The organism is Trinickia camelliae (genome assembly GCF_053525655.1).
Window position 1 is genome coordinate 1 of record NZ_JBCHAA010000024.1, and the last position, 57671, is coordinate 57671.

Below are 57671 nucleotides of genomic sequence, written 5' to 3' on the forward strand. Positions count from 1 at the left end.
GAACAACGCCATTCCCAACGGCTCGTGAGTGTCTAGGATAGCCGGGGCGATTCATTGCAGTGATGTATCAAAACGTGGCGATTCGGGATGACGATAACCAGCCTTACGTTAATCCCCTCGTCGTCAAAGTGTGGAATCAAGCTGGCGAGAAAGCCACGCCTCTGTTGTCCGCACTCGAGAGTGAGTTTCGTACGTTGCTAGGTGTAAGTAATGCGCAAACCTAACCCCACAATGCACACCGCCCTTGCGCGAAGAGTCGCGCGAGGGCAGTGATTTTGGACATTGAACGTCTGCTTTTTCACGCAGCGAACTTCCGCAGTCGATTGTTGCCCTTCGGTCTTGTCCACACACGCTTAACTCGGGCCAGTCTCGGCAATTCGGTAACTGCAGCCCCCCCGATCGCAGTCTCACTACTTCCGTTTCCCCGCATTTCCCCCTCTGCCTAACGGCTAGGTTGATCGGATAACTGATTATCCATACAGTGAATCAATGACTTCCGCTAAACCCAACCGCCTACACAGGAGGCACATACGCATCTAATGCCGTAAACGCAGCGCGGGCCGCAAGTGCTGCAACACTCACGACCCGCTGACCACCATCAACTCGCTATCGGAGTCGATCATGGCTGACGCCAATGTTACCCCACGTCCCGCTCATCCCGAGCGACATGTCACGATTCAGCAGTCGTGGCGCTACCGCCGTTGGAAGTTGCACGGCTACCGCACCAATCCGCCTCTCTACCCCTGGTTCAAAGTCTCCGGCTGTTGGCTTGGGCACGCCGGCTTCAAGCCTGGGCAGCGTCTCAAGATCGAAGTCCAACACGAGCGGCTTGTGATCACGCCTGCTTAAGCAAGCGCGCAGGGAGTGAACCCGGTCGAAGCCGGGTTCCTGTCGCTAGCGGAGGCGCCCTCTACGTTTGAACACCGGCCGCCGCATCCAGCGCCGCGCGCACTTGAGCGACACGCGCCTCGTCGACCGCAGCCAGACCACTTCCGCCGACACGAACCCCGCTGCCAAAATGCACCGCATCGACACCGGTATCGCGCACAAACCCCGCGACCGCGTCTATCGTCAACCCCGCGCCCGCCAGCACCGTGCACCGCGTGCCACGCGAGCGCCGCACGAGTCCGGCAATCGTCTCGCGCGCATCGAGCACCGATGGCTTTCCGCCCGAAGTCAGCACGGTCGTCACCGCATCGAACCCGAGCAGCACGTCGAACGCCTCGGCGAGATCGCGCGCCTCATCGAACGCGCGATGAAACGTGACGGCCACGCCGGCCTCGCTCGCGATATCGGTCAAGCGCCGCAACCCCTCGCGGTCGATCTCGCCCGACGCCGTCAGCATGCCGGTCACGACACCGTTCGCGCCGGCCGCCGCCACTGCGCGCACGTCGCGCGCCATGACGGCATAGTCGTCGGCGTCGAACACGAACGAGCGGCTGTGCGGTCTCACGATCACGTTGACCGGAATCGTCACCGCGTCGACCACCGCTTCGGTCAGGCCGACGCTGGGCGTCAAGCCCCCTTCGCCCATCGCGGTGACGAGTTCGAGCCTGTCGGCGCCGGCGCGCTCGGCGGCTTTCGCATCGGCGACCGTCGTCGCGATGACTTCGAGCAAAATCGGTTGTGTGCGCATCTTCTCCGCCCGCTAACGAAAATGCGCCCATCGTACGCGATGGAGACACTACGCCCTCAAACCGGCGCCTCCTCGATCCAATCGATGTCGCCGCACAGCACGCACATCTGCGAACCCACGCGCGTGGCGATCGACAACGTCACGCACGGCGTCGCCTCGTTGATCGACAGATAAGGCCGCGTGACGTGCACGCGCTCCGGCGAGCTGATCGCGTCGCGGAAGTACGGCCGGCGCAGCCAATTCGCGCCTTGCGCGTCGGCGAGCGGCAGGAAACCCGAGTCCTTGGCGGCGCGGTCGGCGCGCAGCACCACGTTGCACCCCGCCTGCCTGCCGTTCGAATCGAGCAGGAAGCAGCGCGCCGCGTGATCGAGCGCGAGGAAATTCCAGCAGACCTCTTCGAGCGGCTCGCCCGCCGCGAGCCGCTCGGCCGCGCGCTCGAACGCGCGCACATACGGCTGGAGGCGGCTCGCCCTCGCCCGCTCGCGCGCCTCGGCCTGCGCACGGTAGCGCTCGGTCAGCTCGCCAATGCAGGCCGCCGCGTGCGAGCTATCCGCGAGCCCCGGGTTCGGTCGGCCGAAGAAGAAGCCCTGCACGAAGTCGGCATCGCAGGCGAGCGCGAGCTGCGCCTCGTGCTCGGTCTCGATCCCTTCGATCAGCACCAGCTTGCCCGCCTCGTGCAAGAGCGCGACGAGGCCGGGCAGGATCGTCGCCATGTCCGTGCGGTGCGCGGCGTGCGACAGCATGATGCGGTCGAGCTTCACGATATCGGGGTTCAGCTGCCAGATCCGCTCGATATTCGAGTGGCCCGCGCCAAAATCGTCGAGCGCGATCAGGAAGCCCTCTTCGCGGAAATGGCGCACGCCTTCGGCGAGCTTTTCGATGTCGCCGGCGCGCTGCTCGAGCACTTCGAGCACGACGCGGCGCGGCGAGAGCTCGAGGCGCTTCAGGTTCGCGAACAGCGCCGCCGCGTGATACGGATCGGTCAGCGCTTCGGGATGGACGTTGAGGAACAGCCACTCGCGCTCGGCGCCGAGCATCTTGAAGTTCTCGAGATGCAGCGCCTGCGCGAGCCGGTCGACGAGGTGCAGCTCGCCGTGGCGCGCCGCCTCGCCGAACACGTCGAGCGCCGGCACGACGCGATCGAGCGCATCGTGCGCGCGCAGCAGCCCTTCGTAGCCAACCGCGCGCATGTGCGACACGCTGAAGATCGGCTGAAACGCGCTCGTGAGCGTCAGGTCGTCGTGCTGCACGGCGTAGCGCTGCAGCCCCGACGTGACGCTCAATTCGAACCCGGGCGGCGGCGCCGGGATGGTTTTTGTCTCCTGCAGCGCAGTCACCATGTCGGCCTCGGCGCGTTGGTATAGCCAGAACGGAAAGCGGGTGTCGTCATCGACGGCCTCTGAATTTCACAATGTAGTCTCAGGGCACGTTTAAGCAAGGTCCATGCGCGCGGCGGCGCACGCCGGTACGGCGGCTCATCGCGTGTTCACCGCGTAGATTGCATGCCACGCAAGGTGTGGGGCGCCGCGCGTCAACTTTCCCGCACCGCCACGGTGCAAGGAGCCCCTGCCGCTCCGCTTGCCGATGCGCCGTATCGGTGCAGCACGGCCGGCGCAGTTGGGAGCGGTGGCGCACTGCAACACGCTACACTGCGGGACTCTGTGTCCTGCTTTACCGCTGCATTCGATGGAAATTGTCTTCACCGTCCTGATTCTGCTTCTCGCCGTTGCCGTGTCCGGCATCGTCACCCGCCTGCTGCCGCTCAAAGCGCCCTTGCCTCTGATGCAAATCGCGATCGGCGCGCTGCTCGCCTGGCCCCGGCTCGGCCTGCACGTCACGTTCGATCCCGAGCTTTTCATGCTGCTCTTCATCCCTCCGCTCCTCTTCGCGGATGGCTGGCGCATCCCGAAACGCGAGTTCTTCATGCAGCGCCGCGCGATCCTGATGCTCGCGCTCGGGCTCGTCTTCATCACCGTGCTGGCGGTCGGCTACTTCGCGCATCTCGTGATTCCAGGCTTACCGCTGCCGGTCGCCTTCGCACTGGCTGCGGTCTTGTCGCCGACCGACGCCGTCGCGCTCACCGCCATCGCCGGCAAGAACCGGATTCCGCCGCACCTGATGCACATCCTCGAAGGCGAGGCGCTCATGAACGACGCGTCCGGTCTCGTCGCCTTGAAGTTCGCGATCGCCGCCGCGCTGACCGGCGTGTTCTCGCTGCGCGACGCGTCGGTGAGCTTCGTGTTCATCGCGGCGGGCGGCATCGCGACCGGCGTGGCCGTGGCCTGGATTTTCTCGTTCGTGTCGGGGCGGTTTCTGGCGCTCAGCGACGAAGTCGACCCCGCGCCCGGCATCGTGATGAGCCTGCTCGTGCCGTTCGCGTCGTATCTGTTCGCCGAGCACTTCGGCTGGTCGGGCGTCCTCGCCGCCGTGGCCGCGGGGATGACGATGGGCGTCGCGACCGCCTCGCAGAAGGCGCCGGGGTCATCGCGCATTCGCGCCGCCGGCACCTGGACGATGATCGAATTCGTCTTCAACGGGATGGTGTTCATCCTGCTCGGGCTGCAGTTGCCGCACATCATCGGCAGCGCGCTCATCAGCGCGCATCACGAAAGCGATGCGCTCGTCGTGCGCCTGGTCGGCTATGTCGCGGCGATGCTCGCGGTGCTCTACGCGATGCGCTTCGCGTGGGTGTGGCTCTTGCGCTGGTTCGCGAGCCGCAGCGCGGCGAAGCACGGTGTGGCGAACGCGGTGCCGGGACTGCGCACGGCGGCCGTGACGACGGTGGGCGGCGTGCGCGGCGCGATCACGCTGGCGGGCGTGCTGTCGCTGCCGGAGCTGCTGCCGAACGGCGCGCCGCTGCCGGGACGCGAGATGGCGATCTTCATCGCGTCGGGCGTGATTCTCGGTTCGCTCTTGATTGCGGTGATCGGCTTGCCGCTCTTGCTGCGCGGCCTGCGCGTCGGACGCGATCCGAACGCCGCCGAGGAACGCAACGCGCGCATCCTCGCCGCTCAGGCCGCGATCCGCGCGCTTCACGACGCGCAGGACAAGCTCGTGGCCGATCTCGACGAGTCGGCGGCGGCGTCGTTCGCGGACGTCACAGCTCGCGTGATGGATGTCTACCGGCGCCGGCTCGCGTCGCTCGGCAGCGGCGACGACAAGACACCGAGTGAAGTCGCACGGCGAATGGAAACGCTCGAGCAGAAGATGCGGATCGCCGCGATGCGCGCCGAGCGCGCGGTGCTGCTCAAGCTTCTCGCCGATCAGAAGATCAACGACGAAACGTTGAACAAGCTGATGCGGGAAGTGGATTTGTCGGAGACGGCGGTGGTGACGCGGGTGAAGGGGCGGTCGCCGGAGTGAAGCGCGGACGACCGCCGCTTTGTTGCACCTACCTTGCCGCTATAACACCGGCCCGCGCACGGCCTCGCGCCGCAGAATCGCGTACAGGATGATCGCGCCGAACGTCGCAGTCCCGATCCCGCCGAGCCCGAAGCCGCCGAGCTTCAGCGAAAAATCGCCCGCGCCGACCACCAGCGTCACGGCCGCAACGATCAGATTGCGGTTGTCCGAGAAATCGACCTTGTTGACCACCCAGATCCGCGCGCCGGTCACGGCGATCAGCCCGAACACGACGATCGACACGCCGCCGAGCACCGGCCCCGGAATCGTCTGGATCACCGCGCCGAACTTCGGCGAGAAGCCGAGCAGCAGCGCGATCAGGGCCGCCACGACGAACACCAGCGTCGAATAGATCTTGGTGACGGCCATCACGCCGATGTTCTCCGCATAGGTCGTCACCCCCGTGCCGCCCGAAAAGCCCGAGACGATCGTCGCCAGGCCATCGCCGATGAACGCGCGGCCGATGTACGGATCGAGGTTCTGCCCCGTCATCGCGCTGACCGCCTTGATGTGCCCGAGGTTCTCGGCGACGAGGATCACCGCGATCGGCGCGAGGAGCGTCATCGCGTGCGGGTCGAAGGCGGGGGCCATGAAGTGCGGCAGACCGAACCACGCCGCGTTCGCGACGATCGCAAAATCGATCGGCTTGCCGAGCCCCATGCCGTTCGTGGCGATCGCGTAGATCACGTAAGCGATCAAGAGACCGACCAGAATCAAGAGCCGCTGCAGCATGCCGCGCGCGAATACCGCGACGCCGCCGACGCACAGCACCGTCACGACCGCCATCCACGAATCGAAGTTCGACCCGCTCACGCCCTTGACCGCAATCGGCGCGAGATTCAAGCCGATCACGGCGACGATCGAGCCGGTCACGACAGGCGGCATCAGCGCCTCGATCCACTTGGTGCCGACCGCCGAGACGATGAGCCCGATGATCGCGTACACGACTCCGCACGCGATGATCCCGCCGAGCGCGACGGGAATGTTCGGGTTCGGCCCGTGGCCCGAGTAGGGGGTCACCGCGATCACGAGCCCGATGAACGAAAAGCTCGAGCCGAGATAGCTCGGCACGCGCCCGCCCACGAGCACGAAAAAGAGCAGCGTCCCGATCCCGGACATGAAGATGCACAGGTTCGGATCGAAGCCCATCAGGAGCGGAGCGAGCACGGTCGAGCCGAACATCGCGACGACGTGCTGCACGCCCATCGCGAGCATTTGCGGCCACGGCAGGCGCTCGTCGGTGTTGACGACCCGGCCTTCGACGGCACGCGGCTGCTCGCGCCAGCGCGGGAAATAAGAATCGGCCATTGCGGGGGTTCTCCTCTAGCTCTTGGGCGGCGTGAAAGCGCCGGGCGGCCGGTGTCGTGACCCCGGGCGCCGGGCGTGGATGCGCCGCACGATTGATGCGGCGCGGGTATTGGAATCACGCGCGAGTTTAAGGAGCGCCACCGGCGCTGACAAGCGGATCAGAAAAGCGGGATCAGAATTGCCCCCAGTCGGCGGCGGCGAGCGTGCCGGCTATCGCCGGACGCTCGATGCGCCGTTCAACCTGCCGGGCATCCTCGCCGCGCCGCTCCCGGCGGCCAAGATCGAACACGGCGACAGCCACCTTCAACTGCCGCGCCTGATCGGCCATCGATCCCGCAGCGGCCGCCGCCTCCTCGACGAGCGCCGCGTTCTGCTGCGTCACCTGATCCATCTGCGCGACCGCCAGGCTGACCTGCTCGATGCCCTTGCTCTGCTCGGAGGACGCCGCCGAAATCTCGCCCATGATGTCGGTCACGCGCCGCACGGCCTGCGTGACCTCCGCCATCGTCTCCCCGGCCCGCTCGGCAAGCGCCGCACCGCTGCCGACACGCTGCGTCGAGCTTTCGATCAGCTCCTTGATCTCCTTGGCCGACACCGCGCTGCGTTGCGCGAGCGAGCGCACCTCGCCCGCCACGACCGCGAACCCCCGCCCCTGCTCGCCCGCGCGAGCCGCTTCGACGGCTGCGTTCAGCGCCAGGATGTTGGTCTGGAACGCAATGCTCTCGATCACGGCGATGATGTCCGTCATCCGCTTCGAGCCGCTCGCGAGCTCGCGCATCGTATCGACTACATCGCCGACCAGCACGCTGCCCCTCGCGGCAACCTCCGACGCGCCATGCGCCAACCCGCTCGCTTGCTGCGCATTCTCGGCGTTCTGCCTCACGGTCGAGGTCAGCTCCTCCATGCTCGACGCGGTTTCCTCGAGCGACGCCGCCTGCTCTTCGGTCCGCTGCGACAAATCGGCGTTGCCCTGCGCGATCTGGTGGGAAGCCAGCGAAATCGACTCGCTCGACTCCCCGATGCCGCCGACGATCCCGGCCAGCTTGTCGCGCATGTCCTTGAGCGCATAGAGGAGGCTCGTGCTGTCGCCGGCGCGTGTATCGACGCGCACCGCCAGGTCCCCCGCCGCGATCCGGCTCGCGATCTGCATCGCGTAGCCAGGCTCGCCGCCCAGTTGCCGCGACAGGCGGCGCGCGATCAGCGTCGCGAGCAGCGCGCCCACGGCGATCGACACGAGCAGCAGCGCGATCATCACGAGCCGCATTGACTGAAAGGTCGCGGTCGCGTTTTTCTGCGCGTCGGTCGCTAGCGAGCGCTGGTACTCGATCAGCGTGCCGATCGTGTCGCGCAGCGCGACGCTCGCCGCGATCGCCCGGCGCACGAGCTCCGCGTGATCGACGCCGGCCGGCGCCGGGTCGACGCCGACTTCCACTCGCACAATGCCTTCCCACACGGCGTTCTTCTTCAGGACGTCATCGAACAGCGCCTGGCCTTTGTCGGTGGAAAGCGTCGCTCGATAGTGGTCGAACCCGTCGTGCATCTGCCGGAGCGAAGCGCTGATGCCGTCCTTCAGTTGCTGCCGGGCGGCATCGTCCGGCGCAAAGCTCATGTTCGCGGCGGCGAGATCGGTATCGAGCTTGTGCTTGTTCGCCTCTTCCATCCAGTAAAGGCCGTCCATGTGACGGCTGCCGATGTCGTCGGCGATCTGGTGCATCGACGAGAGGCTGCGCAACCCTGCCGCCCCAACCAGCACCCCAAAGCCGATGACGACGGCGAATGCGAACAGCAGTTTTCGCAGGACAGTCAAATTGTCAAACCATTTCATTTCGCCATCCTCATTACGCAATTGAGTTGTGTCGCGCACGCCGCGGTGTCTCCCGCCGCTGTGGAATGCGCTCAGATTGCGTTTACGGCACGCGCTACCCGCTCTTGATGTGCCGGATATTGGGCATAAGGCCCAGCGAATAGTGGTCGGAATGAAACGATCGAGCGTGCCATTGCTCGGCAGCGCTTATCGTTTGATAAATGCAGAAGAGATATCTAGGCCATCGTCAGATAAAAACCTAAAACGCCTCGAAATCAAAAACGGGGAGAAAGGCGACTTTTAGGCGTTATCTCATTCTTACAAATGCCTAAACTGCCTACACTCGATACCTGCATGTCTTTCAAGCCATGCAGCTAGTGTTGCAATTCTCCGTTTCCGCTCAGGCCGCCGGCTTGAGCGGTTTTTTTTGGTCGATCGGAGTTAGCGCTTCAGCTCCTGCTTCAGGCCCGCAGCGATTCAGGTCGCCTTGAGCGCTTCCGACACGCCATAGAGCTCGTAGTCGGAACGAATGCCCAGCTTGCGAAACGCCGCGTGCTTTTGCGCGCTGATCGTCTTCGGGCTGCGCGAAAACTTGCTCGCGATTTCCGAGATCGTCATTCCCGCGAGGCAGCAGCGCAGCACCTCGTATTCGCGCGGGCTCAGTGGAAGTTTGATGCCTGGCGGCGCCCGGCTCCGATCGCCGCTCGACTCGCCCGGCGGCGTTTCAGGCCGGCTCGCCCGTGGCGGGACGGCAAGGGTCACATCCGTACCCAGCGGCGAATTGAAGTAGGTTCCGCCCGCGTGTACCTTGCGAATCGCGCGAACGAGGTCGCGCAAGCTCTCGTCCTTGCCGAAAAAGCCGGCCACGCCGGCGCGAGCCGTCAGGGCGACGGTCATCGGCGCATTGAAGGCCGACGAAACGAGAATCCGGCAAGCCGCAAAGCGCGAGCGGATGATGTGGATGAGGTTCAGTCCATCGATTTCGTTCGGGCCGAGTGAGTAATCGAGCACGAGCACGTCGACCGGATTCTTTTTCAGCCATTGAAGAAGCTCGCGCGAATGCTCGAAGCTGGCGACTACCGAAATATCGTGCTGCTCGCCAAGATGAGCCTTGATGCCATGCCTGACGACAGCATGGTCGTCCAGAATGGCGACGCGGATCGGCGTCTGTCGTTCGTTCAATTTGCACTCCAACCTTTGCGCGCCAGCTGCAACGTTCCGCACCGATACCCGCTTAGCTGGAATCGATACCGGTCAACTACCAGGAAGCGTTCTTTCGGACCGGACCTTCGCAACCGGCGTTGTCCGACGTTCGACCTGAGCTGCACAACGCGCGGCGGTCACCGCGTGTCGCGCAACATGCATCTGACGGCTGAGTGATAGAAAGCCTCCCCAGTGCGATCGTTTGCCACAGCGATCGATCCTTCCGGCGTGGTGATTTCCAACACGCGGCCGTCGCGGCGCCCCTCATCGGGCACGGCTCCGGCCGCGTATCGCTCGCTTATTGCTTATTGCTCCGCGCGGAACACCAGCGCGACCGGGGGCGCTGCCGACTCGTCGGCGACATCGATGGACACCCGCTTGAACGACAGCTTCGACGACATCGCATCGAGCCACAGCGCCGCGAGCCGCGGCAGGACGTTCTGCTCGATGAAGCCGATCAGCACGCGCGCACCCGTCTCCTGCACGAGGCAGCGGCCGACGATGTAGTCGACGACGCGGCTGTCGTACGTCAGCTCGACTTCTTGCTGCTCCGCCATGCGCTTGACGACGCGATCGAGATGCAGGCGCACGATCCGCGCCAGCGACTGCTGCGCGAGCGGCACATACGGCACGACCGAGACGCGTCCGAGGAATGCCGCCGGGAAGGCTTTCAGCAACTCGGGCGTCAGCGCAGTGCGCAGGCCCTCGAAATCCGGCGCCAGCTCTTCGTCAGCGCACAGGCTCGCGGTCAGATCCGAGCCGACGTTGCTCGTCAGCAGGATGGTCGTGTTGCGGAAGTCGATATAGCGGCCGTCGCCGTCTTCCATATAGCCCTTGTCGAAGACCTGGAAGAACATTTCATGGACGTCGCGGTGGGCCTTCTCGACCTCGTCGAGCAGCACCACCGAATACGGACGCCGGCGCACCGCTTCGGTGAGCACGCCGCCTTCGCCATAGCCGACATATCCCGGCGGCGCGCCCTTGAGACCCGACACCGTGTGCGCCTCCTGATACTCGCTCATGTTGATCGTGATCAGGTTCTGCTCGCCGCCGTACAGCGCCTCGGCCAGCGCCAGCGCCGTCTCGGTCTTGCCGACGCCCGACGGACCGGCCAGCAGGAACACGCCGAGCGGCTTCTTCGGATCGGTCAGTCCGGCCCGTGCGGTCTGCACGCGCTCGCAAATCTGCTGGATCGCGTCAAACTGGCCGATCACGCGCGCTTCCAGCGTCGCCGGCAGCGAACGGACCGCAAGCACTTCGTCGGTCACCATCCGGCCGACCGGAATGCCGGTCCAGTCCGAGACGATTTCCGCGACGATCGCTTCGCCCACTTCCGGGAACACCAGCGGCGCGTCGCCTTGCAGGTCCGCGAGTGCGCGCTCGAGTTCGCGCAGCGCGTCGAGGGACGGCTGCTCGCGCACCTCGCCTTCCTCACCCTCACCGTCGTCGCAGGCGGCTTCACGAGCGCTCAGCAGCGCCTGAGCCGCTTCGGCCTGCGCACGCCAGCGGGCTTCGATCGCGCGCTCTTCGGTCTCGAGCGCATCGATGCGGGCGCGCACCGACGCGAGCGTCTTGTCGGCGTCGAGGCCGATGCGCGCCTCCTTCTCGAGCAGATCCAGTTCGACACGGGCCGATTGCAAACGCTGCCGCACATCCTGCAGCTCGCGCGGCGGCGCGAATTGAGACAGCGCCACGCGCGCACAGGCTGTGTCGAGCAGGCTGATCGCCTTGTCCGGCAATTGGCGCGACGGGATGTAGCGATGCGAGAGCGTCACCGCGGCGCGAATCGCCGCGTCCAGCACGACGACGCCATGGTGTTTCGAGAAAGTCTTCGTGAGGCCGCGAACCATGTCGATGGCAGCCGCCTCCGCGGGCTCGCCCACTTGCAGAACCTGGAAGCGGCGCGTGAGCGCGGGATCTTTCTCGATATGACGCTTGTACTCGGCCCAGGTCGTCGCACCAACGGTGCGGATCGTGCCGCGCGCCAGCGCCGGCTTGAGCAGATTGGCCGCATCGCCGGTGCCGGCCTGGCCGCCCGCGCCGATCAGCGTATGGATTTCATCGACGAACAGGATGACGGGAACCGGCGACTTCGCAGCCGCTTCCAGCACGGACTTCAGGCGCGCCTCGAACTCGCCCTTCATGCTTGCACCCGCAAGCAGACCGCCGACGTCGAGGCTCAATAGCCGCACGTCGGCCAGCTTCGGCGGCACGTCGCCGCTCGCGATCGCGAGCGCCAGCCCCTCGACCACCGCGGTCTTGCCGACGCCGGCCTCGCCGGTCAGAAGCGGATTGTTCTGACGGCGTCGCAGCAGCACGTCGATCATCGTCCGAATCTCGAGCTCGCGGCCGACCACGGGGTCGATCTCGCCGGCGCGTGCACGCGCCGTAAGGTCCGCGCAGAACTGCTCGAGCGCGGAGCCGCCCTTGGCCGGCGCGGCGATCGCATTCGACGCCTCGCCCGGCATTGCCGATCCGAAGTCGGTGTGATCGTAGGCAGCGTCCTCCGCTTCGGGCGAACCCCCGATCCATGCCGGCAGCGCTTCATGCAGGCCGTCGACCGGAATCTTGCCGAACGCGACGGAGATGGACAGCAGCACGCGGCGCAGCTCGGGCGTTTCCACGAGTGCGGCAACGAGCCACGCGCTACGAATGCGACCATCGTTGAAGGTGAGCGTCGCGAGCACCCAGGCGCGCTCGATCGCCATCTCGATATGGTGAGAGAAATCGCTGATGGAACTGGCCCCGGCCGGCAACGCGGCGAGCGCACGGGTCATGTCTTGATCTAGCTCCGCGCGATCGATTCCGCAATGCCGGACAATGCGATGCAGATCGCTGTCGGGAAGCTGCATCAATTGGTGCAGCCAATGAACGAGCTCGACATACGGGTTGCCGCGCAGTTTCGAGAATGTCGTGGCCGACTCGATGCTCTTGAAAAGAGTGGCTCCGAGTTTTCCGAACAGAGCCTGGCGTGAAATGGTCATAGGATGCTTGATAAACGTTTTATTTTGCTTGACTTATCGTCATTACTTATGAACTGCCAATCAATTTATAAGAAAGCGAAAAGGCGCAAAGAAATAAGATGAACCTCAATTCAATAGGCAACCAAATTGAATGAAGCTGGCGTTTCCCGGAAGACTCTGAAACCGGCTGGATAACTTTCATCATCCAAGCTGGACGTGGCTCACGCGCCGATTTTGGCAAGCCCGTTTCAATCCGGTTTTCGTTTTGTGTATGGCCGGGAATGTGTCGACTCCAGCGTGTGCGGAATGGCGAAGTAATTCCCGTGATTCACTCCTAGCCCCACAAAACACGACAACGATAGCGCAGCAGTACTGCCCCAGCTTTAGGACAATTCCGATATCTCCGCGTCTCACTGAGAAGTAGCATCCCATCGAGACGTACTCTGGCGCGTGCACTTCCTGCTTGACTCATTTGTCACGCGCATTTCCGCAGGCAGTATCGCCGGCATGCCCCTTTCTCAAAATCTTCAAGAGAGTTGTCGAACCATGACTGGCTACTATGCGCGGTGGAATATCGCCCCCAATGAAGCAAGCAAACTCGAGATGTACGTCGGGTCGGTTCAGTTCGACGGTAAGCTCCTGCCAGAATCCGAACGGGATCAGGTCAGTGGTGGCACTCTCACGCTCGATGCTTCGGACACCATCCTTTCCATTGCTGATGCAGGCATCTCGGTGGGTGGCAGTGCGCTGCTAGAGTCCGAATCGTTCGACGATGCAGTCTCGCCTGCGTCCGAAAATCTCGCAATGGTTGCGGCTGAGGACGCCACGGCAAGCGGAGACATCTCCGCAATCGATTACTACAAGGCTCGCTGGATGCGTTCGGAGATCGAAGCGAGCGGTGGCTCACCGCTCGCTTCCGAATCATCCGATGACGCAAGCTCGGCTGCATTCGACGATTTCGAACCGAAACACGGCGCGCACGCCGAAGAAATCGAGACGTTCGAGGCGAGCCCTCACGAACCGTCATCGAGCCAGCTCGTTATCGCGGCACTCGATGCCGATCGGGAACCGTCTTTGAAGACTGCGTCGACGTGGTCGCTGGAGCCGTCTTCCGAACCCGCGCGGGAACCGGCGTTCAAGTCGCTTCCGGAAGCGGATTCATCTTCGACGTGGCTCTTCGAGCCGTCTATCGAACCGACGTGGACAGCGCCCTCAGAAGCCCCCGCAGAGCTTGAACAATCGCCCACGTTCGCCGCTCCGGCCGAACAACCGAAGGACGAAGTCGACGTCGTCGACACACTGGTCACGCTCTCCCATCCATCGGACGATATCGAGCCACTCACGTCCGAACCGGTCGCCGACACGGCCTCGCCTGCGCTCAACAATCTCACTACGGTTACGGCTGCGGACGCCACGGCAAGCGCGGACATCCTCGCTTTCGATATCAACGAAGCCATCTCGGCGGCCGCGGAGGTCGCGGCAAGCAGGAGCGCACCGCTCGCATCCGAATTGTCCGATGACGCAAACTCGGACGCAGTCGCCAATATCGATGCCAAACATGGTGTGCACGTCGAAGAAATCGAGACGCTCGACGCGAGCCTCGCCGCGTCCCATGACGAACCGGGCGTCGATGCAGTTGCGCATGTCGAGCATCTGAACCAAACGGCGGACGAAGACACAATCGAGCCTGTGAGCGAGACAACCACCGCGCACAGCGACATCCCTGTCAGTTCTGCCGTGTATTCGGCCTTTGAACCGTTTATCGAGCCTTCCTTCGAATGGCCGATTGCGGGCTTGAGCTCAAAAGCCCCCGAGAAGCCTGAACAATCGCGCGCGCTCGCCGATACGGCCTCGCCCGCACTCGACAATCTCGCTACAGTTTCGACTGCCGCCGCGACTACGGATGCCACGGCAAGCGCGGACTTCTCTGATTTCGATATATCCGAAGCCATCTTGGCGGCCGCGGAAGTCGCGGCAAGCAGTAGCGCGCCGCTCGCATCCGAATTGTCCGATGACGCAAGCTCGGATGCATTCGCCAATATCGATGCCCAATATGGCGCGCACGCCGAAGAAGTCGAGACGCTCGACGCGAGCGTCGACGCTACTGCGCATTTCGAGCATCTGAACCAAGCGGCGGCCGAAGACACCGTCGGGCCGACAAGCGAAACAACCACCTCGCTCCATACGCTCAGCGACGCGCCTGCCAGCTCTGCCGTGCATTCGGCCTTTGAACCGTTTATCGAGCCGTCCTTCGAATGGCCGTTGGCGGCATTGAGCACTGAGTCGTCACGCGAACCCGTTCGCGAGCCGTCATCGAGCCAGCTCGTGAACGCGGCGCCCGGTGCCGATCGGGAACCCTCTTTGAAGGCCACGTCGGCATGGTCGCTGGATCCGTCTTCCGAACCCGCGTCGGAGCCGGTGTTCAAGTCGCTTTCGGAAGCGGATTCGTCCTTCGTGTGGCCGTCCGAACCGTCTATCGAACCGACGTGGGCAGCGCCCGCGGTAGTCGCCGCAGAGCCGGAGCAACCGCTCGCGGCTCCGACCGCACACCCGAACGACGAAGCCGGCGCAATCGCCACGCTTGCCAATCCGTCGAGCGAGCAGACTGCCGAGTCTCGTGACTCGGACGACGAGCCCGCATCCCAGTCCCACGCCGACGCGCATGGGGCCCACGTATTCGAAACGCCGTCCGAATTGGCGCATGGGCCCGAGCAGTTCGACACGCCGCAGGAATCGGTCCACACGCCCGAGCACGCAAGCCCTGCGGCACCCGAGACAAATACGTCGGCGGATGCCTCGTCCACCGACATCGTGCCGCTCGCACAACCTGCCGACTTCAGCGATCTGATCGCGTTGGCGGGGCCGACCTTGCTCGACGATCACTATCACGATCATCCGTCGGGCGGTCACAAGGCGCTTGCGCTCCTCGGCAACGGATCGAATGGCGGCGACATGTCGTTGACATTCGACGATGAAGAGAAGGACCCGCTCGCCGCACTTACCGCGGAATACAAGCAAACGCTATTGCATCGCACTCGCGGCTCTTCGCACGAATTGAAGAACGTATCGACCGAAAACGCCCCGATCGTCGCACCGCCCAACGACCCGTTTACGGACATGCTGAGGCGCCGCGACGACGGTTCGCTGCTCGAAGACCTGCTCGGCAGCAGTCGCAACATCGATGCCGTGCTCGAAAGCCTCGACGAATTCGGCGCCGAGCAAATCTTCGAGGCGGACGAACGCCATGAAATTTTGTCGTTGCTGGCCCCCGGCAACGCACGCAGCCAGCTGTTCCCGCAACCGGCCATGCTGGCCCGACAAGAGCATCACCTGATTAGCGTGGACAGCCATATTCAGATGGTCAACTCCACCCACTATGACGAACAGGAATCCAACAAAGATGAAACTCAACGCTGAGTTGCCCGCATCGGGCATGCCTAAACTGCACGACCTGCTGCAGACGCAAACCTACGAAGAACTCAAGGCCCGCACGACGGAAACCGTCCGCAAGCAGCCCGCCAATGCTCGCGAGCGCTGGCTGTTGTTCCAACTGCTGTGCATCGACGGCGATTGGGAGCGCGCGCTCAAGCAGTTGCAGACGTGGGCGTCGCTCGAGCCGCAGGGCGAAGCTCGTGCCCAGCTGCATCGCGGGCTGATCCAGAGCGAGATGTTCCGCGCGGAAGTCTTCGCGGGAACACGCACGCCCGGCGCCATCGATCCTCATCCGGCCTGGGTCGAGACGCTGCTGCAAGCCAATGCGAAGCTTGGTGAAGGCAAGCTGGCCGAAGCCGACGCACTGCGCGAAGCGGCGCTGAACGACGCGCCGGCAACACGCGGCGAAAGCACGCGCATGGGCGCATTCGAGTGGCTCGCCGAGAGCGACACCCGGCTCGGCCCGATTTGCGAAATGGCCGTCGCGGGCGGCTACCGCTGGATTCCGTTCGACGAAATGAAGTCGCTCACGCTGACGCCGGCCGCGACCCTGACCGATCTGGTCTGGCGCCCCGTCACTGCGATCCTGCGCAACGCGACGGTTCTGCGCGGCTACCTGCCGACGCGCTACCCCGGCTCCGAAATCGGCCCGATGCCGATCAAGCTGGCGCGCGAAACGACTTGGACCGACGTCGGCAACACCGGCGTGATCGCCCTGGGCCAGAAGACCTGGTCCACGGATCAAGGCGACTTCGGCCTCCTCGAAATCGGCGACTGCCGGTTCATCCACGAGGACGAAGAGGCACAAGAAACCGAGAGCGGCGATGGGGCAGCCTGAGACCTGGCAAAGGCAAGCGTACTTGCCGTCGCTGCTCGACCGCCTGATGGACGACGAGCCGCAGCGAAAGAGCGAGCGCCCGGACGCGTATGCCCCCAATCACGAGGGCATGCGCCGCATCGTCCAGCGCGACCTGAGCCTGCTGCTCAATACGACCAATCTCGACGACGAGATCGACATGTCGAGTCATCCGGCGGCCGCGGCTTCGGTCGTCAACTACGGCATTCCTGCGCTGTCGGGCGGCTATCTCACCGATCGCAACTGGGAATCGATCGAGAAGCTGATCCGACTCGCGATCACGCGCTTCGAGCCTAGGCTGATTCCCGAATCACTTCGGATTCGTCCGATCAACAGCGACGAGCCGATGCGGTACAACAAGCTGATGTTCGAAATTCAAGGGCTGATGCAGTGGTCGCCCTACCCGCTCGAATTCCGTATCCAAAGCCTGTTCGATGTCGAAATGAACAAGGTCACGCTCGATACGGGCTCGCACAAGCAGGCTTGATACACAACAACCCCACCGCTCTTTTCGTTCGCCGCCCCCAAGGGGGCAGACCGTTGAGGGCGGCTTGGCACGTACTGACATGGATCCCAAGTTCCTCGATTACTACAGTCGCGAGTTGACCTACATGCGGGAGATGGCCGGCGAATTCGCCGAGCAGCACCCGAAGATCGCTCGCCGCCTTGGCATGCAAGGCATCGAAGTGGCCGACCCGTACGTCGAGCGGCTGATCGAGGCTTTCTGCTTCATGTCGGCGCGAACTCAGCTCAAGCTCGACGCCGAATTTCCGCGCTTCACCCAGCGCCTACTCGAAGTCGTCTATCCGAACTACGTTGCGCCGACGCCGTCGATCGCCGTGGCGCAGCTGCGGCCGAGCCTGCGCGAAGGCGACTTCAGCAAGGGCTTCAAGGTGCCGCGCCACAGCACGCTGCGCTCGGCGATTCCCGCCGGCGAGCAAACGGCGTGCGAGTTCCGCAGCGGCCAGGACGTGACGCTATGGCCGATCGAGATCGTCGAAGCTAAGCTGACGGCCGTCCCGCCCGACATTCCCAATACCGAACGATATCTGCTGCCGCACGTGCAGATGCGCGGCGCCCTACGCCTGCGCCTGCGCACGGTCGGCGAAGTGAAGTTCAACCAGATGACCGAGTTCGACCGTCTACCGCTCTACATCGGCGGCGACGAACGCATCGCGTCGCATCTGTTCGAGCTGATCCACGCGGGCAGCGTGGCGTCGGTGGTGCGCGCCCATGGCGCCGCGCGCGGCGAAGGGCATGTGGTTGCCAAGACGCCCGTCGAATTCGAAGGTTTGCAGTCCGATCAGGGCCTGCTGCCGCTGCCGTGGAACTCGTTCCATGGCCACAACCTGCTGCAAGAATATTTCGCCTGCCGCCAGCGCTTCTACTTCTTTGCGCTGACGCAGCTCGCGCCCGGACTTTCGCGCATCGACGGCAAGGAAGCGGAAATCGTGCTGCTCCTGAACCGTCTGCCGGAAGAGCTCAGCACGCACGTCGACGCCTCGCGTTTCCAGCTGTTCTGCACGCCGGTCATCAACCTGTTCCCGAAGCGGACGGACCGCGTCGAAGTCAATCGCGCGTTGACCGAGTTCCACTTGCTCGCCGATCGCACCCGGCCGCTCGACTACGAGATCTTCTCGGTCTCGCGTGTGTTCGGCCAGAAGGCCGAGACGTCGTCGGAAATCACCTTCAATCCGCTCTACCAGACCTTGCATAGCGACCTCGGCAACCACGGCCGCTACTTCTCGATCCGGCGCGAGCAGCGCACGCTATCGGCCAACGCGCGCAAATACGGCACGCGCACGCCGTATATCGGCACCGAAGTCTATGTGTCGCTCGTCGATCAAGCGGAAGCGCCGTACGCCGACGATATTCGCTACTTGTCGGTGGAAGCTTGGGTGACCAACCGCGACCTGCCGCGCCTGATTCCGCGTAACGGCATGAACGATCTAATCATGTCGGATTCGGTGCCTATCGAGGGTGTGCGGCTAGTGCATCCGCCGAGCGCGCCGAGGCCGCCGTACGCGTCCGGCGAAACCGCCTGGCGGCTGATCCGCCAGTTGAGCTTCAACTACATGCCGCTTGCCGAGCTCGATCATGGCGACGGCGGCCAAGCGATGCGCAACATGCTGCGTCTGTTCGTCTCGCCGGGCGAGCGCGAGCAGACCGCGCAGATCGATGCGCTCGTCGGCGCGCGAACGGAACCCGTCGTGCGGCGCCTCCCGGGCCACGGGCTGCTCGTCTACGGGCGCGGCGTGCGCTGCGAGCTGACCGTCGACGAAACCGGCTTCTCCGGCATCAGCCCCTATCTGTTCGGCCTCGTGCTCGAGCACTATCTGGCTCGCCACGTTTCTATCAACGTGTTTACCGAGACCGAACTTCATTCCATGCAGCGCGGCCTCATCACACGCTGGCAGCCGCGCATGGGCGGACGCGGAGCTGTATAAGCATGGGCGCACCAATCACGACAGCGCCGGGACCCGGCACGCACCTTCGTCCTGAAGCGCTGGAAGCATGGTTCGATCCGCGCGCGCCGTGGCAGGCCGGCTTCCTGAGCCTGTTGCGCGCCATCACCGCACGCGATCCGCGGATGCCGTCGCCCGGCACCGCGCGTTTGCCGCGGGAAGAACCGTTCCGCATCGGCCAGCAACCAACCATGGCGTTCGCGCCGCGCGAGATCGCCTCGTTCGCGACGAACAACGGCCGCCTTGATATCAAGCTGTTCGGGCTGGGGCTTTGGGGCCCCCAAGGGCCGCTGCCGTTGCACATGACCGAGGCGGCCTACAGCCGCACGGAAGGTCAAGATCACACGCTCGTCCGCTTCAACGACCTCTTTCACCATCGCGCGCTGTCGTTGTTTTACCGCGCGTGGGCGTCGTCGCAAGCGACGGCGTCGCTGGACCGCTCGAACGACGAGAAATTTTCGTTCTACATCGCGAGCCTGATGGGCACCGACTCGCGCGAAGCACAGCACTCACCGCTACCAACGCATGCGCGTTTCAGCGCGGTTGCGCACCTTGTGCGCGAGGCGCGTAACCCGGATGGTCTTGCCGCGGCATTGTCCCAGTACTTCGGCGTGCCGATGCACGTCGAAGAGTTCGTCTTTCACTGGATTCCGGTGGAGCAGTCGGAGCATACGAAGATCGGCATGCCCGGACCGCCCGCCATCATGGGGGAAGGCGCGCTGCTCGGAGAAATGATTCCGGATAAGCAGCACAAATTCCAACTGGCCGTCGGGCCGCTCGATCTCGACCAATACCTGCGCCTCACGCCACATGGTGAAGATCTGCCTACCTTCGTCGAATGGGTGCGGGCCTTCGTTGGCCACGAATACGACTGGGAAGTGAAGCTGCTCATCAAGCCGCGCGCGGCGCCGCCGGCGCGCGCCGACGACGCTCAGCGGCTCGGCTATTCCACTTGGCTCGGCGAATCGATGACCGACGATCCGATGGTCGGCATGGTCTTCGAGCCCGAACAGTACAGCGACTGAATTCAACGCTTTTGCATATGAACGCGAAAACTCCTAACGACGCGCTGCGCTACGCAGACTTGCTCGAGCCGATTTCGGCCGATGAACCATGCGGTCCCGACCTCGAATACGACTCGGCTTTCGTGATGCTGCAAACTGCGGCCGCACCCAAGTCCGAAGCGCAGTACGGGGACTTCGTCGACGTCCCGCAGGCGGCCAACTGGGCCGAAATCGAGCGCGATTGCCGTGCGCTGCTGCTGCGCACGAAGGATATCCGGCTTGCCGTGATTTTGCTGCGATGCCGGATCCGGCAGAGCGGCGCGACGGGTTTGCGTGACGGTCTTGCGTTCCTCAAGGCCATGCTTGAGCGCTACGGCGAGGCGCTGTATCCGCTGCCGGTGTTCGAGGGCGAGCGGGATCCGGTCATGTATTCCAACGCGATCGCAGCGCTGGCCGATCCGGATGGCGCGCTCGCCGATGTGCGCGATATCGCGATGCCGAAAACCTCCGGCGTGCAATTGCAACTGCGCGATATCGAGAAGTCATTCGCCCTGCCGCGGCAGAAGGATGCGCTAGCGCCAGAATCGGTTAGCCGCTTGCTAAAGGATCTGTGGGGGCGGCGCGATGCGGTGACAGCGGCGCTGGTCGAGGCACAGCGCCTTCTTCAGGAAATCGTTGCGTCGTGTCAGCAGACACTAGATGCAGACGCGCCTGAACTTGGCATGCTGGCGAAGTTGCTTCAGCCGTTTGCACAGGCCCAGCTTGAAGGCGGCGCGAGTGCGGCGCCTGCGGCTGCGACGGTGAATCCGGCTGCGGAGCCTGTCAGCAATGCAACGGCGCCTGCGTCTGCGGCGACAACGCCAAACGCTGCACCGGCGTCTGCGCCCGCGCAGTCAAACGAGGGCTACGCATTCCCAGCGCAGCCGATCGCCTCCGAACCCGAGCGCATGGATCGTTGGAACGCCCTTTCGAGGATTCAAGAAACGCGGATGTGGTTCGAGCAAAACGAGCCGAGCAGCCCGGTCATCGTCTTGCTGCGGCAATCAGAACGTATGGTCGGGAAGCGTTTTTCAGAAATCGCCCATATCATTCCGGCCGATTTGCTTGCTAAATGGGATGAAGTCGACGTGTGATGCTTGGTCATGACAAGTCGAGGAACCAATTCAGCCCGAACGCAGCCTTTCCAATCAACATCATGATGAAAAGAACCGTAGCTCTTTGCTTCTTTGTTGCTTTAGCACTATCAAATAGTGCATTTGCGGCTTGTCACCCCTTTAATACTAGTGACGCAAGCGATCAGGAAGCCTTGAGGCTTGCCAACCTAGACGGCGCGGGCCTACTCCCCGGCAATACGCCACTCAGTTATGCCGTCACATTTCCCTCGGGAACACAAATTGACCCCGACTTCGGCCTTGGGCTTCCAATAGTGACCGGTACGTCAAACGATGTAGGATCGTTGGGGATCGCCGTCTGTACCGCCCCGGGTGGCACTGTGGCTTCGAACCTAGTACCAGCCTCTCCCGCGGTCTCCGGCGTCACAACTCAGGCAGGCGAAACAATCTATAAAACAAATGTGCCCGGTATTGGCTATCGAGTGGTCGGTATATCCAGCGCATCCGGAGGCCCCCTTCCATGGCCCCGCAACGCCACCTCCTCTATAGCCCCCCCCAAAATGGACGTGGTTCGATCGCAGAAAGCCGTGACCGTCATTTTGTACAAAATAGGGGATATCCCAAGCACGGCGACAGTGACTTTCGGAACCGTCGGGCAGATCGTAGCGGATAACGGAGGGACCGTCGGGACCGTCACCGCTGGTTCCGTAACCATCACGGTTCTGCCCAAGTGCAGCGTGAATGCCAGCACCCTGAACGTCGATTTCGGCACGTTCGGGCCCCGCGAGGTCTCGGCTTCGGCGGGCCCGACCCGATCTGTCAACTTCTCAGCGCTCTGCACCGGCCCAACTCAACCGACCTCGATCACTGCCACTCTAGCCGCGACGCCGGATACAAATGATCCGAGCATGATTCAGAACACGGGAGCGCAAAATTTGGCAATCCGTTTGAGAGAGCCGTCGAGCAACACGACCCTTGTGCCCAATAACAGCAACAGCACAATCAAGCACACGCCCTCCGGAAGTCAGATGCAGTCCGACTTCGCATTGGAAGCGACCGTTCTGCGAGTCGGTGCAACGGCACCAACTGTAGGCAGAATCAACGCTACGGCGACGATAACGTTGACGATCAATTGACGTTGATCGCAAACATACCGTCTTTTGTCAGGTGACCGTTGCAACTGACACGATGCAAGACACGATATTTGTTCAGATGGCCAGCTACCGTGACGCGGAGCTGGTTCCCACGCTCATCGATCTGATCAGGCAGGCGGCGCAGCCACAAAGGCTGCGCATCGTTGTCTGTTGGCAGCATGCGCCGGAAGAAACACTTGGCGCGTTCTGGCAACAGGGTTTTGCGAAGTGGCGCTTCGAAACTATTGACGGGCGCACAGTCCACTTTATGGAGTACTACGGGGCAAAGATCGAGCTGATCGACGTGCCTCATTATCAAACTCAAGGCGCGTGCTGGGCACGCCACCTCATCCAACAACATTACCGCGACGAACGATACACGATGCAGTTGGACTCGCATCATCGCTTTGTCAATGCCTGGGATAGCCTGGTAATCGAGATGTTGGAATCGCTGCGAAGCAAGAGCTCTAAGCCCGTGTTGACGGCCTATCTGCCCAGGTATAGCTCGCTTACCGAAGAGCGCTCTACCGGTCCGCTAAATTGCGTGTTCACATCTTTTATGCCAGATGGCGTATTAGTTTTTAAGGGCACAAAATTCCACAATAGCGAAGGACTCACAGAGCCGATCCCTGCCCGCTTTTACAGCGGGCACTTTACGTTCGCAGACGGGCATTTCGCAGAGGTGATTCAGCACGACCCTGAATACTTTTTCCTCGGAGAAGAAATCTCCATCACGGTACGTGCATTCACACACGGCTACGATCTATACCACCCCTACAAAACAATTGGCTGGCATGAGACCGTCCGCGAGGGACGCCCAAGAGTTTGGGAAGACCATACGTTGGAAGCAAAGAATGACGGGCACATTCAGCTAGACTGGGTGGACCGGAACATGCGTTCGACGCGACGCAACCGTGCGCTGTTTGGCATGGAAAGCGATGCCTCCCCCGATATCGATATCGGTAAGTTCGGTTTTGGCAACGAGCGCGCTCTCGCTCAATACGAGGCCTATGCCGGCGTAAGCTTTGCTGACCGAGCGGTGCAGCGCGCCACGCTGGACCGTCTACCGCCGTCCATGAATATGCTCCGAATCGACGCAGAATCAGAATGGCGAAAATCACTGCTACGTTCTGTTGATATACGTGTATGCCACCATCGCGACGAATTTGACCATTGCGCACTGAGCCCGATTTCGAAGAATACGCTGCACTCGGCCGAATGCGCTCGCGTCACCGTCTATGACGTTGAAGACGCCGTTCTTCACGAGGCAGTGCTTGACGTAAATCATATGTTGAAACGCAGAAGTGCCGACTGGCTTGATTTTCATGCCATTTTTGAAACCGAGCTTGCCCAGCTTGCGAATCACTACATCCTTGAGTTGCTCGACGCTTGCGGCGCACCACTTTCTCGCGTCAAAAAACAAATCGAACATTGAAAGGCTCATTTCAAATCAGACGATTCCAATAACGCGCGGCAGATCCGAGTATCTTTAGCCTACGCCGATGAAAATCTTCACGTCGCGAATGGAACGCCGCGCCCAGGTCGGGACACGTAGACGCATCAATGATCAACGCAGCGCGGAACTCTCATGCTGCCATTTGCTTGGTGCTCAAAAGTGAGCCAACACAGAATGGAAAACAACTCAATCTTTGTTCAAATCGCCAGCTACCGCGATCCTCAGCTGATTCAGACTATTTTCAATCTGATCAAGCATTCCGATCAACCTGATCGGCTGCGCATCGTCGTCTGCTGGCAGCATGCCCCCAACGAAATGCTCGGCGAGTTTTGGAAAAATGGTTTCACCAAATGGCGATTTGAGACCGTCGATGGTTGGACCGTCCATACCATGGAATACAACGGTGCAAGAATCGAACTGATTGATGTGCCCCATTTTAGGTCGCAAGGCGCCTGCTGGGCGCGCAACCTAATCCAGCAGCACTATCGGGGAGAACGATACACGCTGCAGATCGACGCACATCATTACTTCGTCGATGGGTGGGACACATTGTTGATCGAGATGTTGGAGTCGCTGCGGGATGAAAGCCCCAAGCCTGTGCTAACCAGCATTCTTCCCGCTTATGATCCTGACGTTCCCACGTTCCTATCGAACGAACCGAATACCATGCCGTTCATGAAATTCGATAATCAAGGCGTGGTCTTACAGGAGCTTCGCGTCCTCCCCAATTGGGAAATCCTCGAGCGCCCAGTACGCGCCCGCTTTTATTGCGCGCATTTCGCGTTTGCGGATGGACATTTTTCGACAACGGTCCAACATGACCCTGAGTATTTCTTCTACGGCGAGGAGATTGCCATCGCCGCACGGGCGTTCACTCACGGCTACGACCTATATCACCCGCATCGCGTAATCGGCTGGCACGACTACTCGCGAAAGCTAGGTCCCAGAATATGGGGTGACCATACCGATAAGGCGAAAGAGACTGGCGATGTCTCCAAAACCTGGTGGGACCGTGATTCTCATTCGTTTCAACGCAATCGCGAACTGTTCGGCATGGCCGACCCTGTTTTGACAAATGGCGAATTCGGCAAATATGGATTCGGTACCGAGCGCACGTTGGCCGACTATGAGACTTATGCCGGAATCTGCTTTCGCCTTCGCGGCGTACAGCAGACCACGCTTGATAATGTCCCCCCCGAGCCGCGAGCAAAGCGTCCAGATTCGGAGGCGGAGTGGATAGCGTCCCTCATGCGCTCCAACGACATCAGCATCTGCGTTCATGAGCACGCCTTTGTAAATCACGAGCAGATCCAGGATAGTCGAGTGATATCGCTGTCCGCCGTCCAAGGACATCTCGTTGTGTACGACAACAACGAGACGGTCGTGCATAGTCAAGATCTGGAAGCATATGTCCTTATGAAGCTGAAGGAGAATAGTTGGCTGGAGTTTCACGCAATCTTCCTATCCGATATTGACCGCATTCCAGCCTGCTACACCATCGAGCTGTTCAATGACACCGGCGACTTGCTGGTTCATATCAAGCAGATCATCAAAATCTGATCTCAAATAACTACAAAAAATCTGATCTGCGGAATCATGATACTAACCAACACTTCAAGAAACTGCCTGCCGGCCTAAAGCGATAGATCGATAGAGCACCATTTATAATTATCAATGAAACACAATAAAATCTTCGTTCAAATCGCGAGTTACCGCGATCCACAGCTGATTCAGACTATTTTTAATCTGATCAAGCATTCAGATCAACCTGATCGGCTGCGCATCGTCGTCTGCTGGCAGCATGCACCCGACGAAACGCTCGGCGCGTTTTGGAAACGAGGTTTCACCAAGTGGCGATTTGCAACTATCGATGGTTGGACAGTCCATACCATGGAATACAACGGCGCAAGAATCGATCTGATTGATGTGCCGCATTTTAAGTCGCAAGGCGCCTGCTGGGCGCGCAACCTAATCCAGCAGCACTATCGCGAAGAACGATACACACTGCAGATCGACGCACATCACCGCTTCGTCGACAGATGGGACATGCTGTTGATTGAGATGTTGGAGTCAGTGCGAGACCAAAGCCCCAAGCCTGTACTAACCGCCTATCTTCCTGGTTACGAGCCGGATCTCCCCACACCCCAATCTAGCGAACCGCATTCGATTCAGTTCAGTAGATTCAACTCGGAAGGCGTGCTCATGGTTATAGGAGGCGCCCTTCCCAATTGGAAAACCCTCGATCGCCCTGTACGTTCCCGTTTCTATTGCGCGGCATTCGCGTTCGCTGACGGACACTTTGCGACGACGGTCCAGCATGACCCCGAGTTTTTCTTCTACGGAGAGGAAATTTCCATCGCCGCCAGGGCATTCACTCACGGCTACGACCTCTATCACCCGCAGCGAGTGATCACATGGCACGACTACACGCGCAAAGACAATCCCAGAATATGGGGTGACCACACCAATGAGGCGAAAGAAAGCGGCGACGTCTCAAAAACTTGGTGGGATCGCGACTCTCATTCATTTCAACGCAATCGCGAACTGTTCGGCATGGCTGAACCTGTTTTGACGAATGGTGAATTCGGCAAATATGGATTCGGCACGGAGCGCACGTTGGCCGACTATGAAACGTACGCTGGACTCTGCTTTCGCCTCCGCGGCGTACAGCGGTCTACGCTTGACAATGTCCCTCCCGTGCTGGGGGCAACGCGTCCCGATTCGGAGGCAGAGTGGATAGCGTCCCTCGTGCGTTCCAACGAGGTTAGTGTTTGCCTGCATGAGCACGCCTTTCTAAATGACGAGCAGAGTCAGGGCAGTCGAGCGGCATTGTTGTCCGCGGTCCAAGGCCATCTCGTTGTGTACGACAGCAACGAGATGGCCTTGCACAGCCAAGATCTAGAAGCAGATGCTCTTACGAAGCTGAAGGAAAGCAGTTGGCTAGATTTTCGCGCCGTCTTTCTATCCGATATCGAGCGCATTCCAACCAACTACGCCGTCGAGCTCTTCAATGACGCCGGCGATTTGCTGGCCCAGGTCACGCAAGCAATCGAAGCCTGACGCAGCCACACCAACGCTTGCGAAGCGCACCGGAGTTGCGCTTCCAAACGGATTGCTCCACGTCAGCGGATTTGGCGCATATCGATAGGGACTTACACCGCCCGGGCTCGTGCGGTCCGGGCTGATATAACGGCCGGCGTCCGGGTCATAGAACCGGCTGCCGTTATAGTGAAGCGTCGTTTCCTCGTCGAAATACTGCCCGGCAAACCGGAGCGGCTGAGCAATCTGCTTGCCGCCACCCCACTCCTGAGCAGAGAGCGCTCCCCAAGCCTGATAGCGCCCGCGCCATACCAAACTGCCGGCGTCGTCGGTCATCGCCACGGCGGTACCGGCAGCGTCCGTATGAAAGTGGTAGACCTTCATGTCGTCCAGCTCGCCGCTTTCGAGGAGCGTTTGAATCATGCACGCCAGGGGTGCATATCCGATCGACTCATCGCTTGTCGGTTGATAGAGGTAGGTACGCACGTCTTTGGAACGCACTTCCTGTAACAGGCGGTGGCCTTGCCATATATAACGCGTGTTATCGACCTGCGTGTTGACGAGCTGCCCGTGGGCTGAAGACAATTCGATTCGTTTTTTAATGCGCCGCCCCAAGGCATCGTACTGAAAGCGTACGATGCGCCCTTTGCGGCGCACGGCGATGACGTGCCCCTCCGCATCCCATTCCAGCGACACTGCGTGGTCACGGCCGTTCTTCTGGACCACCTGTCCCCACGCATCGTATTCGTAACGAGACCCGCGAGACTCGCGTATCCGATGATCGGAATAAACGGCCGGAAACCAATTTCCCCCTGGCGTATCGAGCAGATTGCTCGCGGCGTCCCAGGTGAAGTATTCAATTCCCAATTGGTCGGAAACTCGGCGCAGTAAGTTTCCTCGCTTGTCGTAATCGTAATAGGTCTGCCCGACAGCAGGCCCTCCCGCAATGACTATGGTGTCCGATGCGCTATAGCCCACGCTTCGCCACAACAGTTTGTCCTGCTGCGTCGGATAGTTCTCGCCGGACTCGTCGACAACAGAAGACGACTGCCATTCCTTGGGCAAGCCCAATTCCGTGTAGGTGGTATGGGTAAGCAACGCGCCTTGCTGGCGCGCAGTTTCGCGACGCATCGCGTCATACCAGAATTGTGTGATAGGCCTCTCACGTGTACCGATCAGCCCGATCGTTCCGTTGTCGTAGCGTTGAAACCGCACAACCTGCCCCTGCGGCAACGTCATCGTGGCCAGAGTCCCCTCAGGGTGGTAGAGATAGCTCAGTTCGCCGTTGACGCCATATTCCGCAAGCAGGCGATCGCCAAAATCGTATTCGAAGCGGATTTCATCGGGCTCGATGCCGAGCAACTCGCCCTCCTTAGTGGGCGTCCGGTTGATATGCTCCAGCATCCCTCGGGCCGTATATCGATAGACATACTGATTGTGTTGCGTGTCACGCCTGACCAAGCGGCCCATCACGTCGTACGCAAAGGTCTCGTGACGCTCGAGCGCCTCGGCCTTGGTCGTCATGCGACGAATCTGCGCCGAATCTGTGTAGTCGAATGCACGGATCACACCGTCTGCGTCCGTTATCGACACACAGCCCATTGCGCCCCACTCGAGCGTTTGCACCGCGCCGCTCGCACTTTCGATACGGATCGGCCGGCCATGCGCGCCGTACTGATACGAGGTGGTGTGTCCCTCCTCGTCCACAGCACGCACAACGTTTCCACACCGGTCCCTGTGCCAATGCCGGCTTTGGCCGCTTGCGCCAACGAACGACGTTCTCTGACCCGCAGCATTCCAGACATGGCGCTCATGCCGACCATCAGGCCGCGTTACTGTCAGCGGTCGCCCGTATGCATCGCGTTCGAATCGCGTGACCGCTCCCATCGTATCGACGACGGCGGCCAGATGTCCGTTGCTGTCGTACTCGTACTGCGTCGGACTTTCCTCGACATCAAGGCGCCGCGTCACCTGGCCCCTCTTGTTGTGCTCGAGTGTGATCACTCCGCCACCGCCGTCGGTGCACCGTGCGGGTAAGCCGTCCTCCCCGTATTCGACGTTCGTGACCTCGCCCCTCGGAGTCTTGCATTTCACCGGATCGAGGGCGTCATTACGCTGCCACATCCATGTGCGCTTGTCGGCCCGCGTAATGACCATCGGCCGGCTCGACGCGAAGGCATACACCGTGGTGGTGATCTGGTCCATCGGGTCGGTCTCTTGTTCGACCCGGCCCAGCGAATCATAGGCGAGGCGAACCACGCCGCCATGAGGCAGCCAGAGCGTAGTGGGCGCGCCCGTCTCATCGTAATCGAACTTGTAGCGCCGCCCATCGAAATCGGCGTAGGCCACGACGTGACCCTGCGCATCGTACTGCCAATACGCCGAATTGCCGAAGACGTCAGTCGCTTGGCTCGTACGGTTCTCGATACTGTACGAGCACCGCTCTCGCGCGCCCTCGGAAGTGAATCGCTCGATGACGCGAGCAACTCCGCCCACCACCTGCCACACGTAGCGTGTGGCCATCCCGAGCGGCCCCGCCTCTTCGACGATTCTCCCCTCGCGGTAGGCAAAACGGCGCACGGTTGCGCCAAGCCGGTTACGAACCTCCGCAAGCTCGCCGTTCTCGTTGTAGCCGTATTCGGCGAGCATGCCCGTCGGTCCCCCGTCGACGCATTCAATCGCCGTAAGGCGCGTGCCGGTCGCGGGATCGTACTGCATCCTGAGTTCGTGTCCACACGTGCCGCGCATGCGCAGCAGGCGGCCTTCCGCATCCCAGATACACCCGATGCGTTGCCGGTGCAGATCCTCGATGTATTTCAGCCTGGCGAGACCATTAGGATCGAAATCGCCAAACACGCGATACAGCGGCGTGCGATCAGCGACGACCATGCGGCCGTCCGGCAAGCACACAATGTGCAGTTGCTCCGATAAGACGATGACTTGCGAGCCAGGCTCGGGGAGCGGCACAGTAATCGAGCGGCCGTGTTCGTCTACATAGCTAAGTTGGCCGCCAACTTTGCGCAGCGTGGCCTCCCAGTTGGTGCGCCACCCCGGGCCAAGTACGCCCGTCGCGCGCATCGCGCTGGAGTAGGTGCGCGACCACTCGAACGGCAGACGGCCACGCAATGCGAAATCGGTTTCAGAAGCAGGCTGACAGACCTTGCTGCCTGTGATCATGTCGATCGAGCCGCGCAGCACACCGGACAGTGCGTGTCGCACGCCATAGCGGTCTGCAATGTCGCCCAAGCGACGACCGGCGTCGACGGGCCGTGCGGTATCAACCGACGGCAACACTATCACCGGCAACTTGGCCAGAACGCCGCCCAATCCACCGATTCCACTCACGTCATCCCCCTCTCAATCAGCCTTCGATGAATACGTCCGGCGATCCGTTGGAAACGGCGGCACCGCATCCCGTCGAGCTTCCGACGAAGGCCGCATTGTTCCCGTTGATAAATACAGAGCCCGCGCCGGAAGCCACCGATCCACCTCCGTGAATAGAGCAAGGTGCGGAACTTCCGCCAACGTAAGCGGCATTCTGCCCGTTGATAAAGACATCTCCTGAACCGCTGGCGATTGATCCGCCGTGCGCGATCGGGTCACCTACGCGTGCTGCTTTGGGCATAGCATTTACTCTCCTCGATTGACAAGAGCACACACATCGGAATACATCGCAATTCCCGATGTGTGTGCAGTCAAGACGCTTGGTTTTTACTCAATGATGCTCACCGGCGGAGGCTCTGGTGGTGGCGTCGGCGTCGGCGTCGGCGTCGGCGTCGGCGTTGGCGTTGGCGTTGGCGTCGGCGTTGGCGTCGGCGTCGGCGTCGGCGTCGGCGTCGGCGTCGGCGTTGGCGTTGGCGTCGGCGTCGGCGTCGGCGTCGGCGTTGGCGTTGGCGTTGGCGTTGGCGTCGGCGGCTCGTCCGTCGGCGGCGGCGGCGGCGGCGGCGCCTTCCGGGTGCTACCCAATTTGGGAACGATATTCACAGGTACCAACCCTCCCCCGGCACCGCCCCCACCACCACCGTCCGAATCCCCAGGATTCAAATCCAGAGGCGAGCCCTGGACGATGACGTGGTCGCTACCCTCAACTTTGACCTTCGTGCCGACCAGCCTGATCGTGCCGTCGGGCGTCATCGACAGCGTAGCGGCGCCGCACGTGATGTCGAACGCGCCGCCCACCACTAGCGAATAAGCTCCGCCGACCGCGTTGCCCCATGCCCCACCCACAGCATTCGATTGCGCACCGCCAACGGTATAGGCAGCCGCACCGCCAACGTTGCAGGCAAGTACGCCGCCAACGTTGATGCCATAGGCCAGTCCCACCCCAAGTTGGAAATCAACACCGATGGTGTGCGACTCGTTGTGCTTCGTCAGGCGGTTCATGTCCTTCTCCGCCTGCATCATGAACTCTTCCTGGCCCGTCTTATCCTCGAAACGGAAGCCGTTGTAGTTGTCGCGGCCGCCAGTGATCGTGCGGCTCAGCATGCCGCTTTGCGTTGCATTCTGGGGCAGATCCCACGGCGGCATGGTGTAGTTGTTGAAAAGGCTGCCGGTGATCAGCGGACGATCCGGATCACCGCCCCAGAAGTCGACAACGACTTCCTGGCCGATCCGCGGAATGTAGATACCACCGAAGTTGGTGCCGGCCCAGGCCTGACTCACGCGTACCCAGCAGGAGGCCGTTTCGTCATCTTTGGCGTAGCGATCCCACAGGAATCGCACCTTCACGCGCCCGAACTCATCGGTCCAGATCTCCTTGCCGGCAGGCCCGACCACGATGGCGGACTGCGGCCCATTGACGAGCGGCTTGGGCGTTTCGCGCGGCGGCCGGAAAACTTCGCTCGTCGGCTGCACACCGAAGTCGTTCTCGCAGTTGTACTGGTAGCCGCTACCAGACTCCTGCTGAATCTCGGTCAAGCTGAGGTTCGACGAAATCACGACGTATTCGCGATTGGCGTCGGTATGGTAGTAGTTGCTCAGGACGAACGTCTGCCCGCAGACGAGCCCGCGAACATTCCCCTTGCCGCGAGCACGCGTGCCGGGCGCACGCAGTTCTTCCATGCGCGTGCGGGCGAACTGCTCACCGTTCTTGGTGTCCGTATAGTCACCCGGCCATTCGTAGCGCTCTTGCCCGCTCCAGGCCGTATCACGCGGCTGTTGGTTCATCGCGGACAAATCAGCGCCGTAACGCGTGAAATCGTAATCGCTCGTCAGATAGCGGCCGGTACGAATTTCCTCGAACGTATAGAAGCTGCTGATGTATTCAGCATCGGTCTTGCCACCTTGCGGTTGATAGGCGAGCGTCTGATAAGCCTCACTGTTCGACTTGCGGTGCGCGCCGATGTGGTCGCACAGCACCAGCCGGTGCTTGCCGTCGGAATGCTCGAAGAACCAATAGATTCCCCACTCTTCCATCAGGCGCTGGATGAACTTGAAATCCGTTTCGCCGTACTGCACCTGGAACGCACGCGGTTCGTTGCGCGTGCTTTCGCCCTTCACGGTGTATTTGGCGACATCCAGGCGCTTTTCCACCGGGAACGGATAGTCCTTCAGCACCTCATCGATGATTTCGATGACGGTCTTGTCCTGAAAGACCTTGTAGTCGGTCGTGAGCGAAGCCAGCCAAAGCCACGGCCGCAACTCGACGCTATAGACGTTGTAGCGCTCTTCCTTGCGCAGGTATCCCGCTTTCGCCACGACACCACTGATCTCGCGCGTGCCAGCGCCTACGCCGCCGGTCACGCCCTCACCCATGCCTTCGAGCTGGATCGTGACGGTCATCTCCTTGCCGAGCAACGCCTTCAGATCCAGATTGGCGCTAGTGGCAAGCGCAACGGTCTCACTGTCCGGCGTACGCAACTCCAGGGTGTACGAGTAGAGCTTGCTCAACTTCTCTTCGCCACGCATCGACAAGAACTGAAGGGCGGGCTGCCCGTTCAATTGCGGTATCGCCGCGCTCGCGACCGTTACGGTACGGTCTGTTGAAAATATGTTTAAAAGATTTGACATGCGCTCCTCTCGATCCTACACATCACAATTCATTTCCTTTTGCCGGGCGTTCCCGCACCGGCTTTCCATCCATGACGCCAACACGCCCCGCCGGCAGGAGCCGGCGGTGACGTCATGGATTTTTTCTATCGGGGAAATTCAAAAGTTGCTCTCCGTCACAACGGCACAGCATCGATCTCGCCGGACTTCGATCCGTTGTCCTTGTCGCTGCTGTTCTGGGTCTAAACCTTGGGCTCGATTCGCTTGAGCAATAAATCCATCAGAAGGCTCACCCCCGCGCTCTTGGCCACATCGATCAAGTCTCCGGCAGCCATCATCAGGTCGGCGTAATCGCGCGCATCAACGACGCCGTGCGCGAACCCCGCGAGCTGGCGCGCGCAGTTGGCAGCCGCAGCATCCGAAACGGAGGACGCTGTCGCCGAGCGGACAGCGCTCAAGACCAAGTCCATCGACTGAGTCTCCATGCTCAGCCACTCGGCCAGCATGACGGCAATCATCCGCAGGTTGCGAGGCGAAGTGAGCGACGACACGTCGTCTTCCGTGTTGGGAAACCGCATGACCGCGTACCGCAAAGCCATCGCGAGTTTCTCCACGTTCGGCATACGGCGAAACTCGACCGCTTCCCGAAATTCGAGAAGGTGTGCTCGCATAGCCTGGTCAGTCGAAGCGAGTGCCTGCTCCAACACGCGAGTCTCGTCTTCATGCCGGCTTCGCAGGTGGTCGAATGCGTAAACCTCGACGTCATGCATGCCTACTCTCCAAACAAAAAGCACCACTAAAAATCGAACCTGCTGCTTGCTCCATCCGCACGACGCTCAATCGGAGCCGTCGCACAATGCACGCTCCGCCGCGCCAGGACAGAGGACCAACGCGCCTCAGCCCCCCGCCACGCTGCCAGGGCAACGGAAGCTCTTGAGCAGGTTGCTCGACAACGGATTGGCCTGGCCGCTGGACACCAATTCGAGCACCGCATGGCGATCGTCGAAGTTGAAATCCACCGACACACGGCTCGACGACGCCGTGCCCGTCACCCGGCCGCGGTCCATCAAGCGGAACAGCGCCCACGGCCCCTCGGCCATGAGGGTCGACGTATCGGGCCGAACACGCGGGTTGGCCGTGATGCCCGCCATCGCCCCGCCGCGCGGGCCGGGCCACGTCACCGGGAACACCGTCACCGGGCCGTGCGCGTATCGCGTGCCCTGCCCGTCGATATCGAGCGCGAGCTCCGTGATTTCCGGATCCATCGACACCACCTTCACACCCATCTTCCAAGCCATGCGGTTGCCGCCGGCATCGCGGAAAAAGGCTTGGCGAATGGCCGCCGCGCGCTCGAACGGCTCCAGGCTGGGGCCATTGATCGGTGGCATTCCCGGGCTCACCGACTTGTAGCGCCACGGCCGAATGCTGGTATCGACGTGGCTTGCAAGCGTCTTCTGAAAGAAGTCGTCGAGCAGGCCGCCGGCGGCGAACACACGATCGAAGTCGTCGATGTCGACCTCTTGCGCGCTGTTGGCGAACGGATACTTGCCCTCGATCGCCCGGCGGCATTGGTCGCCGACGCTCGAATCCACCTGCACCGCCAGTAGCGACCCCACTCCTTGATCGACCTTCTGCATCGATTGCGTCGCGACACCGGACAGCACCGCGCGGAACGGCGCCGGCAGCTTCTCGGCTTCCATTTGCAGCCTGGTGCCGACGTCCGCCGCAGGCGGCATGCTGTTGGTCGACAGCGCGTTGCCGGCCACCATCAAGCGGGCGTACTGCTCGTTGATGAGGCCGATGATGGCGTCGAGTTGCATGGCGCCGCCGCTCGCGGACCCCACCTTGTCCAGCGCCGGGCCCTTGCCCGTATCAGCCTGGCCAGTCACGACTTCGCGCAACGCGGCAAAGCGGTTGTCGACGAGCTCCTTCTCCATCTTCTGCTGCGCGAGCTGCCCGATCGTCGCGGTAGCCGCGTTGACCGAACTGGCCGCGCGAGCCAGCTGCGAGCGCCTGGTAGCGGCCTTCATCGCCGCGTCGGCGAGCGTCGGGTCTTCAGCGATGACGGCGGATAGCGATGTTTCGTGAACCGCCGTGCGCGCGAGCCGGGCAAGTGGCGAATCCGGCGCGGCCAGCGTGCGCAGCGTCTGCAAATCGAGCGCGAGCGTGCCATCGGTGCCACTCGCAACCGGGCGGATGTCCGCCAGGAACTGCTGCCAATAATTGCCGTAATCGGTCAGATACTGGCGTCGAATCTCGTTGGCGAGTTGCTCCTTGCTCGTGCGAAACACCCCGCCCTGCATCGTGCCGCCGACCTTCGAAGCCAGATCGGTCCGTCCCATCACCCACGCATCCTGGCTTTGCGCCTGCGCGAGAAACTCGGGCAGGCGCTTATTAAAAACCTCGTGGTACCCCTCGTACGTATAGAGCCCGGGAACGCCGCTCGCGAGCGACGACCCGTCTACCAGGGCGAACACTGAGCCCGCCTGTGGACCGGCGGCTCGCACGAGCGTGACGTTCTCCGGCGCGTCCTTCGCCATTTCCGCGGTGGCGCGCTCGTAGAGCCGCCCCGACACTGGATTGTGGCCAAGGAAATCGCGCGCCTGCTGCACCAGATCCGTGTTCTGCGACGCCCGCGGCGTGACGGGCTGGCCGTCCACGAACAGCGCATCCAGATGAGCAGCCATCACATTACGGTCACCCATCGAGGCTGCGCTATCGGACTTCTCCCAATCTTGCAGCACCCAGGTCTTGATCGCCTTCGCGTTGTAGTGCGCCTTGTCGAACACCATCAGGTAGATCGACAGCGTGCGATAGACGCTATCCGCATCGCCCGCGCTCAATTGCGCGCCCAATACCGCTTCGAGACGGCTCACTACCTGCGGCAGCAACATCTGGTTCAGCAAGTTGCCGTAGGTCGTGCTCGATGCATCCACAACGCCGGGCGCCGTGTACAGGCCATAGCGATAATCGCCGCCCGGGCTATCCAGATTCACGTGCCGGAACTGCGGCAGATCTTGCGACATCGAGAGCACCGCCGCCATGGCGCCGGGTTGCGGCGTCTTGCGGAACGTCTTCACTTGCGAGGCGAGCGCATCGGTCTTCTTGCTCGTCGAGGCGAGATACTCGCTGTTGTTGTCGAAGCTCACCACCAGCGAGCCGATCAGCCACACGGCTATCGCGACCGACAGCAGATGTCCGACGATGCGCAGCGTCCGGAAGCGGAATTCCCAGCGCATGTTCGGCCGCACCAAATGCCCTTCGGCAAGAATGACGCGCTGGAACAGATTGCGCAGGAAGTAGCCGCGATATCCCGTCGGAGCATTGCTCGATGACGTATCGGCAGCCGCAGCCGTATCCCCCAGCAACCCGGCAAGGCCGCGCCGCAGACGTTGGAGGAGCGTAGTCCGGTCCGCCGGAACGACGTCGTGGGTCTGCGCTGCGCTCGTGAAATACACGCCGCGCAGCGTGCTCTTCATCTGCGTGTCGTCGTACTTGGAGTCGAGGAAGACCAGACCGATCAGCTCGACCAGCTGCGCCGCCACGCTGCGGAACTCACCAGGCAAGGCGTAGAGCTTCTTGCGACGGTCCGCTTCAAACTCTTCTTGCAGGCGAACGTTGATGCCGTCTTCGAGCCGCTGCTCCAGCAGCTTCATTTCGGCCGCGCAGTTCTGTGGCAAATCCCGGCGATCGTGCTGGTCGTGGTCACCCTCGTACGGCAAGGTGAAGCCCAGGATCTGCGCACGACCTTCCGCGGTCAGCGACTGGAAGTACTCGGGGAAGCCGGGCAGCAGGTCGAGCTTGGTAACGAGCACGTACACCGGGAACCGGATGCCGAGCTGCTGACGCAACTCGCCAAGGCGAGCACGCATCGAAGCGGCGAGCGCCGTGCGCTCTATCGGCGACTTGCGCAGCACTTCCTCGACGGAAACCGTCAGGAGCGCGCCGTTGATCGGCGCACGCGGACGGCGCTTGCGCAGCGCGGCGAGGAAACCCTGCCACTCTGCCGCATTCAACTTGGCGGATTCGTCGCCCTTTTCGGCGTCGGCCGTCCCGTCGTCCTGCACGGTGTAGCGGCCGGCCGTGTCGATCAGAACCGCCTCGTTGGTGAACCACCAATCGCAGTTGGCCGTCTCGACGCGGCTCTTGATCGACGATGCACTCATCTGATCGGCCTCGGGGAAATTCAGCCCCGAGTTCAGGATCAACGTCGTCTTGCCCGCGCCCGACGAGCCGATCACCATGTACCAAGGCAACTCGTACAGATAGCGCTGACTTTGGAGCAGGTGGCGCAGGATCGTCGAGCCGTGGTGCATTCGCTTGAGCTTGTCGACGGCCTTGGTGACCACCGAGTTGACGTCGCGGATTTCACTGCGTGCGATCACCTCAGGCTTAGCCTTGCTGGCAAACGGATTGAGGACGCGCTTCAGGAATGCGTCGTCGCTGCGCATCGCCTGCCACAAGCGATAAATCCCGTAAGCGGCGTAGCAAGCGACCAGCACCCCGATCAGCAGCATTCGCGACCAGATCGGCTCGAACGGATGCGCCTCACCGAACGCGAGCAGCGGACTGAAGTACCAGAACACGAGCACCGCCACGGCAACCCAAACCGGGCCCAGCGGCAATCTCAGCAGCCACAGCAGCAGCAGCGCGAGCAGCACGACGATCACGATCACGCGCGAGAACACGCTTTCCAGCGGGCTGTACTCGCCGAACGCCAGCAACGGGCCGATGAACCAGACAGCCGCGGCGACCAGGATGATCGTCACGAACATCAATGTCTGGCGCGAAAACAAGAATCTAAAGAATCGATTTACATAAGACATGTCAGGCCTTCCCGTTACTGCGTGACCAGAATTTCCACGCGTCGATTGCGGGAGCGGTTTTCCGCCGTCGTGTTATCAGCCACAGGCTGCGAATCACCCTTGCCGATCGACTGAATGCGATCAGCCGGCGTCCCATACTGCTTCAGCACCTGTGCGACAAAAGCGGCGCGCTTTTCGGACAGCACCTGATTGTTCGGGAACTCCTTGGTGCTAATCGGCTGGCTGTCCGAATGGCCGGTCACCAACACCTTGCCACCGACACGCGCGACTTCTTGCGCCACCTTCGCGAGAATCGGGTCCATTTCCGGACGAACCTGTGCCTTCCCGATCACGAACATGGAGTCGCCCTTGAAGACCACATTGCTATGGCGGTCGTCTTCATCGACGCTCACCAGGCCACGCGCGATCTCGTTCTTCAACAGAATGGACAGACGCAAACGCTGAACCGGCGGAGGCGGTGGCGGAGGCGCCAGCTTGCTGATCGCAAGAATCCGCGCCTCGAGTACGTTGCTTTGCGTCAGCAGCTGGTACTTGTACCAAGCGAACGTCCCAAAGATCGCCAGCGCGGCCACGCTCGCCGTCACCCATGCGGGCACGCTGTTGAGCAGACGCATCTTGCCCGGCTCGACGCCGCGCCAATGCGGCGACAACTCGAGCTGTACGGTATCGCGCGCGCCGCTGATGAGCGTAAGGAGCCGCTGTCGGATCTGTTCGAGATGACGGCGGCCGTCGACCACGACGCTATATCGCCCTTCGAAGCCCAAGCCGAGAATCCGGTACATGACTTCGAGCACGTCGACGTACTCTTGCGGATCGGTCGCCATGCGCCCGATCAACAGGAAGAACTTCTCGCCCCCGTCGACTTCCCCTTCGAACGTGATCAGCAGGCTCTTGATCGCCCATACGCCGCCGCCGCCCCAGCGCGTGCGGTTCGCTGCTTCGTCGAGCGCGGTACACAGGCTGTAGCGCACGGCCGCCATGTGCTTCCACGGCAGGTTCGCCTTGTCGCACAGCCGCTGGAATGTGGCGACCTCGCGCACGAGCAGCGCACGCAAGCTGGCGATCGCCGCTTGCGTATCAAGCGACGCCGGCATATCGGCGAGCATCCGCAACAGCGGCTGTGCGGCTTCTTGCACGGGGTTCTGGGCGGCCTGCACTTTCTCGAGCCGCGCCAAGAAGTCCTCCGGCGGCTCGAAGGCGCCGAGGTCAACGGCCGGTTCCCGCTCGGAGCCCATACCCGCCTGGCTTCGCCCCGGGTTGAACGCCGCCGCGCCACCCTGGTTCCTGACCGGCTCATCGGAACCGTTCAGGAAATCGAAGGCGCGATCGTCGAACGCGTTGGTACTCATTTCTGCCGCACTCCCCACAGTTCAAGCTTCAGCTCGGGGAAGTGACCCGCGATGTGCATGGCCAATCCGCCTTGCTGCGCGATCTGTTCCCAGAACGGGCCCGTGCGCGACAGTTCGAAATAGATGAAACCCGAATTGAACGGAATCTGCCGCGGCGGCACGGGAAGCGACGTCATCGTGAGACCCGGCAAGTGCGAGCGGATGAGTTCCGGCAAACGCTGCGGCTGGCTGATCTTGGTCTGTGCGGCAAACTGCTGCTGCAGCACATCCGGCGACATCTGCGCACCCACGGCGAGCACCAGGCTCGAGTAGCCCGCAAGCTCCGTCGGCAGCATGCTTGCCGTGCGGATACCATGCGCCTGCTCCGTGAGCGGAATCGGCTGCGCGCCACGAATCAGAACTTGATTGAGCAGGAAATGAATCTCATCGACGAGCGGTTTGATGCTGTCGTACAGCTGAGCGTGGTCGTAGCCCGGCGCCGAGAGCGGACGCCGCGTTTGCGGACGCACGAACGTCGAAAGCTCGCCGGCCAGCATCACAAATTCGCGATACAGGTCCGCCGGTGCGGTTTCGTCGATGCCGCAAATATGCTCCAGCAGCGGCTCGTAACGGTTCAGTACTTGCAGCAGCAGGTAATCCGCGACTTCCGCGGCAGCGCCGGCCCTGCCGTCGCTGCCGGACAAGCGTGCCGCGAGCGCGTCGGCGCGCAGCTTCGCGAGACCGTGCAATTGCAACGCCCATTCGCGCAGCAGCGGATTCGCACCGTAGCTGGTGACGGGCGGAATATGATCGGTGTGATGCAGTGACACCGCGCCGTCCGCATGCAGCGCTTTCACGCGCGTCAAGGCGATGCCGATCCACGACTGCGTCAGCTCCTTCTCGGGCATCAGGCGCAGGCGCAGATTCGCCAGCTGAACGGGCTTCGGCCCTTGGCCGATCGCGTTGCTATCGCGCAGCTCCTCGTCGAAAGCCACATAGCGGGCCAACGAGCCGCTCTGCTCAGCGAACGCGGTTTCCTCAGTGTTCGGCAGACGCAGCGGAACGGCCAGATAGATCACCTGATCCTGATGCTCGGGAGCGATCGTCAGCGGCTGCGGCGGCGGGGTATGCCCGGGGACATCGAACGGCGTGCCGTCCGGAAAGATTCCGGAGCCGCTCTTGAACACCAGCTTGCCGAACGAAAGCGACTCCTGGTCGATTTCGTATTGGCTGAAGCCCCAGAAGAAGGGACTCAAGGGAGCGCTGCGCTTATGCGCGACGTACTCGAAGTAACGCTCCTGCTGCTGAAATAACTGCGGGCGCAGGAACAGGCCCTCACTCCAAACGACCTTGTTATACCAACTCATTGCAATTACTCCGACTCTGTAATTGAAACAGTTCGCTGATCGAGACGAATGGTCAGCTTCTGTTTCTTATCTGGAATTGTGGCTCTGTACCATGAGGCATCCGGCGCCACGGGCAAGCGGTAGACATCCCGCCAGACCGCCTTGCCGAGATCCCGGTACCCTGCCAGCACGCCGATGGCCGTGGTCGCCTGATTCGACTTGCGGCGGATTTCGCGCTTGTCACCGGGGCGCAAAATGAATTCGTCGACAGCAACCACGTCGTCGCCCAGCACCTTCTTGCTGTCGTTTTGCAGCGTGAAGAAGTCGGCGCTCTCGAAGGCCGTAGCCGACTTCAGCTCGTACACGCGAACCATGATCGGCGCGGCCCGCCCCCACTCGTCCGGGTTGACGTTCTCGCTCGCAGCAACCTGCACCCGAAGGTCGGTTTGCTCCTTGACCGTCGGGCTACCGCTGCTGCACGCGGCCAGCCACAGGCACATTCCGCCGATGGCAAGCCAACCAGGGAAACCGCGCCGTGCTGAGAATTGCGAAAGAAAATTCAGAACCATCGGAATGAGTCAAGGTTGTCGCGATCGTCGTGGTCTGGCGACCTGCTGACCGCATCGCCCCGAATGCGAGGCACTCCGGTCAGCAGCCCAGAAAACCTCGCCGAATATCGGCGAGGTTACGATCTAGGAAGACCGCTTATGCGACTTAGGCTGCGTTCTTCTTGATGTCGAACGTTGCCGTGATTGCACCGCCGCTACCGCCCTGTGCGTTCTGGACCACATATTCCTGCTTCATGCGGGAGAACGACAGACGAACGATTTCGGACGGACGCGATTCGCTGTTGCTGACGCCGGACGGCGAGACTTGCGTCACCAGCACGTCGTTCATCGTGAACTTGATGTACTCGAGCGGGTTGCCGCCAGCCTTACGCACCACGAGCTTGCACTCGTCGATGTGCTTGCCGGTCAAGCAGTACTGCGTCAGGTTCGGGGTAGCGCGATCGACGTAGTGAACGAACTCCAGGTCGTCGACCGTCGCACGGCCAGCGCCGCCGCCGGAACCGGCGTGCATGTTCGATTGCTGCGCGACGTTCCACTTCCAGCTCAGAACTTCGATTTCGCCCTTGTGCGTAGCGTCCTCTGATTCACCGTCAATGCCGTTGATCTTGAGGAAAATATCTTGCGCCATGGATGTACTCCTTAGTGCCTAGTTAGAGTTAGGTTGCTTCTAAAAACGTCAGGAATATTTAGTGAGCGCCTGACCATCGCTCATCCGGACACAAACACCGGCATTTCAATGCCCATGACACAGCCCTGCTCTTCCAGAATCGGGACGAGCGCTACCACCCCACGTCCGCAGGAGACTGCGGACAAAATGGGAATACCAAGCCATGAGCTAGAAGCGATGGTGGTCAGGAGGCACGCCGAAGCGATGCTTCAGCGAATGCCTCCTGCTTTACACCGTGTGAACCGCGGCGGTTAGGCAGCTTCCTTCACCGACGGCAGCTTCGCGACGAGACGCAGCGACACCGACAGACCTTCCAGTTGGAAGTGGGGACGCAGGAAGAACTTCGCCTGGTAGTAGCCCGGGTTGCCTTCCACATCCTCGACGACCACTTCAGCTGCAGCCAGCGGACGACGCGCCTTCGTTTCCTGCGACGAGTTCGCGGGATCGGCGTCGACGTAGTTCATGACCCATTCGTTGAGCCATTGCTGCATTTCTTCGCGTTCCTTGAACGAACCAACCTTGTCGCGCACGATGCACTTCAAGTAGTGCGCAAAGCGCGAGCACGCGAAGAGGTACGGCAGACGTGCGGACAGATTGGCGTTGGCCGTTGCGTCAGCGTCGTAGTACTCAGCCGGCTTTTGCAGCGACTGTGCGCCAATGAACGCTGCGTAGTCGGTGTTCTTGCGGTGGATCAGCGGAATGAAACCGTTCTTCGCGAGCTCCGCTTCACGGCGGTCCGAAATAGCGATTTCGGTCGGGCACTTCATGTCGACGCCACCGTCATCGGTCGGGAACGTGTGGCACGGGAGGTTTTCCACCACACCGCCGCTTTCCACGCCGCGGATCAGCGTGCACCAGCCGTAGTGCTTGAACGAACGGTTGATGTTCACCGCCATCGCGTAGGCAGCGTTCGACCAAACGTACTTGCGGTGATCCGAACCATCCGTTGCTTCTTCGAAATCGAATTCGTCGACCGGGTTGGTCTTCACGCCATACGGCAGACGCGACAGGAAGCGCGGCATCGCGAGACCGATGTAGCGTGCGTCTTCCGAATTGCGCAGCGAGTTCCACGGCGCGTATTCGAGGTTCTGCGTGAAGATCTTGGTCAGATCGCGCGGGTTCGCGAGTTCCTGCCACGAATCCATTTGCAGCACCGACGGAGCGGCACCCGTGATGAACGGCGCGTGCGCAGCCGCGGCGACCTTGGCGATCGAACCGAGCAGATCGACGTCGGGCGGGGTGTGGTCGAAGTAGTAGTCCGCAACGAGGCAGCCGTAAGGCTCGCCGCCCAGCTGGCCGTATTCTTCTTCATAGATCTGCTTGAAGAACGGGCTTTGATCCCAGGCCACGCCCTTGTAGCGCTTCATCGTGCGGCGCAGATCGTCCTTCGACACGTCCATGAAGCGGATCTTCAGCTTCTCATCCGTTTCCGTGTTCGTGACGAGGTGATGCAGACCGCGCCATGCGCTTTCCAGCTGCTGGAAGTCCTCGTGATGCAGAATCAGGTTGATCTGCTCGGACAGTTTGCGGTCGATTTCGCCGATGATGGCTTCGATATTCTTGTACGCGTCGTCAGACACCGTGACCGATGTCATCAGGGCCTGCTCGGCCAGCGTCTTGACGGCGCTTTCTACTGCTTCACGTGCGCGCTCGGTTTTCGGCTTGAATTCGCGCGACAGCAGAGCATTGAAATCAGATTGTGTAGCAACGCCCGATGCCTCTTGAACTCGCGCGTTTGATGAACGTTCAGCCATTTTTTCCCCAACTGTATTAGGCTATGTTTCGTTTTCGCTTTTAAATGCGAAATTCACTCGTTGCTTGCCGATTCTTCGGCCGGCTTCGCTTGCTCGGGCTTCGGCGCTTTTGCCAGCGCGTTCAGCAATGCCGGATCCTTCAGGACCTTGCTGACGAGGCTTTCCGCACCGGACTTGCCATCCATGTACGTCTGGAGGTTCGCAAGCTGCGTGCGCGCATCCAGCAATTGCGCCAGCGCGTCGACCTTCTTGGCGACAGCTGCCGGCGAAAAGTCGTCCATGCTTTCGAACGTGATATCGACCATCAACTGGCCATCGTTCGTCAACGTATTGGGCACCGAGAACGCCACGCGGGGCTTCAATGCCTTCATACGCTCATCGAAGTTATCGATGTCGATATTGAAGAACTTGCGATCGCTGACCGGGGGAAGGGGTTCGAGCGGCTTACCGGACAGATCTGCCAAAACGCCCATCACAAAAGGTAGTTCTACCTTTTTTTCCGAGCCGTAGATTTCGACGTCGTACTCGATCTGTACGCGAGGAGCGCGATTACGCGCAATGAATTTCTGCGAACTATTGGATGCTGACATGTGTACTCCGACATGATGTCGTGCAAAAAAATAACAAACGGCGCTTCAAAAACAGCTGCTAATAAAATCGATTCGCAACCAGTTGGATCGTACGTCGCAGAGTTTCAGCGGAACATAGGAGAATTCCTAAACAACTTCCGTTTGCACTCCAAATTTTTATAACTAATTGCAAACAAATAGGAATCAGCACACCCAGGCGCTCTGGAAGCAGCTAAGTGTTCGGGCAACGCGTCAGCGCGATTTCACGTCAGGAACGAGAGTGATCTCGACACGACGATTCCGCGCCCTGCCGGCAGCATCTTGATTGCCGGCGAGGGGACGCGTGTCCCCGTACCCTTGAATCGCAAAGCGTGTTACCGGCAAAGACGATTCACTGACAAACCAGTCGCGAATGGCCCGCGCGCGCGCCTCGGACAACTTCAAATTGATTTCGCTCGATCCGACATTGTCTGTGTGGCCCGCAATCAGAATGCGCTTATCCGGGTTTGACAATATCAGTCGAAGTGCGTCCTGTAATTTCTGAGATGCACCGACTTTGAGTGAAGTCTTCCCGCTATCGAAAAGGGACAGGCTATCGAGTGTCAGCACAACAGATGGCGGACGATAGGCCGCGATTGCCCGCGTCAACGCGGCTTGCAACTGGTCGCCTTTGTAGAACCCCCAGCCCAACCCGACAGGAACTCCGGCCTTCACAAATCGTTGCAATTCCGCATACTCGTTGCGCAGCGATCCAAGCAGCTCTCGCTTGCCGTTGGCTTGCTCATTGGGCATCGCCCAATAGGCGTTGAGGGCGCTGGTGATGCGTGCAACCATCTGGCCGTTCTGCCAGCCCGACGCAGCAAACGAAACCGCCAAAGCCACCGACATGGCGGCCACGGTGTGCTGCATCGTGTTCAGCGACGCATACTGCCGGTACTCCTTCGTGCTCGCCACGCGCATCGGGATGACCTCCGGCAGCGGAAGAGGCAGCGGCTGCGGAGCGACGGCAAGCGGCTGCAAGCCCGTCTTGCCGATCAGCCAACGCGTCCATGCACCAGCCCGCGTGGGCGCATAGTCAATGTCCGCGAGGAGGAGGCCGTGCAGCGCGAAGGGCGCGGTATTGGCCAACGGTGCAAGCACCGACAACAGCGCGGCGTCTTCCAGCCAGTCGAGCACGGATTGGCCCAATGCGTCCCGAGTCACGCGTCTCGCTTGCGTCGGTGCGAGCGAGCCCTGATCCAACTGACGCCGAATCATTTGCATGCGCTGCCGAGCGTTATCCATGCTTGGCGTGAGGAGCGTCATGTCGACGACATCCCCGAACCACATTGGCTTATCCGCGTTATCTTCGCTCGCCCCCAGGCACGCATAGACTGCGAGATAGCACGGCAGCACGCACGCGCGATAACGAGACGTCTCCTCTAGCGCGCGCCGCCATTGCGTGAACTCCCGCCGTATCACTGCTTCGTCAGGATTGCCCTCGGGTATGACCGGCATTAGCGCGGCGTCGGGGAATCGGCCGTGCGACTCTTTAACCTGCGTCATCGTTTCGGCCAATTCGTCCGGGGTTTTGACGAGAAGCCAAACTGCGTTGCCCTCTCGCCGCAGTTTTGCCTCTTGCGCGCCACGCGGAAATGCTGCTGCAGCGTAAGGTCCGACGACCAGCACGACCGGCAACTCACGCATGGCGTTCAACTGGACACCGACCGGCGTGTTTCTAAGCCGCCCTTTGCGATACACGGACAGCCCGATGATGCCGCCCCCGATGGCCAAGACAATGCCGAGCACATAGACCCAGTTGGGCTGAAAGTCGAGCGGCAGACACAGCCAGCTCAGACCGGCGACAAGAATCACGCCCCAAATCAGCGGCGCATGCAATTGTTTCGGGATATTCATGAACGCCCTTGCGAGAGAGAGCTGGCGTGTTCGGGCAACGGGTCCGGCAAGCGGGATACCGAACGATCCAAATAAGCGTTGAACGCGAGCCAAAGCGCGGCTGCACCGACCACGGCGAGCGCCGCGCCGAAGGTCGACCAACTCCGGCGCGATGATTTTTCAGGCCCGGACAACATGATTGCTGTCTCGGTCAAGGTTTGGACCGGAGCGGTCTCCTCCTTGCGTCCCATCTTGTTCAGCGCAGCCGATACGCGCTGACGATACGAATCGCGTTCGGCATGCCCGCCTTTGAAGCCAAGTTCGAGCATGAGCCGGTAGAGCTCCAGCGATTCCGGTGTCAGATGCTCGCCGAGCAGCATCGCATCGATGCGCTCGCAGACGATCTCAGCGCCATCCTGCGTGTCGTGAAAACGCACCTGCAACGACTCGCGTGCCCAGTCGCCTCGCTGCGCCGCGGAGAGTGAGCGCAAGGTGATGTCGTCGAGCAGCGTGCATTGGGCCAGGCTGGCCTCGTCGATTTCCGAGTCAAGGTAGCCGGCGTCACGCATGGATTGCCGGAGGTCTTCGACAAGTGTGATGCAACGTGCGCGCCAGGCATGGGCGGCGGATATTTGCGCGCCGCCGGTAAGCATCGCGACATGCAACGCTGTATTTCGCAACAACGCACGCAGCGAGGTGACAGAGGAGTCAAGCATCATCTACAAATGGAATTTTGCGAACCACCATCGCATTTACGGCATTTCAACGACGTATGTCACGTAGGTTTGCACAACGCCAGCAGTGGTGGCGCCCGTTGCGTAGTAACGCGCGATAAACGGGATTGGCATCTGAGCGGTCGAGGTGACAGGGAGGATTCTCATCGTCGTCCTGTCTCCAACTTTGATCGTCGTTCCGTCGATATTTAGCAACTGGATCTGTACGTTTCCGGCCGAGGCGCCTCCGGTCACGCTAGTCAGGTTCAGATTGCCCGTGGTGGAATCGGTTGTGGGGCCGCTCTCAAAGTACACGCGCACGTATGGAACGCCGCTGTCGCATTGGACCGGGACTTGGAACACGGTGGAGCCGGCCGTCTGGCCAGCCGCATTTAGCGACCGCGTCGATATGGTCGGCAAGTTGACGAGTTGGTCGCCATCGCCAACCATCGTACAGCTGGCCGCAACGTAGTTACCGGTGAAATTGATTTGAACAGTAGGCGACGTCGCGGCTTGCACCCTTGAATTGAGCAAGAACACGACACCGGCTACCAGCAATAACATCTGGCCCACGGCCCGCAGGCAATTCGCTATGTTTTTCATCTCAACTCCCCGGCACTTTGAGGGATACGTCCAATCATGATCTTCATAACCATTCCGCTGTATCGCTTTACCATCGCCGCAGGTCAGTGGGGGAGATTGGCCTGGCCTGCGCCAGGCACCTGTGCTGAAGCCTGTTGCGGCGGCGTCCAAATCAGCGACGGATCGCAACTCAATTTCACGTGGGCAACGACGCTCGTATGTCCATCAGGCGTTTTTTCCTCTTTTGGAATGTCGTACGACATCACGCACTGATCGCGAGGACCTGCGCCCCACTTGGCCAGCAGCTTGCCCTGACCGTCCAGGCCCCGCAGATAGGACATCCCGCCTTGACCAACAATGCCGGCGGACCTGCCCGTTTCGTCGAACAGCTCTGCTCCCATCGGCAAACCCTTGCCATGCAAATCATTGACCTCGGCAAAAGTCGGCCGCCCCTGAACGGTCTTCATCCTCACCAGCACCAAGGAGTCTGCGCGAGGGACAACCTCTTCACTGGTGCTCTCCAACTCGACATCGAGAGGCACCTTGCTGGGGTCGAGCGCCACCGTATTGACGCGATACGGCATAAGAGACGGAATCACTGCATAGCCATTGCCGTCGATCGCGGCGCCTTGGCCGTTGATGATCGTGCCGCCCTTCGCGCCCTTCGCTTCGACAAGCGCGAACGCCTGACCGAGCGGAGGGCTCATCGTCACGCCGCCCGAGTGCACCACGATCGCGCCGTTTGCACTGGCGGATGCCTGACGCGTCTGATTGCCAATAGATGCGCTTCCTGAGTACGTCCCGATCGGAGAGCGGTACATCCCACCACCACCGATACTGACCGTCTTATTGTCGCCAGTGACCAGGCGCGAAGCATTGACGTTGTAGTTGATCGGGGTAACGGCATCGGTCATGCCGTTAGCGCTCGCCTGAATTGTGCTGTCCCCGCCCGAACTACGCGCCAGGTTGGTCGTCAGGAAGTCGAATGCCTTGTGCTTGTTCGAGCCTTCGCGACCCAACGGAATCGTGAGATTCACCCCGACCTGCGTGTTGATAGCCGAGCTTTGCGTGCGTGATCGCTGCGCATAGAGTGAATATGAAATTCGCTTGTATGAACTGCTCAGCCCAAGCTGATATTGCAAATCGTAACTTCTCGCGCTTCCCCAATAGTTCTGCGAACTGCCGGAAACATAGAGCGAGCTCTTATCGCCGATCGGCTGCGTGATATTCAGCTGCAGGCGATTGCGAGTGCGGTAATCATACGCGTTGGCATTTCCGCCCCATTGATCGCGCGCATAGATTGCATCGTGCAACGTATAGAAGCGCGCGGTGGAATAGCGATAAGCCGCTACGGCGAAGTTCGTCAGAACACCCGGGACCACTTTACTGTAGCTAAGGCGTCCGCTGTAGCCCGTACCGCCCCCAGTGGGCAGACTCGTGTTCGCAATCGTCAAGTCAAGCGCGAAAGCGCCTGCTGCTGTATTCAGCGCCACACCGAACAACCCGGCGCCATAACCCGCGGATACCTGCCCGCCCGTGTAGAGGGTCAGTAAATCGGTGAGGCCTCGCTGATAAACACCCTGCACGACTCCCGGCTGCGTATTCAGAAACTGATCGCGATACACGCCAGCCGTCACGTTGAAGCGCTGTACGCCGGGCCGCAGCAACTGCGGCACTGACGCGAACGGCACGGTGTATCGACGCACGCGTCCATCGGACTCGGTCACAGAGACGTCGAGATCTCCACCGTACCCTGTGGGCGGCACGTCACTGAGTTCGAACGGTCCGGGCGACACGGTGGTCTCATAGAGAATGAGGCCGTTTTGGCGCACGGTCACGCGCGCATTGGTGTCCGCCACGCCGCGCACGACAGGCGCGTATGAGCGCACGTTGTCGGGCAACATGCGATCGTCGCTGGAAAGCTGCACGCCGCGCACGTTGAAGGTATCGAAAACGTCCCCGCTAGTGGAACTGTCGCCGATCGTCACTTGCCCTTTCAATGCAGTGATATCGTGCTGCGCGTAAAGCGCGATACTCTGCCAATGCGTGCCGCCGCCGCGATTCTGCCAGTTTGCGGAAGACCACTGACGCAGGCGCCACCCGCCCACGTTGATCCCGCTTTGCAAGCCAAGGAAGGCACTGTTATAGCTCGCCCCTTGGCCACTGCTTGTATACGTTGAAAGGTTGTACTGCACCATCCCCGCGTTGATGCCTTGATCCCATCGGGAAGGATCGACGTACCCGCGCGCGAACTTCTGCATCTCAAGCTGCGGGATCGTCAATTCCAATTGAAGATCGGCGGAATTGAACGATGCACTCGAGCCCGGTACGGCAGTTGCCAACGGATGACAAACTTGCGAAGCAAGTGTGGCCTCGGCTTCCTTGCCCGAATCCTTAAGGCTTTTGATCACGCGCTCGACATCAATGCCCATGCGGTCCATGGTGGCAAGCGTGAGGCAAGGCGCCGCGATATCCGAACCCGGCACCGCTTCAAACTTGACGTCGAACCGTCCACGCCCCTTACCATTAATGGAGACGTCAACCGGATAGATTCCTGGCGAGACAGGATTGCCTCGCGTATAGCGAGACAGATCTGCCACATTGCCAGTAAAAAACGCGGGGTTAAATTCAACCTCTTGAGGAGGGGAAGACTCTGCCGTGTGCGGCGCGCCACCACTTTCCGTGGTCGCAGGTGACGTTTCCGCATTCGCTGAATCCAGCGAGGGCGACAACTGCGCGTCGCGCTCAACCTGCGTAGCCTGCCCAAGCTCCCTACACCCGCCCGCAACGCTCTCCCGAGAAACTCCAGGCCCGCATTCAGCCGACCACGCATCGGCGCTTAGCGCCCAGCTACCGGAAGCCATAACCGCGGCCCACGCAATCGGATGGTAGCGCAGAGGCTTATATGCTCCACGTTGCGGCTTTGCCCATTTTTTCCTATTACTAACCACTCCATCCACCCCGTAGCCTGCTAAGTGAGTCTGCTTGCTGCCTAAGCGCCGCGAATCTAAGCGAGGCGCTTGTACCTACGTCGGCTGCCCCCTTACTTCTGGGTCGCCAAATTATTTTGTTCAATCGGGTCATTGACACCCGTCACCGTCCCCACCTGGGGCGTGTCGTTCAAGTCTTCGCGCACCATATTTGTCGCATCAGAATCGATTGCATCCGCATGCACGTCGTGTTTCTGATCTGCGTCCTCTTTGGTCGGTAATACTTCGTCGCCCAAAGCGACGGCCTTTGCGGGTTTGCCGTCCTCGCTCATATGAACCGTTCCCTTGACTAGCGCACCGTAGTCGGAAATGAGCGAAAAAGAGACGGTGGCCGGAGTCTTTACGTCAAGCTTGCCCTTGGAGGGCAAAAGGTCCACATGACCGAACGGCGGCGCCATATCCGGAACCAAGGTGACCTTTTTACCGCCAACCGTCAGCGAAACGTCGCCGATCGAGACGTAGTAAGGGGAGGGGTTCTCCATTCGCAGCGTGCGCTCGCCCTTCTCATTGGATACGAGCTCCCACGTAAGCTGCTCGCGCGTCGAGGTCGGATCGTCGGTCAGAGCAGCCGGGCGATAAAACATCTTGATTCGCGTGCGAAACGCAAGCTGAATCATGTTTCGCTCGTCCGCGTCAGAAGGCTTAGGCGGAATTTCCAATACGTTTAACCAGTAAATCGACTCGCGATCATTCGGCATATCTGCGCCAGTAAACATGATGCGCAACGATTGCCCCTTGTTCGGCTCCACACGGAAAACCGATGGCAGCAACATGAAGGGCACTTTTATTTCGTTAGGCGCAGCAGCTGCGTTACCGTCATCAAGCCATGCCTGCACCAGTACGGGCCGATCTGAAACATTGCTCAAACGCACGTTGACCTCCCGGCTTTGCGCCGGATAGATCACACGAGTACCGGTAATAACGATGGCCGCATGCGCTGCGAACGCCATCACACCGCAAATAACTGCAGCAACCGCAAAAAAACAGGGCTTCCACGAACGCACGGCGTACATCTCCGGTTTGATGGATACCCGGGCGGCCCTATCAAGATAGAAGCCGCCCCGCGGTATCCTGATTGACGATTGCTTAGTTGTAAGCCAGCGTGTAGCTCACGACGGCCTTAACCGTGCCAGCCGTGGTTTGGCCGAGTGCGTAATAGCGACCGCCGTAGTACATCGTCGCGGCGTTATTGGTAACCGCAACTGCGCTACCCTTGGTGCCGAGGTTGAGGACAGTCGTACCATCGCCATCAAGCATCTGGACCGCGACCTTCGTTGCGCCGCCAGCCTGACCATCGTTAAGGTTCTTCGCACCGCGACTCGTCTGCTCCAGATTGGTCGTTTCAAAGTGCGCTGCGACTTGGGTAACCGTCGGCGAGCATGCCGACACGTGGATGCTGAACATCGTCGACCCAGCAACGTCACCCGCGGTCGCCAAGCTCTTCGTGGAAATCGTCGGCAGCGTGACGGTCTTGTTAACATCGCCGGCATCGATCGTGCAGGTGTTATCCGTCAGCGTGCCGTTGAACGTGACTGTGCCCTTACCATCAGTCGCGGTTGCGAACGCCGACGAAGCGAATGCACCCATCAGTGCGATGGCCAGGGAAATTTTTTTAAGGTTTGCTTGCAATTGCAATCTCCTCGGTATTAAAGAGACATAACTTGAAGTTGTCGCGCTCAACTTGACCTGCTGGCAGTCGATTGCCGACAGCGAGGCCACACTGGGCCTTGCTCCCAAACAACATGCACACAACGCTGCAACTCCAGCTGGCCATGTGCGAGCACGAGACGAGAATGGCGAGCGCCGTAGCGCACCGCCATCAAGGACTACAACTGCTTTGGATGCAGATTTCGTAGCCTGGAAAGCAGGTTACCGAGTGAGGAATGCAGGTGAAATAAGAATTTGCTTAAACTAAGATGAACTATTTAACGCGATCGCTCTATATTTTTAATTTGCGTCGCACTGCTCATCTTAAAAAACGGCAAGATGAAGAATTTGCCCGCAATATTACAGGAATTTAACATTGCGGCTGATAAATCAGCATTCCTACCAAATTGGCATAAAATAGTCTGCGATCCACTTGCCAAGAAGGAATGAGTTGCTGTCCGCCTCCCGGCAGCCGGCGCCTAGCGCGCCCGCCGGTAGTGAACCTGCGCCGGCACCATCAGCGACTCCGGCTTGCCCGCCCCTTCGAGCATATCGAGCACCCGCCGCAAGCTTTGCGCCGCGAGCTGCTGGCTATCCTGCACGATGGCGTCGATGGAGAGCGGCAAGCAGTCGAGCAGTTGATGATCGTCGAATACCATCAGCCGGCCCGGCGCCTGACCGAGCTTATGCGCTTGATTGATGAACGACAGCACGCCCTCGAGCAACGTGATGGAGCCCGCGAACAGCACCTCGGGATAACGCTGGTGAGCCGCAAACCAAGCCTCCATCAGGGCGTGTCCCGATTCGCGCTGGTAGTCGCGCTGGAACACCCAATCGGCGTGCTCGGTCACACCATGCGCCGCCAGTGCCTGGCGGTAGCCCGCCAGCCGGTCGCGGCTCGCCGACAGCTCCGGCTGGCCGCCAAAGTACACGACCTCGCGAGCGCCCTGCGTCAACGCGTCGCCGATCAGCGTTGCGACCGTTTCGGTAGCGTCGGTCACGACGTAGGGGATATCGGCATCGTCGACGCGCCGGTCGGCGAACACCAACGGCAGCCGCTTTACCCATTTCTGATAGCGCTTTGCGTCTGCCGTGCACGGCACCACGATCATGCCGTCCACCTGATGCGATACCAGATGCGCGATGCCTTCGGTTTCGCGCGTAGGATCTTCGTCGCTGGTCACGACTACCAACTGATAGCCGTATTCGTCGCGGCATAGCGTTTCCATCGCCTGCGCGAGCGCCGCGTGCGCGGAGTTGGTGATATCGGGGATGACGAGGCCGATGGTGTTGCTGCGCCGCGAGCGCAGCGACCGGGCCGATTGCGAAGGCGTGAAGTGATGTTCTTTCGCGACCTGCAAGACGCGCTCGACAGTCGCCGCCGAGATGCGATAGCGTTCGGCGTACCCATTGAGCACCATGCTCGCCGTCGTGCGCGAGACTTTCGCAAGGCGGGCAATATCGTCGATGGTCAGGCGCTCGAACTGGGTCACGCTGGGTTTTCCTCTATTCAAAAAGGCCGACCTCGCCGCCGATTGCCGGTTCGGACGGTTGGCTCCGCCATCGAAAAGCGGGATCGTCCGGGCAATCGAAGCGCCAGCCTAGCGCTAAGCACGCAGAAGCCGCCATCCGGTCTGCACCGGATGGCGGCTTCTGCTTTGCGTCGACGTCGATATCTGCGGGCAATAGTACTACGCGTCTACGTCACTAGCACTACGCGCAAAATATCCAAACGGAAGCCTTACTGCTTATAGAGGTTCAGCGGCACCGGGATGAACTTGTCGACCGGCTGGCCGTCGGCGAGCTTTTTCGCGGTCTGCACGCCGTACTGGCCGATCAGCTCCGGCTGCTGCTGCACGGTCGCCGCCATGTTGCCGGCCTTGACGGCGGCGATGGCGTCATCGGTGGCGTCGAAGCCGACCACGATCACGTTCTTGAGCCCCGCCGCCTGGATCGCCTTGACCGCGCCGAGCGCCATCTCGTCGTTCTGCGCAAACACGGCCTGGATGTCCTTGTTACCCTGGATGACGTTTTCCATCACCGACAGCCCCTTCGCGCGATCAAAGTCGGCCGGCTGCTTGGTGACGACCTTCACGCCGTTGTCGGCGGCGATGGCCGTATCGAAGCCGGCGCCGCGCTCGCGTGCGGCCGACGAGCCCGGAATCCCCTGCAGTTCCACCACGTTGCCCTTGCCGCCGAGCTTCTCCAGCATGAAATCGGCCGCCATCTTGCCGCCTGCCGTGTTGTCCGACGCGATGTGCGAGCTGACGTCCGCGCCGTTCACGCTGCGGTCGAGCGACACCACCTTGATGCCCTTGCCCGTCGCTTCCTTCACGACGTTGGCGACGGCCGACGAGTCGGTCGGGTTGATCAGGATGACGCTGACCTTCTTCTGGATCAGGTCTTCGACGCTCGCCTGCTGCTTGGCCGGGTCATTCTGCGCGTCGACGGTGATGAGCGTGATGCCCTCTTTCTTCGCTTCGTCCTCGGCGCCCTTCTTGAGCGAGACGAAGAACGGATTGTTGAGCGTCGAAATCGACAAGCCCACGGTCATTGCGCCGTTGGCCGCGCTGCCCGATGCCTGATCGCCGGCCGAGGCAGCCGTGCTGTCCGGGCCCTGCTTCGAGCAAGCGGCAATGCCAAGCACCAACAAGCTCGCGACGAGCGGCGAAATGATTCGTTTCATGGGTGATCTCCTAGTCATGTCTATATAGAGTGATGAGCAGCTTCGTGGTTACTTCTTGTTCGCGCGATCGATCAGCACGGCCAGCAGAATCACGCCGCCCTTGACGACTTGCTGATAGAACGACGAAACGTCCAGCAGATTCAGGCCGTTGTTCAACACGCCGATCAGCAGCGCGCCGACGAGCGTGCCGAAGATCCAGCCGCGGCCGCCGGTCAGGCTCGTGCCGCCGAGCACGACGGCGGCAATCGCGTCGAGTTCGTAGCCGGTGCCCGCGGTCGGCTGCGCGGAATTCAGGCGCGAGGTGAGCACCACGCCCGCGAGCGCGGCCATCACGCCGGAAATCGAATACACCCACAGCTGCACGCGATCGACCTTCACGCCCGAGAGCCGCGCCGAATCGGCGTTGCCGCCCGTCGCGTAGACGTGGCGGCCGAACACGGTCTTGCGCAGCACGAACCAGAACACGCCGAACATGATCAGCATCAGCACGACGGGAATCGGGATCAGGCGCGCGACGTAGCCGCCGCCGAGCATCGAGAAGAAATCGCTGTTGAAGTTGCTGATCGGGCTGCCGTCGGAGACCACCAGCGCGAGGCCGCGCAGCACGGTCATCGAACCGAGCGTGGCGATGAACGGCGCGACTTTGCCCTTGCTGATCACGAGACCGTTGACGAGCCCCATCAGGCCGCCGGCGACGATGCCGAGCAAGGTGGCCAGCATCGGCGGCATGCCCGACTGCATCAGGCTCGCGATCATCACCGAAGAGAGCGCCAGAATCGATCCGACCGACAAGTCGATGCCGCCGAGCAGGATTACAAGCGTCATGCCGAAGCCGATCAGCGCGTTGATCGACGCCTGGCGCATCACATTGAGCAGGTTGCCGACGGTGAGGAAATCGGGGCTCGTCAGCGACAGGCCGACCGCCACGATCACGAGCGCGATGAACGGCCCGAGCTTTTGCAGCGTGGCCTTGTTAGTGGGTGTCAGGATGGATTGCACGGTCTCGGTACTCGGTAGCGGCGGGAGCAGCCGCCGGTTGGATGAACAATGACGCGGCTTCGGTCATGGGATTCAAGCGGTGGCCGTCGCGGCTTGCGCCGGCGTGCCGCCCGTGGCTGCGGTCATGATCGATTCCTGGGTGGCGTCGGCGGCGGCGAAGATGCCGTTTTGGCGGCCCTGGTGCATGACGAGAATGCGGTCGCTCATCGCGAGCACTTCCGGCAATTCCGACGACACCATCACGATCGCCACGCCCAGCCCCGCGAGCTGGTTGATGATGGTGTAGATCTCGGCCTTGCCGCCCACGTCGACGCCGCGCGTCGGTTCGTCGAGCAGCAGAACCTTCGGCGGCTTGGCGAGCCACTTGGCGAACACCACCTTCTGCTGATTGCCGCCGGAGAGCGCCTTGACGTCGAGTTCGGCGTCGCGCGTGCGAATGCGCAGCTGCTTGATGAGATCGGCGACGGCCGCGCGTTCCGCCGCATCGCTCACGACGCCAAACCGCGCGTACCGGTCCAGATGAACGAGCGTCGCGTTCTCGCGCACCGACATGCCGAGCACGAGCCCCTGGGTCTTGCGGTCTTCGGTGACGAAGCCGATGCCGGCGCCGATGGCGCTCGATGGATCGCGAATCTCGAGCGCGCGGCCGTCGAGCGTGATCTGCCCCGCCGTCTTGCGGCTCGCGCCGAACAGGGCCTTGAGGATTTCGCTGCGGCCCGCGCCCATCAGGCCGGCGACGCCAAGCACTTCCCCAGCGCGGACTTCGAACGAGATGCCGGAGATATGCCCGTCGTCGGCAAGATTGGAGACGGTGAAGCGCACCTCGCCGGGCGTCGTATTGCGGCGCGGAAAGCGTTCGCCGATTTCGCGGCCCACCATCAGGCGCACCACGTCTTCGAAATGCGTGTCCGCGATCGCCCGCTCGCCGACGAACTTGCCGTCGCGCAGCACGCTCAGCTTGTCGCAGATATGGAAGATCTCTTCCATCCGATGCGACACATAGACGATCGCCACGCCGCGCGCCTTCAGGTCGCGCATGATCTTGAAAAGCGTCTCGATCTCGCGGTCGGTCAGCGCGGCGGTCGGTTCGTCCATCACCAGCACGTGCGCGTCGAGCGACAGCGCCTTCGCGATTTCCACCATCTGCTGCTGGCCGATCGAGAGCCGCCCCGCTTCCATCTGCGGATCGATGCGCGCGGCGCCGAGCATGTCGAGCCACTTCTGCGCTTCCCTGCGCATCGCACCGGTGTCGACCACGCCGAAGCGGCGCGGCTCGCGGCCGAGGAACATGTTCTCCATCACCGTCAGTTGCGGGATCAGGTTCAGTTCCTGGTGGATGATCGCGATGCCGAGGCGCTCGGCGTCGACGGTATGGCGGATCTGCACGGTCTTGCCGTCGATCGCGATCTCGCCCGCGTCGGCCTGGTAGACGCCGGAGAGGATCTTCATCAGCGTCGATTTGCCCGCGCCGTTTTCGCCCATCAGCGCGTGGATCTCGCCGGCGCCGATGTTGAAGTCGACGTTCTCGAGCACGCGCACCGGCCCGAACGCCTTGCAGATGCCGTGCAGGGTGACTTGCATCGCTCGCCTCTTGGAAACTTAGAAAATCACGCCCGAATGCAGGATCACATTCGCGTACGGGCTGCACTCGCCCGTGCGGATCACCGCTTTGGCGTGCTTGCACAGACGCTTGAAATCCTCGTGCGCGACATATTCGATGCCGACGCCCGTCTTCGCGAATTGCCCGGCGCGGCCTGCGACCGCGGTGTTCTGCGTGAGGCTTTCGCTGGCAAACACCGCGCGCTCGACTTTGAAGTCGGCGAGCACGGTATCGAGCACGTCGAAGAAGCCCGGTGTGCCGATCTTCAGGGAGACATCGATGCATTCGACGCCATCGGGAATCGGCAGGCCGCAGTCGGCGATCACGAGGCTGTCGGTATGGCCCATGCCGGCGAGGACGCGCGCGATGTCGCGATTCAGGTGTCCGAGTTTTTTCATCAGTGAGTTTTGAGTGTGCCCCCAGACCTGACGCTACGCGTCAGGCCCCCCGAGGGGGTCAAGAAAACTTGGGGCGGCCCGGCGTTTTCTTGAGAGGAACTGTTCGAGTTCGGCGAGCGTCGGCATGCCGCCTTGCGCGCCCGCGCGCGTCACCGACAGCGCGCCGGCCGCGTTCGCGCGGCGCATCGCCTCGGCGACGCCCAGATGCCAGAACGCCGCGAGCGCGCCGTTGAACGTATCGCCGGCGCCGGTCGTATCGACCGCCTGCACGGCGAAGCCCGGCTGATGTTGCAGGTCGCCGTCGTCGGTCGTGTAGTACGC

General features: G+C 61.3%; 41 protein-coding genes (1 of these 41 running past the window's edge). 12 read left to right on the plus strand and 29 right to left on the minus strand.

Annotated elements, in window-relative coordinates:
* Nucleotides 1-621: 621 nt before the first annotated feature.
* Entirely contained in the window at nucleotides 622-849 is a 228-nt protein-coding gene (locus AAHK20_RS30365) for a SymE family type I addiction module toxin (RefSeq protein WP_449185208.1), read from the plus strand.
* 61 nt (nucleotides 850-910) lie between these two features.
* On the opposite strand, the gene AAHK20_RS30370 is transcribed toward AAHK20_RS30365, so the two are convergent.
* Both AAHK20_RS30370 and AAHK20_RS30375 read right to left on the minus strand, forming a co-directional pair.
* Nucleotides 911-1636: a copper homeostasis protein CutC gene (locus tag AAHK20_RS30370; RefSeq protein WP_449185209.1), complete on the minus strand. Its 726-nt coding sequence runs from the start codon at nucleotides 1634-1636 to the stop codon at nucleotides 911-913.
* Nucleotides 1637-1692: 56 nt separating this feature from the next.
* Nucleotides 1693-2976, minus strand: coding sequence for a sensor domain-containing phosphodiesterase (locus tag AAHK20_RS30375; RefSeq protein WP_449185210.1), 1284 nt, complete (start codon nucleotides 2974-2976; stop codon nucleotides 1693-1695).
* A gap of 346 nt (nucleotides 2977-3322) precedes the next feature.
* Here AAHK20_RS30375 and AAHK20_RS30380 point away from each other — a divergent pair, with 346 nt between their 5' ends.
* Entirely contained in the window at nucleotides 3323-4999 is a 1677-nt protein-coding gene (locus AAHK20_RS30380) for a Na+/H+ antiporter (protein WP_449185212.1), read from the plus strand.
* Between the two features lie 39 nt (nucleotides 5000-5038).
* Here AAHK20_RS30380 and AAHK20_RS30385 read toward each other — a convergent pair whose 3' ends face one another.
* From AAHK20_RS30385 to tssH, 4 genes are all read right to left on the minus strand, one after another.
* Entirely contained in the window at nucleotides 5039-6346 is a 1308-nt protein-coding gene (locus AAHK20_RS30385) for a solute carrier family 23 protein (RefSeq protein WP_449185213.1), read from the minus strand.
* A gap of 172 nt (nucleotides 6347-6518) precedes the next feature.
* Nucleotides 6519-8171 carry a methyl-accepting chemotaxis protein gene (locus AAHK20_RS30390; RefSeq protein WP_449185214.1) on the minus strand — a complete coding sequence of 551 codons (1653 nt, stop codon included), beginning with the start codon at nucleotides 8169-8171 and terminating at the stop codon, nucleotides 6519-6521.
* Nucleotides 8172-8627: 456 nt separating this feature from the next.
* Complete coding sequence (locus AAHK20_RS30395) at nucleotides 8628-9332, minus strand: response regulator transcription factor (RefSeq protein WP_449185215.1); 705 nt, start codon at nucleotides 9330-9332, stop codon at nucleotides 8628-8630.
* Between the two features lie 326 nt (nucleotides 9333-9658).
* Complete coding sequence (gene tssH / locus AAHK20_RS30400; RefSeq protein ID WP_449185216.1) at nucleotides 9659-12337, minus strand: type VI secretion system ATPase TssH; 2679 nt, start codon at nucleotides 12335-12337, stop codon at nucleotides 9659-9661.
* 525 nt (nucleotides 12338-12862) lie between these two features.
* Between tssH and AAHK20_RS30405 the strand changes: the two genes are divergently transcribed.
* The 10 genes from AAHK20_RS30405 (at nucleotide 12863) to AAHK20_RS30450 (ending at nucleotide 26834) form a co-directional block, all read left to right on the plus strand.
* Nucleotides 12863-15733, plus strand: coding sequence for a TagK domain-containing protein (locus AAHK20_RS30405; RefSeq protein WP_449185217.1), 2871 nt, complete (start codon nucleotides 12863-12865; stop codon nucleotides 15731-15733).
* Nucleotides 15717-16586 carry a type VI secretion system accessory protein TagJ gene (locus AAHK20_RS30410; protein WP_449185218.1) on the plus strand — a complete coding sequence of 290 codons (870 nt, stop codon included), beginning with the start codon at nucleotides 15717-15719 and terminating at the stop codon, nucleotides 16584-16586. The genes AAHK20_RS30405 and AAHK20_RS30410 overlap by 17 nt, the downstream gene beginning before the upstream one ends.
* The gene (tssE, locus tag AAHK20_RS30415; RefSeq protein ID WP_449185219.1) at nucleotides 16573-17091 is read left to right on the plus strand and encodes a type VI secretion system baseplate subunit TssE; all 519 of its coding nucleotides are present in this window, start codon (nucleotides 16573-16575) and stop codon (nucleotides 17089-17091) included. The genes AAHK20_RS30410 and tssE overlap by 14 nt, the downstream gene beginning before the upstream one ends.
* Nucleotides 17092-17170: 79 nt before the next feature.
* On the plus strand, nucleotides 17171-19051 hold the full coding sequence (gene tssF / locus AAHK20_RS30420) for a type VI secretion system baseplate subunit TssF (protein ID WP_449185220.1): 1881 nt from the start codon (nucleotides 17171-17173) through the stop codon (nucleotides 19049-19051).
* 2 nt (nucleotides 19052-19053) lie between these two features.
* Nucleotides 19054-20094, plus strand: coding sequence for a type VI secretion system baseplate subunit TssG (gene tssG / locus AAHK20_RS30425; RefSeq protein WP_449185221.1), 1041 nt, complete (start codon nucleotides 19054-19056; stop codon nucleotides 20092-20094).
* Between the two features lie 17 nt (nucleotides 20095-20111).
* Nucleotides 20112-21206 (plus strand): type VI secretion system protein TssA, encoded by a 1095-nt coding sequence (locus AAHK20_RS30430; protein ID WP_449185272.1) that lies wholly within the window; start codon nucleotides 20112-20114, stop codon nucleotides 21204-21206.
* A gap of 566 nt (nucleotides 21207-21772) precedes the next feature.
* Nucleotides 21773-22321, plus strand: a complete 549-nt coding sequence (locus AAHK20_RS30435) for a fimbrial protein (RefSeq protein WP_449185222.1) — start codon at nucleotides 21773-21775, stop codon at nucleotides 22319-22321.
* Between the two features lie 52 nt (nucleotides 22322-22373).
* Nucleotides 22374-23753 (plus strand): GlcNAc-transferase family protein, encoded by a 1380-nt coding sequence (locus tag AAHK20_RS30440; RefSeq protein ID WP_449185223.1) that lies wholly within the window; start codon nucleotides 22374-22376, stop codon nucleotides 23751-23753.
* Nucleotides 23754-23906: 153 nt separating this feature from the next.
* On the plus strand, nucleotides 23907-25334 hold the full coding sequence (locus AAHK20_RS30445) for a GlcNAc-transferase family protein (RefSeq protein WP_449185224.1): 1428 nt from the start codon (nucleotides 23907-23909) through the stop codon (nucleotides 25332-25334).
* Between the two features lie 114 nt (nucleotides 25335-25448).
* Nucleotides 25449-26834, plus strand: a complete 1386-nt coding sequence (locus tag AAHK20_RS30450) for a GlcNAc-transferase family protein (protein WP_449185225.1) — start codon at nucleotides 25449-25451, stop codon at nucleotides 26832-26834.
* On the opposite strand, the gene AAHK20_RS30455 is transcribed toward AAHK20_RS30450, so the two are convergent.
* The 23 genes from AAHK20_RS30455 to rbsK form a co-directional block, all read right to left on the minus strand.
* Nucleotides 26736-30140 (minus strand): RHS repeat-associated core domain-containing protein, encoded by a 3405-nt coding sequence (locus tag AAHK20_RS30455; protein ID WP_449185226.1) that lies wholly within the window; start codon nucleotides 30138-30140, stop codon nucleotides 26736-26738. The two genes, AAHK20_RS30450 and AAHK20_RS30455, sit on opposite strands and share 99 nt — an antisense overlap.
* A gap of 34 nt (nucleotides 30141-30174) precedes the next feature.
* Nucleotides 30175-30438, minus strand: coding sequence for a PAAR domain-containing protein (locus AAHK20_RS30460; RefSeq protein ID WP_449185227.1), 264 nt, complete (start codon nucleotides 30436-30438; stop codon nucleotides 30175-30177).
* Between the two features lie 86 nt (nucleotides 30439-30524).
* Nucleotides 30525-32822 carry a type VI secretion system Vgr family protein gene (locus tag AAHK20_RS30465; RefSeq protein WP_449185228.1) on the minus strand — a complete coding sequence of 766 codons (2298 nt, stop codon included), beginning with the start codon at nucleotides 32820-32822 and terminating at the stop codon, nucleotides 30525-30527.
* A 221-nt stretch (nucleotides 32823-33043) separates the two neighbouring features.
* Nucleotides 33044-33571 (minus strand): hypothetical protein, encoded by a 528-nt coding sequence (locus AAHK20_RS30470; protein ID WP_449185229.1) that lies wholly within the window; start codon nucleotides 33569-33571, stop codon nucleotides 33044-33046.
* Nucleotides 33572-33697: 126 nt separating this feature from the next.
* Nucleotides 33698-37627 carry a type VI secretion system membrane subunit TssM gene (gene tssM, locus AAHK20_RS30475; protein WP_449185230.1) on the minus strand — a complete coding sequence of 1310 codons (3930 nt, stop codon included), beginning with the start codon at nucleotides 37625-37627 and terminating at the stop codon, nucleotides 33698-33700.
* Nucleotides 37628-37641: 14 nt separating this feature from the next.
* Complete coding sequence (tssL, locus tag AAHK20_RS30480) at nucleotides 37642-38976, minus strand: type VI secretion system protein TssL, long form (protein WP_449185231.1); 1335 nt, start codon at nucleotides 38974-38976, stop codon at nucleotides 37642-37644.
* On the minus strand, nucleotides 38973-40322 hold the full coding sequence (tssK, locus tag AAHK20_RS30485) for a type VI secretion system baseplate subunit TssK (RefSeq protein ID WP_449185232.1): 1350 nt from the start codon (nucleotides 40320-40322) through the stop codon (nucleotides 38973-38975). The genes tssL and tssK overlap by 4 nt, the downstream gene beginning before the upstream one ends.
* Before the next feature lie 5 nt (nucleotides 40323-40327).
* Nucleotides 40328-40870, minus strand: a complete 543-nt coding sequence (tssJ, locus tag AAHK20_RS30490) for a type VI secretion system lipoprotein TssJ (protein WP_449185233.1) — start codon at nucleotides 40868-40870, stop codon at nucleotides 40328-40330.
* A 145-nt stretch (nucleotides 40871-41015) separates the two neighbouring features.
* Entirely contained in the window at nucleotides 41016-41498 is a 483-nt protein-coding gene (locus tag AAHK20_RS30495) for an Hcp family type VI secretion system effector (protein ID WP_449185234.1), read from the minus strand.
* 290 nt (nucleotides 41499-41788) lie between these two features.
* The gene (tssC, locus tag AAHK20_RS30500) at nucleotides 41789-43291 is read right to left on the minus strand and encodes a type VI secretion system contractile sheath large subunit (protein WP_449185235.1); all 1503 of its coding nucleotides are present in this window, start codon (nucleotides 43289-43291) and stop codon (nucleotides 41789-41791) included.
* 53 nt (nucleotides 43292-43344) lie between these two features.
* On the minus strand, nucleotides 43345-43881 hold the full coding sequence (gene tssB / locus AAHK20_RS30505; RefSeq protein WP_449185236.1) for a type VI secretion system contractile sheath small subunit: 537 nt from the start codon (nucleotides 43879-43881) through the stop codon (nucleotides 43345-43347).
* A 231-nt stretch (nucleotides 43882-44112) separates the two neighbouring features.
* Nucleotides 44113-45756: an OmpA family protein gene (locus tag AAHK20_RS30510; protein ID WP_449185237.1), complete on the minus strand. Its 1644-nt coding sequence runs from the start codon at nucleotides 45754-45756 to the stop codon at nucleotides 44113-44115.
* Entirely contained in the window at nucleotides 45753-46454 is a 702-nt protein-coding gene (locus AAHK20_RS30515) for a DotU family type IV/VI secretion system protein (protein WP_449185238.1), read from the minus strand. The genes AAHK20_RS30510 and AAHK20_RS30515 overlap by 4 nt, the downstream gene beginning before the upstream one ends.
* Nucleotides 46455-46487: 33 nt before the next feature.
* Nucleotides 46488-47051, minus strand: coding sequence for a fimbrial protein (locus tag AAHK20_RS30520; RefSeq protein WP_449185239.1), 564 nt, complete (start codon nucleotides 47049-47051; stop codon nucleotides 46488-46490).
* 83 nt (nucleotides 47052-47134) lie between these two features.
* A complete protein-coding gene (locus tag AAHK20_RS30525) occupies nucleotides 47135-49762 on the minus strand; it encodes a fimbria/pilus outer membrane usher protein (RefSeq protein WP_449185240.1) in 2628 nt (875 codons plus the stop codon).
* 311 nt (nucleotides 49763-50073) lie between these two features.
* Nucleotides 50074-51024 carry a fimbrial biogenesis chaperone gene (locus AAHK20_RS30530; protein WP_449185241.1) on the minus strand — a complete coding sequence of 317 codons (951 nt, stop codon included), beginning with the start codon at nucleotides 51022-51024 and terminating at the stop codon, nucleotides 50074-50076.
* A gap of 82 nt (nucleotides 51025-51106) precedes the next feature.
* A complete protein-coding gene (locus AAHK20_RS30535) occupies nucleotides 51107-51649 on the minus strand; it encodes a fimbrial protein (protein WP_449185242.1) in 543 nt (180 codons plus the stop codon).
* Between the two features lie 497 nt (nucleotides 51650-52146).
* On the minus strand, nucleotides 52147-53160 hold the full coding sequence (locus AAHK20_RS30540; RefSeq protein ID WP_449185243.1) for a substrate-binding domain-containing protein: 1014 nt from the start codon (nucleotides 53158-53160) through the stop codon (nucleotides 52147-52149).
* 248 nt (nucleotides 53161-53408) lie between these two features.
* Nucleotides 53409-54353 (minus strand): ribose ABC transporter substrate-binding protein RbsB, encoded by a 945-nt coding sequence (rbsB, locus tag AAHK20_RS30545; RefSeq protein WP_449185244.1) that lies wholly within the window; start codon nucleotides 54351-54353, stop codon nucleotides 53409-53411.
* A gap of 48 nt (nucleotides 54354-54401) precedes the next feature.
* Complete coding sequence (locus tag AAHK20_RS30550) at nucleotides 54402-55352, minus strand: ABC transporter permease (protein ID WP_449185245.1); 951 nt, start codon at nucleotides 55350-55352, stop codon at nucleotides 54402-54404.
* Nucleotides 55353-55424: 72 nt separating this feature from the next.
* Nucleotides 55425-56933, minus strand: a complete 1509-nt coding sequence (locus AAHK20_RS30555) for a sugar ABC transporter ATP-binding protein (RefSeq protein ID WP_449185246.1) — start codon at nucleotides 56931-56933, stop codon at nucleotides 55425-55427.
* Between the two features lie 18 nt (nucleotides 56934-56951).
* Entirely contained in the window at nucleotides 56952-57350 is a 399-nt protein-coding gene (gene rbsD, locus AAHK20_RS30560) for a D-ribose pyranase (RefSeq protein WP_137330799.1), read from the minus strand.
* Between the two features lie 33 nt (nucleotides 57351-57383).
* A protein-coding gene (gene rbsK, locus AAHK20_RS30565) for a ribokinase (RefSeq protein WP_449185247.1) crosses the window boundary here: on the minus strand, nucleotides 57384-57671 show its end. The gene runs 648 nt beyond the window's last position; only the last 288 of its 936 coding nucleotides appear in the window; its start codon lies beyond the right edge, outside the window — the gene reads right to left on this strand; its stop codon occupies nucleotides 57384-57386.

Coding starts and splice junctions, on each gene's coding strand:
- AAHK20_RS30510 (WP_449185237.1), bottom strand. CDS start 45,756: ATGAATATCCCGAAACAATTGCATGCGCCGCTGATTTGGGGCGTGATT.
- tssE (WP_449185219.1), top strand. CDS start 16,573: ATGGGGCAGCCTGAGACCTGGCAAAGGCAAGCGTACTTGCCGTCGCTG.
- AAHK20_RS30440 (WP_449185223.1), top strand. CDS start 22,374: ATGCAAGACACGATATTTGTTCAGATGGCCAGCTACCGTGACGCGGAG.
- AAHK20_RS30515 (WP_449185238.1), bottom strand. CDS start 46,454: ATGATGCTTGACTCCTCTGTCACCTCGCTGCGTGCGTTGTTGCGAAAT.
- tssH (WP_449185216.1), bottom strand. CDS start 12,337: ATGACCATTTCACGCCAGGCTCTGTTCGGAAAACTCGGAGCCACTCTT.
- AAHK20_RS30465 (WP_449185228.1), bottom strand. CDS start 32,822: ATGTCAAATCTTTTAAACATATTTTCAACAGACCGTACCGTAACGGTC.
- AAHK20_RS30390 (WP_449185214.1), bottom strand. CDS start 8,171: ATGAAATGGTTTGACAATTTGACTGTCCTGCGAAAACTGCTGTTCGCA.
- AAHK20_RS30410 (WP_449185218.1), top strand. CDS start 15,717: ATGAAACTCAACGCTGAGTTGCCCGCATCGGGCATGCCTAAACTGCAC.
- AAHK20_RS30430 (WP_449185272.1), top strand. CDS start 20,112: ATGAACGCGAAAACTCCTAACGACGCGCTGCGCTACGCAGACTTGCTC.
- rbsD (WP_137330799.1), bottom strand. CDS start 57,350: ATGAAAAAACTCGGACACCTGAATCGCGACATCGCGCGCGTCCTCGCC.
- AAHK20_RS30470 (WP_449185229.1), bottom strand. CDS start 33,571: ATGCATGACGTCGAGGTTTACGCATTCGACCACCTGCGAAGCCGGCAT.
- tssF (WP_449185220.1), top strand. CDS start 17,171: ATGGATCCCAAGTTCCTCGATTACTACAGTCGCGAGTTGACCTACATG.
- AAHK20_RS30460 (WP_449185227.1), bottom strand. CDS start 30,438: ATGCCCAAAGCAGCACGCGTAGGTGACCCGATCGCGCACGGCGGATCA.
- tssB (WP_449185236.1), bottom strand. CDS start 43,881: ATGTCAGCATCCAATAGTTCGCAGAAATTCATTGCGCGTAATCGCGCT.
- tssL (WP_449185231.1), bottom strand. CDS start 38,976: ATGAGTACCAACGCGTTCGACGATCGCGCCTTCGATTTCCTGAACGGT.
- AAHK20_RS30380 (WP_449185212.1), top strand. CDS start 3,323: ATGGAAATTGTCTTCACCGTCCTGATTCTGCTTCTCGCCGTTGCCGTG.
- AAHK20_RS30375 (WP_449185210.1), bottom strand. CDS start 2,976: ATGGTGACTGCGCTGCAGGAGACAAAAACCATCCCGGCGCCGCCGCCC.
- tssJ (WP_449185233.1), bottom strand. CDS start 40,870: ATGGTTCTGAATTTTCTTTCGCAATTCTCAGCACGGCGCGGTTTCCCT.
- AAHK20_RS30450 (WP_449185225.1), top strand. CDS start 25,449: ATGAAACACAATAAAATCTTCGTTCAAATCGCGAGTTACCGCGATCCA.
- AAHK20_RS30555 (WP_449185246.1), bottom strand. CDS start 56,933: ATGCAAGTCACCCTGCACGGCATCTGCAAGGCGTTCGGGCCGGTGCGC.
- rbsB (WP_449185244.1), bottom strand. CDS start 54,353: ATGAAACGAATCATTTCGCCGCTCGTCGCGAGCTTGTTGGTGCTTGGC.
- AAHK20_RS30405 (WP_449185217.1), top strand. CDS start 12,863: ATGACTGGCTACTATGCGCGGTGGAATATCGCCCCCAATGAAGCAAGC.
- tssK (WP_449185232.1), bottom strand. CDS start 40,322: ATGAGTTGGTATAACAAGGTCGTTTGGAGTGAGGGCCTGTTCCTGCGC.
- tssG (WP_449185221.1), top strand. CDS start 19,054: ATGGGCGCACCAATCACGACAGCGCCGGGACCCGGCACGCACCTTCGT.
- AAHK20_RS30370 (WP_449185209.1), bottom strand. CDS start 1,636: ATGCGCACACAACCGATTTTGCTCGAAGTCATCGCGACGACGGTCGCC.
- AAHK20_RS30365 (WP_449185208.1), top strand. CDS start 622: ATGGCTGACGCCAATGTTACCCCACGTCCCGCTCATCCCGAGCGACAT.
- AAHK20_RS30495 (WP_449185234.1), bottom strand. CDS start 41,498: ATGGCGCAAGATATTTTCCTCAAGATCAACGGCATTGACGGTGAATCA.
- AAHK20_RS30385 (WP_449185213.1), bottom strand. CDS start 6,346: ATGGCCGATTCTTATTTCCCGCGCTGGCGCGAGCAGCCGCGTGCCGTC.
- AAHK20_RS30445 (WP_449185224.1), top strand. CDS start 23,907: ATGCTGCCATTTGCTTGGTGCTCAAAAGTGAGCCAACACAGAATGGAA.
- AAHK20_RS30520 (WP_449185239.1), bottom strand. CDS start 47,051: ATGAAAAACATAGCGAATTGCCTGCGGGCCGTGGGCCAGATGTTATTG.
- tssC (WP_449185235.1), bottom strand. CDS start 43,291: ATGGCTGAACGTTCATCAAACGCGCGAGTTCAAGAGGCATCGGGCGTT.
- tssM (WP_449185230.1), bottom strand. CDS start 37,627: ATGTCTTATGTAAATCGATTCTTTAGATTCTTGTTTTCGCGCCAGACA.